Raw genomic sequence first — 56,667 nt, 5'->3', positions numbered from 1 at the left:
GCGCTGACCGAGGCGCCCGCGAGGACCATGTGCGCTCCTACCTGGGTGGAACCGAGCTCGTCGAGAGACCGCCCCTCGGGCGGGCAGCACCCGAGGTCGAGGCAGCCGAGCCGGCGGTACCCGGTGGGCTGGACAACCCAGGTCCCGGAGAGCCGAAGAGCACCGGCCGCCTCCTGGACCGTGCGGCGGACGCGCCACACGTCGCAGAGCGGGTCTGGTCGCCGGGCGACGGTCTCGCCGGTGTAGACGACCATGACCGTGGCGGATGCTCCGTCGGACAGCAGGTGACCCACCAGCCGGTCGGCCACGGCGCGACCGACGTCGCGGTCGGCGAGGTCTGCGAGGTCGGCCCGCGCCACGAGCCCGACCTGCCCGTGCGGGTGCCGCAGGCTCACCAGGACGACGCTCTCGGTGGGGTGGAAGCCGAGCTGGAAGGGGACGAGGGCGAGCAGCTCGCGGGGCTCGTCGACCCGAAGTGTGAAGGACATGACGGCAGCCTCGCTCTCCGTCGGAGGGCTCGGCAGCCGTCGGCCCGCCGACTGTGGACAGGAGGTCCGCGCACACCTGCTGTGGACGGGACGTTCCCGCAGCACTCCGCCCCACACCGCGACGAGGAGCTGCCGACACGACCACCGCACGTACGCCCGCACCGGCCGTCCACCTCTAGGCTCAGGGCATGTCATCCCTCGCCCAGCCTCTCGTCGACCGTGAAGACCTCCGAGAGCAGGTGGACACCCGGCTGCGCGCGGTGCTCGCCGAGCAGCGCACCGTCCTCGCCGGCATCAGCGGCGACGCCGACCCTCTCGCCGACGCCTGGTCCCAGATGCTGCGCGGCGGCAAGCGGCTGCGCGCCGCCTTCGCGTACTGGTCGTGGCGCGCGCACGGCGGGGCGCCCGGCGGCGCCGAGGCGGCGAGCATCGTCGGCGTGGGCGCCGCGCTCGAGCTCTTCCAGGCGGCCGCGCTGTTCCACGACGACGTCATGGACCGGTCGGACACCCGCCGTGGCGTCCCGACCGCGCACCGCACCTTCGCGGCCCGGCACCGCGACGCCGGGTGGTCCGGCGACGCCGACCAGTTCGGCCTCTCGGCCGCGATCCTGCTGGGCGACCTCAGCCTGGTGGCCAGCGAGGACGAGTTCCTCCGGGCGGTCAGGGACGTCCCCGCGGCAGCCGTCGCGCCGGCCAGGTCGCTGTTCACCCAGATGCGTACCGAGGTGACCGTCGGGCAGTACCTCGACATGCACGCACAGATGCTCCCGTGGACCGACGACTTCGACGCGGACGAGCGGCGGGCTCGCGAGGTCGTCCGGTCCAAGTCCGCGCGCTACAGCGTCGAGAGCCCGATCGCGATCGGCGCCGCGCTCGCCGGAGCCGACGCGGAGCAGCTCGCGACCTGCAGCGCCTTCGGCCTCCCTCTCGGCGAGGCCTTCCAGCTCCGCGACGACCTGCTCGGCGCCTTCGGAGACCCGGAGGCGACCGGCAAGCCCGCGGGCGACGACCTGCGAGAGGGCAAGCGCACGCTCCTCGTCGTCCGAGCGATGCGTGCCCTCGGCCCCGTCGAGCGCGCAGAGCTCGCGTCGAGGCTCGGCGCCCCCGACCTCACCGCCTCGGACGTGGAGAAGATGCAGCGCACGATCCGCGAGACCGGCGCCGTCGACGAGGTCGAGCAGCTCATCGAGACGCTCAGCGGCAGCGCCCTGGCGACCCTCGAGTCGTCAGGCCTCTCGGGCCCCGCGGTCGAGACCCTCGGCGACCTCGCCCGGGCGGCGGTCCAGCGCGCCGCCTGAGCCACGAGAGCAGGCGGCGCCCCGGCTGACCCGGGCCGCTACGGGCTGCTGCCTGCTAGCCGAGCGCCTGACCCGCACGGCGGACGGCGCTCTTGCGGCCGGCGCGCAGCGCAGCCATCGGCGACTCGCCGAGCATGGCGTCGTCGCTGAAGAGCCACGAGACGATCTCCTCGTCGCTCAGACCGAGGTCCCCGAGCAGGATCACCGTGCCCTTGAGCGCCGGGAGGATGATGATCTTCTCCGTGCCGTCTGCGGTGAGACGGACCTGCTTGACGTCGGCCGGGTTCGACAGGTGCGAGGGCACGAGGAACGCGGCGGGGATGCCGAAGACGTTGCGCTCGCCGCGACGCATCCCGACGATGCGGCGCTCGCCGAGCGCGTTGCGGACCGACGAGGTCGAGGTCCCGAGCTTCTCGGCGACCACGGGCAGGCTCAGCCACTCCCCGACCAGCGCGTCGATGCGCGCGGTCTCCAGGTCGTGCGCGGACGGCGCGTCGGTGGGGTCGAGAGGGTTCTGCTCGGTCGTGTTCACCCGTACAGCCTACGGGGAGCCGGCACCACGGTGCGCCGTGCTGGGCGCTCGCCCGGAGCCCGCTGGACGCCGCCTTGACGCATGCGCCGAGCGCGACAAAGATCACTCCAGTACCATCAGTCACACGATCACCACATGAACCACGTGTCACATGAGCACCAGTGCCCGCCGACGTGCCACTCCCGCGCCAGACCCGAGCCACACCCGTGCCCGCCCTCGCCCCGCGCGACAGGCACCGGACGACAGATCGGAAACACTCATGCCAGCTCGCAGCAGCGCCACGCTCGCAGCCGACACCGACGCCACCACGCCGAGCCTGCAGCGCACCATCGGGCGCTACGCGCTCCGCTACGGGACCACCGGCGTGGCGCTCGCCGCCGCGTCGATCGCGGCCTCGGCGTCCGCAGCATCGGCCGACGAGGGCTACGAGGTCCGCAACGGCGACACCGTGAGCCAGATCGCCCGTGACACCGGGACGAGCGCGCAGGCCATCCGCTCCGCCAACAGCCTCGACGCCCAGTACCGCATCCGCGCCGGGCAGACGCTCACCATCCCGTCCGGCACCTCGGCGACCTCGGCACCTGCCGCGACCCCGACCGCCGCACCTGCCGGCAGCCACACCGTCGTCGCCGGGGACACCGTCTCCGCGATCGCCCGCGCCACCGGCTCGTCCACCTCCGCGATCGTCTCCGCCAACGGCCTCGACGCCCGCGGGTTCATCCGCATCGGCCAGACGCTCACCATCCCCGGCGCCGGCAGCACGGCCCAGGCCGCGCCGGCGACGCAGACCGCCGCACCCGCCGGGACGCACACCGTCGCCGCCGGAGACACGGTCTCGGCGATCGCCCGCGCCACCGGGACGTCCACCTCGGCCATCGTCTCCGCCAACGGCCTCGACGCCCGCGGGTTCATCCGCATCGGCCAGACCCTCACCATCCCCGCCACCGGCGCGGCCGCACCGACGGTCACGACCGTCTCGTCCGCCTCGCCGCCGGTCCAGGTGACCTCGGACAAGCCCCTCGTCGGAGACACCTTCCTCGGTCGCACCTACTCGCGCGACGTGGTCTCCGCGGCCAACGACAACAAGGCCACCCTCAACGCCATGTCCGTCCCCTCCAAGGCCGACATGCAGTCGATGGTCCGCAGCACCGCCCGCGCGCACGGCGTCGACCCGGCGCTCGCGCTGGCGATCGCCACCCAGGAGTCCGGCTTCGACCAGCGGGCCGTCTCCCCCGCCAACGCCATCGGCACGATGCAGGTCATCCCGAGCTCGGGCGACTGGGCCTCGGACATGGTCGGGCACGACCTCAACCTCCTCGACCCGCAGGACAACGTCACGGCGGGCGTCGCGATCCTCGCGCGCCTGCTCGCGACGAGCCCGTCGGTCGACACCGCGATCGCCGGCTACTACCAGGGCCAGACCTCGGTCCGGAACAACGGCATGTTCGACGACACCCGCCGCTACGTCGCCAACGTGCAGACCCTCGCAAACCAGTACAGGTGACCTGACAAGCACGCGCACGGGCGCCTCCAGGCCCGTGCGCGTGTGCAGAACCTGCGTCCAGAGTGCGCGCATCCCTGCGCACGACCCCCCGCCACCGTAGGATCTTCGCCGTGGGAAGCACTGTGACTGATGGACTCGTCGGCCGGCTGGTCGACGGGCGCTACGAGGTGCTCGAACGCATCGCGCGCGGCGGGATGGCGACCGTGTACCTCGCGACCGACCGTCGCCTCGACCGCGAGGTGGCGGTCAAGGTCATGCACCCGCACCTGGCCGACGGAGCCTCCGGGGCCGACTTCGTGTCCCGGTTCCGCCGCGAGGCACGCGCCGCCGCCCGGCTGACCCACCCCGGTCTGGTGGCCGTCTACGACCAGGGTGTCGACGGCGAGACCAGCTACCTCACGATGGAGTACATCGACGGGACGAACCTGCGGCACCGCCTGCAGGACGAGGGGCCCTTCACCGTCGGCGAGGCCCTCGACGTCGTCGAGCACGTCCTCGACGCGCTCGCCGCTGCCCACCGCCACGACCTGGTGCACCGCGACATCAAGCCCGAGAACATCCTGCTGGCCACCGACGGGCGGATCAAGGTCGCAGACTTCGGGCTGGCCCGCGCCGTCACCGAGGTGACCTCGACCGCCACGGGCACCATCCTGGGCACCGTCGCGTACCTGGGCCCCGAGCTCATCGCGACCGGGCAGTGCGACACCCGGACCGACGTGTACGCCGTCGGCGTGATGCTCTTCGAGATGCTCACCGGGGCCCCGCCCTTCACCGGGGCGACCCCCATCCAGGTGGCCTTCCAGCACGTCAACAGCTCCGTCCCGGCTCCGTCGACCATGGTGCCCTGGCTCCCGGTCGAGGTCGACGAGCTCACGTGCGCCCTCGCAGCGAGGACTCCCGACGACCGCCCCGTCGACGCGACCGCAGCGCTCGCCTACCTCCGGCGGGTCCGCGCAGAGCTGGACGGCGACATGCTCGGACGCCGCGCCGACCGGCCGGCCAGCCCAGCGGCAGAGACACCTGCAGCCTCTGGCGCAGATGACGGTCCTGACTCCGACGACCACGACTCCGCCGACCTGTCAGCACTGCTCACCGCGACCGGTGCGACCGGCCCGGCGCGCGCCCCGTCACCGGAGCCCTCGGAGCCGCCGACCGTCGGCAGCGTCGTCGGCACGGTCAGCACCGCCCACCTCACCGGTCGCGGCAGCGACAGGACCGGCAGCGCAGAGACTGCGACCGTCCGACCGCCGCGCGCCGAGAGCCACACCCAGCAGGCCGAGAACCTCACCCAGTCGCTGTCCCACGTCGGGCACGGCTCGACCATCGCCCTGACCATCGGTGCCGGCGAGCTCGACCAGGAGAGCCCCGAGGACGACCGCCCGCGCGTCCGCCGCCGCCGACGCGCGCTGCTGTGGACGCTGCTGGTCGTGCTGCTCCTCGGCGGCGGCGGCGCGGCCGCGACCTCGTGGTGGTTCTCTTCTGGCCCTGGCCACTACACCGAGGTCCCGGCGGGTCTCGTCGCGGTCCCGGCCGACGACGCCGTCACCGCCCTCACCACCGCGGGCCTCGGGTCGAGCACCACCGAGGCCTTCAGCGACACCGTCCCCGAAGGGACCGTCGTCGACGCACGCCCTGCCGAGGGCGACAGGATCCCCAAGGACGGCTCCGTCGAGCTCGTCGTCTCCCAGGGCATCGAGACCTTCGTCGTCCCCGAAGGCCTGACGAACATCCCGTCGGCCGATGCCGAGGCAGCGCTGCGCTCGACCGGCTTCACGCAGATCACCGGCGAGGAGCAGTGGAGCACGGACGTCCCGGTCGGCGTCGTGCTCAGCCTGTCCGTCGCGGAGGGCGCCACGCTCCCCCACAACGAGCCTGTCGTCCTCACCATCTCCAAGGGCCCCGAGCCCGTCACCGTGCCCTCCGTGGTCTCCCTGACGCTGGACGAGGCCACCGAGCAGCTCGCGGCCCTCGACATCTCGGTCGTCACCGAGGAGGCGTACGACGAGAACGTCCCCGAAGGTGCCGTCGTCTCGCAGAGCATCGAGGACGGTGCCGAGTCGCAGCGCGGCGCCGAGATCACCCTCACCGTCTCCCTCGGGCTGCCTTTCGTCACGGTCCCCGACGTCATCGCCAAGCCGGTGGCAGAGGCCAAGGCCGAGCTCGAGGACGCGGGCTTCACCGTCGACGTCGTCTACTGGCTGGGCGTCTTCGGCAACGAGGTCCGTTCGCAGAGCAGCGACCCGGGCACCCAGCTGCGCCAGGGCTCGACGATCACGCTGCGGCTCTGACGCCTCGCACCCCCCTCGCACCCTGCCAGACGCACGGTCTCCCAGACGCACGAAGGCCCGCTCGCCGGACGGTGAGCGGGCCTACGTCGTGCTGCGTCGTCCTCCGCTGTGTCGCGCTCAGCGGGCCTGGAGCATCTCGGCGACCTGGAACGCCATCTCCAGCGACTGCTGGTGGTTGAGGCGCGGGTCGACGAGGGTCTCGTACCGGAGCGCGAGCCCGGCGTCGTCGATCTCCTCGCTCCCGCCCAGCACCTCGGTGACGTCGTCGCCGGTCAGCTCGACGTGCAGCCCACCGGGGACGGAGCCCTGGCCACGGTGCACCTCGAAGAACCCGCGCACCTCGTCGAGGACGTCCTCGAGGCGGCGCGTCTTGTAGCCCGAGTCAGAGGTGATCGTGTTGCCGTGCATCGGGTCGGTGACCCAGGTGACCGGGCCGCCCTCCCGGGTGACCTTCTCGACGATCGGCGGCAGCGCCTCACGGATCTTCGACGCACCCATCCGGGTGATGAAGGTCAGCCGGCCCGGGACGCCGTCAGGGTTGAGCCGCTCCTGCAGGCGCAGCGCGTCGTCCCCGGTGGTGGTCGGGCCGAGCTTGACGCCGATCGGGTTCGAGATCCGCGACAGGAAGTCCACGTGCGCCCCGTCGAGCTGCCGGGTGCGCTCGCCGATCCACAGGAAGTGGCCGGACGAGTCGTAGGGCAGACCGGTCTGCGACGACACGCGCGTGAGAGCACGCTCGTAGTCGAGCAGCAGCGCCTCGTGGCTGACGAAGAACTCGACCGTCCGCAGCGCCTCGAAGTCTGCCCCGCAGGCCGCCATGAAGCGGATCGCCCGGTCGATCTCGGCCGCCGTCCGCTCGTAGCGCGCGTAGGCCGGGTTCGTCATGAAGCCGCGGTTCCACTCGTGCACCTGGCGCAGGTCGGCGAAGCCGCCCGTCGTCAGCGCACGGACCACGTTGAGCGTCGCCGCCGAGATCGTGTACCCCTGCAGCAGCCGCTCCGGGTCGGGGACCCGGGCGTCCTCGGTGAAAGCGTGCCCGTTCACCATGTCGCCGCGGTACGCGGGCAGCGTCACGCCGTCGCGCGTCTCGTCGTTCGAGCTGCGCGGCTTGGCGTACTGCCCCGCCATGCGCCCCATCTTCACCACGGGCATGCTCGCGCCGTGGGTCAGCACGACGGCCATCTGCAGGATCGTCCGGACCTTGTTGCGGACGCGGTCCGCGTTCGCCTCGGCGAAGGTCTCGGCGCAGTCGCCGCCCTGCAGCAGGAACGCCTCGCCGCGCCCGGCAGCCGCGAGACGCTCGGTGAGCGTCTCGAGCTGCGCGGGCACGACGAGCGGCGGGACGGCCGCGAGACGCTCGCTGACCGACCCCAGGTGCTCTGCGTCAGGCCACACGGGCTGCTGCCCGGCGACGAGCGTGCGGAAGTGGTCGAGCCCCGCGGCGATCTCGGGATCGACGGTCACGCTCATGAGTGGGCGGGGGCGGGCACCAGGTCCTGGCCGATCTCGCCGAGCAGCTCGCCGAACCACTGCTGCTGCACGTCGAAGGCCTTGCCGCCGGCGATCCGCGGGAACGCGATCGCCTTGAGACGGTCGCCGTCCTCCTCGTCGTGCCCGATGACGCCGGACTCGCCGCGGAAGGCGCAGTCGACGGCGAGGTCCGTCATCGACTTGATGAGGCGCAGGTCCTCGGCGTTCGCGGCCGCGGCGCGCGAGTAGTAGCCGGACTTCTGCACCATGGTCTTCTCGGCACCGAGGAGCTCGGCGAACTGCTTGGCGAACCAGGCACCCGGGTTGATGGTGTCGAGCTTGACGTGACCGAAGGGGTCGCGCTCGACGGTCTCGCCCGACGCCTCGAGCTGGGCCACGATCTCGTTCATGCCCGCACCCTCGGAGAGGAAGATGTTGACGTTGCCGACCTCGTCCATCACGGTGCGCAGGCGCTTCGCCTCAGCCTCGATGTCGAGCGCGAGCTCGGGGAGGAACACCGCGTGGATGTCCCACCGCTCCTTGGTGAGGCCGATGCCCGGGACCCACTCCTTGGTGTCGAGGTTCTTGCGGTAGGACGCGGCGGACGCCGCCGTGAGCCAGCCGCAGTGACGCCCCATGACCTCGTGCACGATGAGCATGCGCGGGCCCGAGCGGTGCTCGCCGATGACGTTCTCCGCGAAGTGCGCAGCCTCCTCGGCAGCGGTCCAGGCACCGAGCGACTGCTTGATCGGCACGACGTCGTTGTCGATCGTCTTGGGCAGGCCGACGACCGTGAGGTGGTAGCCGTTCTCCTCGAGGTACGCGGCGAGGTCGGCAGCCGTCGTGTTGGTGTCGTCGCCGCCGATGGTGTGGAGGACGTCGACGCCGTCGGCCTTGAGGCGCTCGGCCGCGACGGTCAGCGGGTTCTCGCCCTCCTGGACGAGCCCGCGCTTGACGCAGTCGGCGGCGTTGGTGAGCTTGACGCGGCTGTTGCCGATCGGCGAGCCGCCGAAGCGGTGCAGGACACCGGCGTTCTTGCGGGTCTCCTCGTCGATGACGATCGTGTTCCCGGTCAGCAGGCCGTGGTAGCCGTGCTGGTAGGCGATGATCTCGACCTCGGGCGCCAGCTCCGTGTAGCGCTCGATGAGGCCACCTACAGCGGAGGAAAGACACGGGGCGAAGCCGCCTGCCGTGAGGAGCGCAACGCGACGGACCGTCATGGGATCAACCTCTCATCGTGCCCGGCCGTGAGCGCGCAGGTGCGCGCAGGGCGGGCGCTGGAATCGTTCGTACAACCGGCCGTCAGTCTACTGACGGACCGGGGGTCTCCTGGGGCGGTTCCGGCACCTGGACGTCGGGTGCCTGGCGCCCGCCGGGCGCGCTGGGGGTGGCGGGGCCGGCCTGGGTCGCCTTGACCCCGGCCGCGATCCGGGCCTTCTGCGTGGCGGCGTAGATGTCGACGTACTCCTGGCCCGAGATGCTCATGAGCGAGTACAGGATCTCGTCGGTCACCGAGCGCAGGATGAAGCGGTCGTTCTCCATCCCGGAGTACCGGGAGAAGTCGAGAGGCTCGCCGATGACGATGCCGATGCGCATCGGCTTGGGCAGGCGCTTGCCGATCGGCTGGGCCTTGTCGGTGCCGATCATCGCGACGGGGATCACGGGTGCGCCGGACTCGAGCGCCAGGCGGGCGACGCCGGTCTTGCCGCGGTAGAGGCGCCCGTCGGGGCTGCGGGTGCCCTCGGGGTAGATGCCGAACAGCCCGCCGTCGTTCAGACGGTTGAGGCCCGTCCGCAGGGCGGCCTCGCTGGCCTTGCCGCCGGAGCGGTCGACCGGGATGGTGCCGACCCCGCGCATGAAGCCCGCGGTGATGCGGCCTTTGAGGCCGGTCCCGGAGAAGTACTCCGCCTTGCCGATGAACACGATCTCGCGGTCGAGGACGAGCGGGAGGACGAAGGAGTCGATGACGGCGAGGTGGTTGCTCGCGATGATCGCGGGGCCGTCGCCGGGGATGTTCTCGAGCCCGCGCACCCAGGGTCGGAACATGAGTCTCAGAAGCGGTCCGACCAGGACTCGCTTCATCAGCCAGTAGAACAACCCGCCTCCTCGTGCGCCTCGCCTCTGCGGGACTCGCAACCGACTCTAGAGTGATCCCCATGTCAGGAACCACCGATGATCCCGCGAACCCGTCGGGCGAGCAGCCAGACCCGTCCGAGCGACCCGACGGCGAACCCGCCGCCGAGCCTGCTGACGACGACCCCCTGAGCCCTGCGGACGAGCAGCCCCGAGGCTACCGTGCTCAGGACCGCAGCCCGATGGACCAGCACCAGACCGACGCGGCCTGGGAGGAGATCGTCGCAGAACTCTCCGATCTTTCCACGGATTCGGGCAGCGATCTAACCGCGCCACCTGCGGCGGAGTCTCACGCCTTCGACTTCCCGGTGGCCCCGTGGGTCGACCCGCCCGCCGACGCGACCCCGGAGCCCGCGCCCCGCCCGCAGGCCTCGGGGCACCGCGACTGGGTGATCGGCGAGGAGGCGCAGGCGCTCCAGGAGGCCGAGGACCACTTCGTCCCGCCCGACCCGGACTTCGAGCTGAGCGCCGACCGGATGCGGAACCTCGGCTGGTTCGCCGTGGTCGTGGCCCCCGTGCTCGCGGTCCTCGCGCTGGTGCTCTGGCGCAGCGCGCCGACCACGTTCTACGTCGCCCTCGTCGCCGTCTTCCTCGCCGGGGCCGGCGTGCTCGCCTGGCGCCTGCCGACGCACCGGGACGACGACTCCGGGAACGGCGGCGCGGTCGTCTGACACGACGAGCCGCTCACCCCTCAGGGGTGAGCGGCTCGTCGCAGAGGTCTGCGGACCTCGGGTCGGTCTCGACGACCCTCAGCGGCGCGCGAGGTCGGCGGCGCCGACGATCCCGGCCTCGTTCCCGAGGGCCGCGAGGTCGATGCGGGCCTCGGGGCGGTGGCCCCGGGCGGGCAGCGCCTGGCCGTAGGCCTCGCGGGCCGGCTTGACGAGCAGGTCGCCCGCTGCGCCGACGCCCCCGCCGATGACGATGATCTCCGGGTCGAGCAGGGCGGCGACCGAGGCCGCCCCCTCACCGATCCACCGTCCGAGCTCGGCGAGGAGCTCGATCGACAGCGGGTCGCCGGACTGGGCCGCCATGGTGACCAGCGGGCCGTTGATCTCGTCGGCCTTGCCGTCGACGAGGTCGAGCAGGTGCGCTGCGTCGCGCGGGCGGGCGATCGCCGCAGCACGGGCGTCACGGACCAGGGCGGAGCCGGAGGCGTACTGCTCCCAGCAGCCCTCGTGGCCGCAGCCGCAGTAGTGGCCGCTCGGGACCACGCGCATGTGGCCGACCTCGGCGGCGACGCCCCAGCGGCCGCGGACGAGCTGGTTGTCGACGATGACCGCTCCCCCGAGCCCGGTGCCGACGGTGAGCATGAGCATGTCGCTCGCGTCCTGGCCCACGCCGAAGCGGAACTCCGCCCACCCGGCGGCGTTGGCGTCGTTCTCGACGACGATCGGCACGTCGGTCCCGATGAGAGCCCCGACCCGGTCGGCGATCGGGTAGTCGCGCCACGCGATGTTGGGGGCGAAGTTCACCGACGTCCGGTCGGCGCTCACGAACCCGGCGGCGGCGAGGCCGACGGCGCCGATCTCGTGGTCCTTGGAGAGCTCGCGGTAGACCTCGGCGATCGCGCGGTCGATGCTCGAGGCATCGTCGGGCTCCGTGCTGACACGGGTCTGGGCGAGGATCTGACCCTTCTCGTCCACCACCCCGGCCGCGATCTTCGTCCCGCCGATGTCGACCCCGATGGCGTGCATGAACAGTTCCTCACTCAGCTCGACGAATGCCGCATCCCTGTGCGACCCGCACAGCAGCGTACTCAGGTCTGGCGTGTCGCCGCACACCCGTCGACCGGCTAGTCTCGAAGCCCCGTCGACCACTGCCACTGGAGTCAGCATGGACGAGTTCCGCACACCCGCCCTGATCACCGTCGATCCGGGAGAGAACCTCAACGATCTGCTGGCCAGCAGGATCGCGGTCTCGGGGGACGAACCGCTCATGGAACGCAAGGAGACGACCGGGTCCTGGACCTCGGTCTCGGCACGGGAGTTCGACGCCCAGGTCGTCGCGGTCGCCAAGGGCTTCGTCGCCCTGGGCGTCGAGCCCGGCGACCACGTGGGCATCATGTCGCGCACGCGCTACGAGTGGTCGCTGCTCGACTGGGCGATCTGGGCTGCTGGCGCGGTCACGGTGCCGCTCTACGAGACCTCGAGCGCCGACCAGGTCGAGTGGATCCTCACCGACGCGGACGTCCGCCTCCTCGTGACCGAGACCGCCGAGCACGCCGCGACCGTCGCCGAGGTCCGCGGGTCCGCGCCGGGCCTGCGCTCGGTGCACGTCCTCGACGACGGAGCGGTCGACGAGCTCGTCGCCGCGGGCGCCGAGGTCCCCGACGCCGAGATCGCGCGGCGCCGCGCCCTCGCCGTCCTCGACGACGTCGCGACCGTCATCTACACCTCGGGCACCACCGGTCGGCCCAAGGGTGCCGAGCTGACGCACGGGAACTTCTACGCCCTCACGGTCAACGCCACGCAGGAGCTCCGGGAGGTGCTCCACCACGGCACCCGCAGGACGCTGCTGTTCATGCCGCTGGCGCACGTGTTCGCGCGGTTCATCCACGTCCTCGTCGTCCCCGCCGGCTCGGTCCTCGGGCACACGCCCGACACCACGACCCTGCTGGAGGACCTCGCGAGCTTCAAGCCGTCGTACATCCTGTCGGTCCCCCGGGTCTTCGAGAAGGTCTACAACTCCTCCGAGCAGAAGGCCGTCGCCGGGGGCAAGGGGAAGATCTTCCGCTGGGCCGCCGCGACGGCCATCTCGTACTCCCGGGCGCTCGACAACCCGGCCGGCCCCGGGTTCGTGCTCCGCGCACGCCACAAGGTGGCCGACACGCTCGTGCTCTCCAAGATCCGGGCTGCCCTCGGCGGCGACGTCAAGCACGCGGTCTCGGGCGGCGCGGCCCTCGGCGAGCGGCTCGGCCACTTCTACCGCGGGGTCGGCCTCGTGGTGCTCGAGGGCTACGGCCTCACCGAGACGACAGCCCCCACCAGCGTCAACCTGCCGGGCCTGAGCAAGATCGGCACCGTCGGCCCGCCGCTCCCCGGGCACGGCGTGCGTCTCGACCCCGACGGCGAGATCCTCCTCACCGGGCCCCACGTGTTCCGCGGGTACCGCAACAACCCCGAGGCGACCGCGGCGGCCTTCACCGACGACGGGTGGTTCCGGTCGGGCGACATCGGCACGCTCGACGACGACGGCTACCTGCGGATCACCGGCCGCAAGAAGGAGATCATCGTGACGGCCGGCGGCAAGAACGTCGCACCCGCCGTGCTCGAGGACCGGCTCCGGTCGCACCCCCTCGTCAGCCAGGTCGTGGTGGTCGGCGACGCCAAGCCGTTCATCGCCGCGCTCGTCACCCTCGACGTCGAGAGCCTGCCGGGCTGGCTCAGCGCGCACGGCAAGCCGGCGATGTCGCTCGAGCAGGCGCTCGACGACACGGACGTCCTCACGTCGATCGACGCGGGCGTGCAGCGCGCCAACCGCACGGTGTCCCGGGCGGAGTCGATCCGCAAGTTCACGCTCCTGCCGTCGGACTTCACGGTCGCGAACGGGTACCTCACACCCTCGCTCAAGGTGAAGCGCTCGCTCGTCCTCGCGGACTTCGGCGACACCGTCGAGGCGCTCTACGCGGAGGCCGCGCACGCCGAGCACCACTGACGGGCACCGCTGCCGGGCACCGCTGCCGTCGGAGGCCCGGGCTGGGACGCTGCCCCACCGACACGCTGCTGACGCTGCGTGTCGGTGGGGCACCGTAGTCTCACCGGCATGCACGCGCAGCCCTCCAGCGACCTGAGACCGGCACCCGGAGCCCGGGCGGCGGGGAAGCGCCTCTCGGGCGCCCTGCGCCCTGCCACCGGTCTCCTGCGGGGGCCTGCCGAGGTCGAGACGACCGGCACCCCGGTCCAGCTCGGCCTCGACGAGCTCGGAACGCCCCTGAGCGAGGTGACCTTCGTGGTGGTCGACCTCGAGACGACCGGCGGATCGTCGAAGGACGCGGGCATCACCGAGATCGGTGCGGTCAAGGTCCGCGGCGGCGAGGTGATCGGCGAGTTCCAGTCCCTGGTCAACCCTGGGCACCCGGTGCCGGCCTTCATCGCCCGCCTCACCGGCATCACCACGCTCATGGTCTCGAGCGCCCCCTCGATCGAGCTCGTCCTGCCGTCGTTCCTCGAGTTCGCCCGCGGGACCGTCCTCGTCGCGCACAACGCCCCCTTCGACATCTCGTTCCTCAAGGCCGCGGCGCGGAGCATGGACCTCGCCTGGCCGGGGAACCAGGTCCTGGACACGGTCCCCCTCGCCCGGCGGGTCGTCACCCGCGACGAGGCGCCGAACCACAAGCTCGGGACCCTCGCGGCGCTCTTCCGGGCGACCATCACCCCGGACCACCGGGCACTGTCCGACGCCCGGGCGACAGTCGACGTGATGCACGCGCTCTTCGACCGCATGGCGCCGCTGGGCATCACGCACCTCGAAGACCTCGCGACCGCCACCGACCCGGTCCCCGCCGACGTCCGACGGCGTCGGCACCTCGCCGACGGCATGCCGAGCGGTCCTGGGGTGTACATGTTCGTCGGCCCGCAGGACGAGGTCCTCTACGTCGGGACCTCGACGGACGTGCGCACCCGCGTGCGGAGCTACTTCACGGCCGCCGAGAAGCGCGGCCGCATGACGGAGATGATCCGCCTCGCCGTCACCGTCAGGGCCGTCCCGTGCGCGACCGCGCTCGAGGCACGGGTGCGCGAGCTGCGGCTCATCACCGAGCACGCCCCGCGGTACAACCGTCGGTCCAAGCACCCCGAGCGGATGCACTGGGTCCGGGTGTCGTCAGAGGCGTACCCCCGGCTGACGGTCGTGCGCGACGGCACCGCCGCGCTCGGCGAGCCCGTCGTCGGCCCCTTCGTCTCCCGCGCCCGGGCCACCGAGGCCGTCGAGGCGCTCCAGTCGGCGCACCAGGTGCGCCAGTGCACCAAGAAGCTGCCCGCCCTGCCGTCGGCGACGGCGTCGGCGTGCGTGCTGGCCGAGATGGGACGCTGCTCCGCCCCGTGCGTGCGCCCGTCCTCGCGCCCCACGACGGCTCCGGACGACGACTACGCCGACGTGGTCGCCGGGCTGGTCCGGTCCATGGAGCACGACCCGAGCCCTGTGGTCGCCGCCCTGGCCCGGAGGATCGCCGAGCACGTGGAGCAGCAGCGCTTCGAGGACGCCGGGACGGACCGTGACCGGCTGGAGGCCTTCCTCGCCGGTGCTGCGCGCGCCCAGCGGCTCGCGCCGGTCGTGGCGAGCGCCCAGATCGTCGCGGCCCGGCCGACGTCGGCCGCCGGGTGGGAGATCGTCGTGGTGCGCTACGGGCGCCTCGCCACGACGGCGGTGTGCCGGCACGGCGAGGACCCGCTGGCCGCGGTCGAGGCGGCCGTCGCAGCCGCCGAGCACGTCCCGGCCCCGACCTCGGCCGGCCCTGCCTGCCACCCGGAGGAGACCGACCTCGTGGTCGCGTGGCTGCGGTCCGAGGGCGTGCGGCTCGTCGAGAGCGACCTCGGGCTCACCTGCCCCGTGGCCGGCGCCGAGCGGTACGTGGTCGGCCGGACCACCGCCGACGTCGTGTCCGCGGTGTCCTGAGCGCGGCATACTGGGACGACGCACCGAGCGACCGCCGTCCACGAGGAGACAGACCGTGCCTACCGCCATCGTCATGATCGACACCGACCAGGCACTCATCCCCGAGGCCGCGACGAAGATCGCCGAGGTCGAGGGCGTCTCGGCCGTCTACTCGGTCACCGGCGAGGTCGACCTCATCGCCATGGTCCACGTCCAGGACCACAACCAGTTCGCCGACGTCATCGCCGACCGGATCAGCAAGGTCCCCGGCGTGCGACGCACCCGGACGTACCTCGCCTTCCGCGAGTTCTCCAGCAGCGACCTGGACGCGGCGTTCGCCCTCGGCCTCGAAGACTGAGGACGCCGCACCAGCAGAGCGTCAGGCCGCCGCCGCTGCCCAGCGCTCGAGGACGGAGGCTGCCCGACCCGAGTCGATCGACCCGGCCGCGTGACGCACGCCGGCCAGCAGACGCTCGGGCAGGGTCCCCTCGGCGGTGCCGTCCAGGCTCCCGTCGGCCACGAGCGCGGCCGCCGCGTTGAGCAGCACCGTCTCGCGCACCGGTCCCCCGGCACCGTCGAGCAGGCTCCGGGCGACACCGGCGTTGTAGGCCGCGTCTGCGCCTCGCAGGTCCTCCACCGTGGTTGGCGTGAGCCCGAGCTCCGCCACCGCGTCGAGCGTCGAGGTCGTGACCTGGCCGTCGCGCACCTCCCACACGTCGGCGACCGAGGTGGCGGCCAGCTCGTCCAGCCCGTCCTGACCGCGGAACACGAGGGCCTGGGTGCCGCGTGCGCCGAACACGCCCGCGACGATCGGGGCCATGCGCGCGTCGGCCACGCCGACCGCGGTGGCCCGGGGCCGCGACGGGTTGGTCAGCGGGCCGAGGAAGTTGAAGGCCGTGGGTATCCCGAGGTCACGGCGCGCGGCAGCAGCGTGCTTCATCGACGGGTGGAACACCTGGGCGAAGCAGAACGTGATGCCGACCTCGGACGCGATCTCGGCGACGCGGTCGGCCGGCTGGTCCAGCCGGATGCCGAGCGCCTCGAGCACGTCGGCCGAGCCCGAGGACGACGACGAGGCCCGGTTGCCGTGCTTGACGACCGTGATGCCGGTCCCGGCCAGGACGATCGCCGCCATGGTCGAGATGTTGACGGTGTGGGCGCGGTCGCCGCCGGTCCCCACGATGTCGAGGGTGCGACCCTCGACCCGGCACGGGACCGCGTGCGAGATCATCGCGTCGGCCAGCCCGGTCAGCTCGGCGACCGTCTCGCCCTTGGCGCGCAGCGCGACGAGGAACCCGGCCAGCTGCACGGGGGTGGCTCCGCCCGACATCACCGAGCCCATCGCCCACGCCGTCTGGTCGGCGCTGAGGTCGCCACCGCCCACGAGCACGGAGGTGAGGTCTGGCCACGAGGCCACGGTCGGCAGACCAGCGGTCACAGCGCGGCCCCGGCGACGACGTCCCCGGCGAGCACACGACGCACCACGCGCTGCAGCTCGATCGGGTCGAGGGGGCGCGGCACGGCGACGTCGGCGAGCGACCACGAGGCGAGCCAGGCGTCCTGCGGGCGACCGGTGAGCAGCACGACCGGCGGGCACTCGAAGATCTCGTTCTTCAGCTGCCGGCACACGCCCATGCCGCCGGCCTTGTCCGCCTCGCCGTCGAGGATCATCAGGTCGACCCCGCCGAGGTCCGCCAGCCGGACGACCTCCGCGTGGGTGGCGACGTCGACCCACCGGATCCTGGTGCCACCCGCGTCGGCGACCGAGCCCACAGCCCCACGCACCGCGTCGCGCACCGTCGAGTCGTCCGAGTAGAGCAGGACCGTGCGGACGGGGGTGGTCTCGGTGCTCGCTGCGCTGCCTGCGTCTGACATGGGTCTCGGTCCTCGCTCTCGCCGGGCGGCCGTACCCCTCGCGCGCGAGGTGCCGTGCACCGTGCTCACGAGACAGGGGCGACCGTCGTGCTGGATGATGTGGGGTGATGCCAGGTCTCCTGAGCATCTTGGCACGGATCCGACCCGCCATGCGGCAGCGTTTTGGTGACAGTTGTGAACGCTCCGTCACGAGAAGGGCACACAACCGCCCGCCGTTGCAGCATTGTGAGATTCAGCGGCCCAGATCGGTGGGTCCTAGGGCCCACAGTCCGCTGATCATCGGCCATAATGATGGGGTGTCGACTGCAACGGCTGCCCCCAGCACCCACACCCACGTCAGCGTGAACCGCCCGAACCCCGTGTCGGTCGGAACCATCGTCTGGCTCGCGAGCGAACTCATGTTCTTCGCGGGCCTCTTCGCGATGTACTTCACCATCCGCGCGACCATCTCTCCGGAGCAGTGGGCGGAGGGCACGGGTCACCTCAACCTCACGTTCGCCGCCATCAACACGTCCGTCCTGGTCCTGTCATCGGTGACCTGCCAGATGGGCGTGTGGGCCGCAGAGCGGATGCAGCCCCGCCGCACCGGCTCGATCTTCGCGATCAACCGTTGGGGCATGAACGAGTGGATGACGCTCACCTACCTCATGGGCTCGTTCTTCGTCGCCGGTCAGGTGTTCGAGTACGCCGAGCTCGTCGAGGCCGGCCTCACGATCTCCTCGAGCCCGTACGGCTCGGTCTTCTACCTCGCGACCGGCTTCCACGGCCTGCACGTCGTGGGCGGTCTCATCGCCTTCCTCTTCCTGCTCGGACGGTCCTTCACCGCGAAGAACTTCGGGCACCACGAGGCCACCACCGCGATCGTCGTGTCGTACTACTGGCACTTCGTCGACGTGGTCTGGATCGCGCTCTTCGGCGTCATCTACTTCCTGCAGTGACCCGCAGCCGCCAGACCACCCAGCCCCACCCCGAGAACCACGGCTCGCCCTCTGAGCCGCACACAGCCCCCGAACACCCATCTTGTGAGACGAGGATCCATCCGTGAAGGCACTCGCCGCCCGCCGACACCACCGGCTCACGCCGGTCGTGCTGATGCTGCTGGCGCTGCTGGTGACGGGCGGCCTGTACGCCGTCCTGTCACCCACGTCGGCCAGCGCCGACACCGCTGCGACCAACGACATCGAAGCCGGTGAAAAACTCTTCCAGGCGAACTGCGCCACCTGCCACGGCGTGAACGCCGAAGGTCGCGACGAGGTCCCCTCGCTCATCGGTGTCGGTGCGGCCTCGGTGAACTTCCAGGTCGGCACCGGCCGTATGCCCATGCAGATGAACAGCCCGCAGGCCCCGGCCAAGCCGACGCAGTTCGACGCCGAGCAGACCAACCAGCTCGCCGCCTACGTCGCCTCCCTGGGCCCCGGCCCGTCGACCCCGACGGCCGAGCAGGTCGACCCTGCGCTCGGCGACGCGTCGAACGGCTCCGCCATCTTCCGCACCAACTGCGCCATGTGCCACAACGCGGTCGGCGCCGGCGGCGCCCTCTCCGAGGGCAAGTACGCGCCTGCCCTCTCCGGCACGACGCCGACGCACATCTACGAGGCCATGCTCACCGGCCCGCAGTCGATGCCCGTCTTCAACGACGCCACCATCACCCCCGAGGAGAAGCGCGACGTGATCGCGTACCTCGTCGAGCAGCGCGAGGGCTCCGCCGGCGGAGCCGACCTCGGCAACCTCGGCCCCGTCAGCGAGGGCCTGTGGGTCTGGATCGTCGGCATCGGAGCACTCATCGGGTGCGCAGTGTGGATCGGAGCCAAGTCCTCATGACCGAGCAGCACAACCCCTCGACCGACGTCAGCACGACGTCGGGCGGCCAGCAGCTGGAGACCTTCCCGGACCCGGGCGTCCCCGAGCACAAGCTCCGGATGGCCGACAAGGACCCGAAGGCCGCCAAGCGCGCCGAGCGACAGACCGTGGTCCTCTTCGTCATCTCGATCATCGGCACCATCGGCATGATGGTGGCCTACTTCGCGATCCGTCCGGACGGCACGACCGTCGGCACGCGCAACGCGAACCTCGCGCTCGGCCTCGGTCTCTTCTTCGCGCTCATGGGCATCGGCCTCGCCGCCGTGCACTGGGCCAAGACGCTCATGTCCGACCACGAGCACGTCGACGAGCGTCACGACGTCCGCGGCACCGACGAGGTCCGCGCAGCGGCCATCGCCGAGCTCAAGGCCGGCGCCGAGGACTCGGGCATCGCCCGTCGCCCGGTGCTCAAGGGCGCTGTCGTCACCGCCCTCGCCCTCTTCCCGCTCACCATCGCCGTGCCGCTCATCAGCTCGGTCGGCGGCGACTGGGACATCAGCAAGTTCAAGCACACGATCTGGCGCAAGGGCACCCGCCTCGCCATCGACCCCAACGGCCGTCTCATCAAGGCCGCTGACGTCACCATCGGTTCTGTCGTCCACGTCATCCCTGACGTGCCCGAGGAGGAGCGTCGCTCCCACGAGTGGATCACGGAGAAGGCCAAGGCCGTCGTCCTCATCGTCCGTCTCGACCCTGCAGACCTCAAGGAGAGCGAAGAGCGCAAGTCGTGGTCCCACGACGGCATCGTCGCCTACTCGAAGATCTGCACGCACGTCGGCTGCCCCGTCGCTCTGTACGAGCAGCAGACGCACCACCTCCTCTGCCCGTGCCACCAGTCGACGTTCGACGTCGCTGACGGTGCCAAGGTCGTCTTCGGTCCTGCGAAGCGTCCTCTCCCCCAGCTGCCGATCGCGGTCGACGACGAGGGGTACCTCATCGCGCAGGACGACTTCGACGAGCCCGTGGGCCCGAGCTACTGGGGACGCCTCAAATGACAACTACCAACGTTCCGAAGCCGGTCGCCGCAGGCACCGACTACCTGGACCAGCGCACCGGCATCTCGAACGCCGTGAAGGGCTTCGCCCGCAAGGTCTTCCCTGACCACTGGTCCTTCCTCCTCGGTGAGGTCGCTCTCTACTCCTTCGTGGTGCTCCTCATCTCGGGTGTCTTCCTGACGATGTTCTTCGTGCCGTCGATGGGGCTCATCGAGTACCACGGCCCGCTGTCCTCCATGAACGGCCAGCTGATGTCCGAGGCCTTCGCCTCGACGCTCAAGCTGTCCTTCGAGGTCCGCGGCGGGCTGCTCATGCGCCAGATCCACCACTGGGCAGCGCTGCTCTTCATGGCGGCGATCGTCGTCCACATGATGCGCGTGTTCTTCACCGGTGCGTTCCGCAAGCCGCGTGAGCTCAACTGGATGGTCGGCTTCGTGCTGATGATCCTCGGTCTCCTCGCCGGCTTCACCGGCTACTCGCTCCCCGACGACGTGCTCTCGGGCAACGGCCTGCGCATCACCGACGGCGTCGTGAAGTCGATCCCCGTGATCGGCTCGTACCTGTCGTACATGATCTTCGGCGGCGAGTTCCCGGGCGAGGACATCATCCCGCGCCTGTTCACCATGCACATCCTCGTGGTGCCGGCGTTGATCCTCGCGCTCATCGGTCTCCACCTGCTGTTCGTGGTGCTGCACAAGCACACGCAGTACCCCGGAGGCGGCCGGACCGACAAGAACGTCGTCGGCTTCCCGCTGTTCCCCGTCTACGTCGCGAAGGCCGGTGGGTTCTTCTTCATCGTCTTCGGTGTCATCGCCCTCATGGGCGCGACCATGGCGATCAACAACGTGTGGAACTACGGTCCCTACGACCCCTCCCCCGTCGGCGCCGGCGCACAGCCCGACTGGTACATGCTGTTCCTCGAGGGGTCCCTACGACTCATGCCGGGGCAGACCGAGTACGTCATCGCCGGATGGACGCTGTCGCTCAACGTCCTCATCCCGGCCGTGGTCATCCCCGGGCTGCTCTTCACCTTCCTCGCGGTCTACCCCTTCCTCGAGGCTGCGGTCACGAAGGACAAGCGCGAGCACCACGTGCTCGACCGTCCGCGCAACGTCCCGGTCCGCACCGGCCTGGGCGTCGGCTTCCTCACGGCGTTCATCATCCTGGCTCTCGCCGGGTCGAACGACCTCATCGCGACGCACTTCCACCTGTCGATCAACTCGATCACGTGGGTGTTCCGCATCGCGTTCTTCCTCGCACCGGTCGCCGCGTTCTGGATCACCAAGCGCATCTGCCTGGGGCTGCAGCGCAAGGACCGCGAGCTCGTCCTCCACGGTCACGAGACCGGACGCATCGTCCGCTTCGCGAACGGTGAGTACATCGAGGTCCACAAGCCTCTCGACGAGCAGGAGCGGTGGCTGCGCGTCGGGTACGAGGCGAACCGTCCGCTCGAGATCGCTCCTCGCGAGGACGCACGCGGTGTGCGCCGCAAGGGCTACGCGTGGGACCGCCAGCTGCAGAAGCTCTCGGGCTTCTTCTTCGAGGACCGTGTCGAGCCCGTCACGCCGGCCGAGCTCGCCGCCGCGCACTCGCACGGCGAGCACGACCAGCTCGACTCGGGCGACGCCCACGGTCAGCTGGACCCCGTGCGCGACGGCACCGGCCACGGAGTGGTCACGGACGAGCGCAAGAGCTGAACGTACGGCACAGTAGGTGGATGGCCCGCGAACTGAAATCCCTGGTGGGAACATGTTCGCGGGCCTTCCGCGTTATGCAGTGAGACGCAGCCCCTCGGCTGCGGACGACGTCTAGGAGGACATCGGAATGGCTGTCTACACCCTTCCCGAGCTCGGCTACGACTACGGTGCGCTCGAGCCGCACATCTCTGGTCGCATCATGGAGCTCCACCACTCCAAGCACCACCAGGCCTACGTGACCGGCGCCAACACCGCGCTCGAGAAGCTCGCCGACGCTCGCGAGAGCGGCGACCTCGCCGCGGTCAACCTCCACGAGAAGAACCTCGCGTTCAACCTCGGTGGCCACATCAACCACTCGGCGTTCTGGACCAACCTCTCCCCCGAGGGCGGCGGCGAGCCCACCGGCGACCTGGCCGAGACCATCGGCACCGACTTCGGGTCCTTCGAGGCCTTCAAGAAGCACTTCGCGGCCGTCGCCGCCGGCGTGCAGGGCTCCGGCTGGGCCATCCTCGCCTGGGACTCCATCGGCCAGAAGCTCATCATCGTCCAGCTGTACGACCAGCAGGGCAACATCCCCATGGGCCTCACCCCGATCGTCCTCCTGGACGTCTGGGAGCACGCCTACTACCTCGACTACCAGAACGTCCGTGCCGACTACGTCACGGCCTGGTGGAACCTGGTGAGCTGGGACGACGCCGCGGCACGCCTCGCGCGCGCCAAGACGCAGACCTCGGGTCTCATCGTCCCCTGAGCACCTGACGCGCCCCCAGGGCGCTGAGCACGCGCAGAAGGCCCCGCTGGCGCCCTCCGCTCCCCCGCGCACGCGGTGGGGGCGCAGGAGGCCGGCGGGGCCTTCTCACGTCTGCTCAGTCCTTCTCGGACGCCTGCTGCTCCGCGGCTGCGTCACCCTCCGAGGCGGTGCCGCGCTCTGCGGGGACGGCACCGGAGGACCGGCGGCGTCGACGGAGCGTCCACAGCACGACGGCGCCCACAGCGCCTACGAGGACCGCCCAGGGCAGCAGCACCCCGATGACCGTGACGGTCGCTCCGAGTGCGGTGAGGAGGCCGTCCCAGCCTGCGGAGAGGCCACCGACGAAGCCGGTCACCTCGGTCTCCTGCTCCGGTGCCTGGTCCGTGGCGTAGACGGAGATCTCGAGCGTCGCCATCGCCGTGAGGTCGTCGATGCCGGCCTGCTCGGTGAGGAGCTGCTCGAGCTCGCTCTGGCGCGTGGTGAGCTCTCCCTCCACGGCCAGCAGGTCCGCGACGGTGCCCGCGCTCGTCAACAGCTCTTCCAGGCGGGTGATCGCCACCCGCTTCGCCGAGATCCGCGTCTCGAGGTCGGCGACCTGCTTCGTCACGTCGGAGGAGGTGAGGTCGACGGAGGTCACCTCGCCGATCTCCCGCAGCGCGTCGATCATCGGCTGCACCTCACCCGGCGGCACACGGACCGTGAGCCAGGCGCGCTCGGGCTCTGACGCGTCTCCGTCGACCCCGGACCCCTGGGACTCGCTGCGCCCGTCGACGTAGCCCCCGGCGCCCTCGACGGCGGTGACGATCGACCCGGCCACGGTGATCGGCTCGTCGGCCGTGAGCACCACGGTCCCGCTGACGATCACCGAGCGGTCGACGTCGGCTCCGCCGACGGACGCGGCGAGGTCCTCCGGGAGGGCGGCACTCTCGTCCGCCGCGTCCCCGGGCTGGCTGTCACTGTCTACGCTCTCCGGGAGTGCGGCGTCGGCGCTCGTCGCCTGGCTCCCGGCGTCTGAGGAGCAGCCCGCCAGCCCTGTCGCGGCCGCGAGGACGCCGACGGCTGCCCACCTGAGAATGCCTGCCTGTGCACCACGTCGTGTCGTCATGCGGCCCACAGTAGGCAGCCCCGCAGGCCTTGTGGCCGGTCTGGTCGAGACCGATACGAGACTGTGGCGCGACCGGTACCCGACCGAGACGCTCCACGGTGCAAGGTGCAGCGGGCATGGCACAGGCGAGGCCCCGGACCGTGTGGTCCGGGGCCTCGCCTTCACTTGGTGCTGGCTGGTTCAGCCGTGCGGTGTGGTGCTGTGGGTCAGCGTGCGCGGTGGATCAGTGCGCGTGCTGGCCGCGGGAGAACTCGAAGACCCAGCCCACGAGGGCCAGCATCGAGAGGACCACGCCGATGCCGAAGACCCACCAGCCGACCGCGAGGCCGAGGAAGCAGACCCCGGCTCCGGCGGCGATCGCCAGGGGCCACCAGCTCCACGGGGCGTAGACGCCCTGCTCGCCAGCACCCTGCTCGATCTCGCCGAAGGCGTCGTCCTCGGGGCGCGGGTCCATCCGCTTGGCGGTGGCCGCGAGGTACCAGCCGATCATTCCGGCGAGACCGACCGACAGGAACAGCCCGGTGGTGCCGACCGGCTCCCACTCGCTCCAGAAGCCGTAGACGACGGCGACGAGGAGGAAGAAGGGCGCGAGGTAGATGAACAGCTTGCTCTCGATCTTCATCGGGGCTCTCCTGCGTTCTCGTCTCCGGGACCGTTGATGACACGGTCCTTCGCCAGGGTCTGCTGACCGCGTCGGTCACCCTCGCCGTACAGCTTGTCGAGCGGTCCGGGATCCACCGCGTGGTGGTCCATCGCGGCGACCTCGGGGTGGTGCAGGTCGAACGCGGGGCGCTCGGACCGGATGCGCGGCAGCGACGTGAAGTTGTGACGCGGGGGCGGGCACGAGGTGGCCCACTCGAGCGACGAGCCGAAGCCCCACGGGTCGTCGACCGTGACGAGCGGCGCGCTGCGCCAGGTGACGTAGACGTTCCAGAGGAACGGCAGGGTGGACGCCGCGAGGATGAAGGACCCGACGGTCGACACCTGGTTCATCCAGGTGAAGCCCTCTTCGGGCATGTAGTCCGCGTAGCGACGCGGCATGCCCGCGACACCCAGCCAGTGCTGGACGAGGAAGGTCGCGTGGAAGCCGACGAACAGCAGCCAGAAGTGGACCTTGCCGAGGCGCTCGTTGAGCATGCGCCCGGTGAACTTCGGCCACCAGAAGTAGAAGCCGGCGAACATGGCGAACACCACGGTGCCGAAGACCACGTAGTGGAAGTGGGCGACCACGAAGTACGTGTCCGAGACGTGGAAGTCGAGGACCGGGCTCGACAGGATGACTCCCGTGAGACCACCGAAGAGGAAGGTGACGAGGAACCCGATCGACCAGAGCATCGGGGTCTCGAAGGTGAGCTTCCCTCGCCACATCGTGCCGATCCAGTTGAAGAACTTCACACCTGTCGGGACGGCGATCAACATCGTCATGAAGGAGAAGAACGGCAGCAGGACCGCGCCGGTGACGTACATGTGGTGCGCCCAGACCGTCACGGAGAGGGCGGCGATCGCGATGGTCGCGTAGACCAGGCCCTTGTAGCCGAAGATCGGCTTGCGGCTGAAGACCGGGAAGATCTCGCTCACGATGCCGAAGAACGGCAGGGCGATGATGTACACCTCGGGGTGCCCGAAGAACCAGAACAGGTGCTGCCAGAGGATGGCACCGCCGTTCTCCGGGTTGAAGATCTGCGCGCCGAGGCGGCGGTCCGCACCGAGGGCGAAGAGCGCGGCGGCCAGCGGCGGGAAGGCCATGAGCACGAGGATGCTGGTCACGAGGGTGTTCCACGTGAAGATCGGCATGCGGAACATGGTCATGCCGGGCGCACGCATCGTGATGATGGTCGTGATGAAGTTGACGCCACCGAGGATCGTGCCGAAACCGGTCATCGCGAGGCCGAAGACCCAGAGGTCACCGCCGAGCCCCGGGCTGAAGGTGGTGTTCGACAGCGGTGCGTAGGCGAACCATCCGAAGGAAGCCGCACCCTGCGGGGTGAAGAACCCGGCCGAGGCGATGAGCCCGCCGAAGAGGTAGAGCCAGTACGCGAACATGTTGAGCCGCGGGAAGGCGACGTCGGGCGCACCGATCTGCAGCGGCATGATGATGTTGGCGAAGCCGGCGAACAGCGGGGTCGCGAACAGCAGCAGCATGATCGTGCCGTGCATGGTGAAGAGCTGGTTGTACTGCTCGTTGCTCTGCACGATCTGGATGCCGGGCTCGAAGAGCTCGGCCCGGATCACGAGGGCCATGAGGCCACCGATGCAGAAGAACACGAAGGACGTGATCAGGTACATGTACCCGATCGTCTTGTGGTCGGTCGAGGTGATCCACTTGATCACCGTGCGTCCGAGAGTCTGTCGACCCGGCGCCAGGCCGGGGATCTTCTCGACGTGCGCGTCGTCGGCCGCAGCCATCAGTTCTCACCCTCCGCGGCGGCGTTGCCGGCCTCGCTCTGCTGTCGGTTGAGGTCGAGCCCCAGCTGGCCGGTCTGGCCGCGCTGCTCGAGCTCTTCCATGTGTGCGTCGTACTCCTCGCGCGAGACCACGGCGACGTTGAAGAGCATCCCGGAGTGGAACTCACCGCAGAGCTCGGCGCACTTGCCGGCGTAGACACCCTCGCGGGTCGGGGTCACCTGCCAGACGTTGGTCCGGAACGGGATCATGTCCATCTTGTCGAGGAACGCGGGGATCCAGAACGAGTGGATGACGTCGCGGGACTCGAGCTGGAACTCGACGACCTCGTTGACGGGCAGGTAGAGCGTCGGGAACTGCGAGTTCGTCCCGACCCCTCCGAGCTCGTTCTCGAGCGAGCCGACGTTCACGGCGTGCTGGCCGGTCTCGTAGACCTCGTCGTCGAGGTAGTTGAAGTCCCAGCTCCACTGCTTGCCGATCACCTGGATCGTCACGTCGGGCTCTGCGTCGGTCGCGCGGACCTCGGACATGTCACGCTGCGTGAAGAAGAACAGCACGCCGACCATGACGATCGGGACGAGCGTGTACATGATCTCGAGCGGCAGGTGGTACCTGGTCTGGATCGGGAGCGTGTGGTCGTCCTTGCGCTTCCGGTAGGCGACGACGCACCAGAGCATGAGAGCCCAGGTGATGATCCCGACGATCAGCGCGGCGATCCAGGAACCGACCCACATGTCGGTGATCCGGTCGGTCTGGTTGGTCGTGGGGCCGTCGGCGTATCCCGGCAGGAAGCCGCGCTGGGCTTCTGCCGAGCATCCGGACACGGCGAGGGAGACGAGCGCGGCAGCTGTGACCAGCCTGCCGACCGTCTTTCGACTGCGGGTGGGGCGTTCCGAGCGCAAAGGGGGGCCTTTCACTTCACGTCCTGCACACCGTCCGAGTTCGGGCAGCACACAGGACCTTCGTCCTCGATAGCATGAAGCGTAGCGTGGACGAGCGGCTGAACGGGCCTCGACCACACCGTCCCGGTGTGAGAAAGACGGCACCGGCACCGCTTTGCTAACACCGGTCGACCGACTGTCACGAACTGCCCCGCGCAGGGCGTCCACCAGGGCTCTTCTGGGACTTCCCCCGCGTGCCGCACCACCACGCCACGTCCGTCGGGACCGGCCCGGGAGCCCGGCGCGAGGCCTCGACTACCGTGGCACCGTGCCCCACGACAGACTCCCCCCGCACCCCGCAGCCACCCCCGAGACCGCGCCCGGTCGTGTGCACCTCGACGCCGGTGGGAGCGCCCGGCTGCTGCCCGACGCGCACGAGGCCTTCACGCGGGCGCTCGCCGAGGGGTGGGCCGACCCGCGTCGTCTGCACTCCGAGGGTCGCCGTGCGGCGTCGCTGCTCGCCGGGGCGCGATCTGCCGTCGCGGAGGTGGTCGGTGCCCGGACCGAGGAGGTGCACCTCGCCCCGTCGCACACCGCCGCGCTGCACGCCGGCGTGCGTGCCGTGTCCCTCGGCCGTCGACGGGCCGGCGGGTCGGTCGTGACCTCCTCGGTCGAGCGTGCCGCCGTGCTCGAGGCCTCGGCGTTCTCCGTGGACCGTCACCGCGCCACCGTCGACGGCTCGCAGGCGGAGCACGTGAGCGTGCCCGTCGACCGTCTCGGCCGCGTCGACCTCGACGCGATGACCGCGGCCGTCCAGGCGCCGGGGGTCTCCCTGGCGGCGCTGCAGCACTCCAACGGAGAGGTCGGGACGCTCCAGCCCCTCGGGGACGTCCACGCCGCCGCGCGGTCGGCGGGCGTCCCGCTGCTCGTCGACGCCGGCGCGGCGCTCGGCCACGTCGACGTGGGCTCCGACTGGGACGTCCTCGTCGCCGACCCCGCCGACTGGGGCGGCCCCGGGGGCACCGGTGTCCTCGTGGTCCGCCAGGGCGTCCGGCAGCGCGCGGACTGGCCCGAGGACCAGGACCGCTGGTTCCCCGGGGGCACGAACGTCCCCGCGGCCTTCGCCGCAGCGGTCGCGCTCCAGGCCGCGACCGCCGACCGGGCGGCGCAGGACACCCGTCGGCGCCGTCTCGTGGACCGCCTCCGCGACCGGGTGCAGGCTCTGGTCCCAGACGTGGACATCGTGGGCGACCCGGACGAGCGGCTCCCCCACGTCCTCACCTTCTCCTGCCTCTACGTGGACGGCGAGGCGCTCGTCTCCGAGCTCGACCGTGCCGGCTTCGCCGTCGGGTCGGGCTCCGCGTGCACGTCGAGCGCCCTCGAGCCGAGCCACGTCCTCGCGGCCATGGGGTCCCTGACTCACGGGAACGTGCGCATCGCGCTGGACCGGTCCACCTCCGAGGACGACGTCGAGAGGTTCCTCGCGGAGCTGCCGACCGCCGTCGCCCGGGTCCGGGACGCGCTCGGGGTGGGGTCGCTGTGACGTCGGGCGCGAGCACGGGTCCGGGGGACGACACCTCGACGGACGGTGCGGCGTCGACGGACGGCGCAGCGACTGACAGCGGAGCGACCGTGGTCGATGCCCGCGGGCTGCGCTGCCCGCTGCCGGTGATCCGTCTGGCCCGCGCCGCGGCCGGGCTGGTCGGCGGTGACCTGGTGACGGTCTGGTCGACGGACCCTGCTGCGGTGCACGACGTCCCCGCCTGGGCCCGGATGCGCGGCCACGCGGTGGTGCGATCGACCGTCCTCGATGACGAGGCCCAGGACCCCGCGGAGCCGGCGACCGCGATCACGGTTCGGCTGGGCGGCTGAGCCACCTCTCCCCCGGTGGACCCGCCTGCCGAAGCAGACGAGGGCCCGACCTGTCGTGAGACAGATCGGGCCCTCGTCTGCTGGCTCGCGCTGGCCAGCGGCCCGGGACGGGCCGACGGCTGCGAGGCTCAGATCAGCTGAAGGAGCCGCCGCACGCGCAGCCCTCGCCGGCGTTCGGGTTGTCGATCGTGAAGCCCTGCTTCTCGATGGTGTCCGCGAAGTCGATGGTCGCGCCCTCGAGGTAGGGGACGCTCATCTTGTCGACGACGACCTCGACCCCGTCGTAGTCCTTGAGCGCGTCTCCGTCGAGCACGCGCTCGTCGAAGTAGAGCTGGTAGATGAGGCCGGAGCAGCCGCCGGGCTGGACGGCGACGCGCAGACGCAGGTCGTCGCGGCCCTCCTGCTCGAGGAGCGTGCGGACCTTCTGCGCCGCGACGTCGCTCAGCAGGACGCCGTGGGTCGCTGTCTCGGTGGTCTCGCTCATGGTGTCTCCCCACAATGAAGAAAGTCTGGTGACGATCGGACGGTGCCGGGCTGCGCCCGCTCGTCAGAGCGTCGCGAGCCGACCCGCATGGGTGCCAACCGTCGGCCCCGTGGATGTATTCCCGTCCAGACTAAGCCCAGTGCGACCGTCTGCCCGCACGCGGACCGCGTCTGGTGGTCTGCAGTTGCCTGGAAGGCACGAAGGGCGCTCGCGCTGCCAGCCCCCGTCACCGTGCGCTGCGCGCTGGTGACCACGACCGCGCGACGCGGCGGAGCACGTCGGCGAGCCCGTCTTCCGGCAGGTCTCCGTCCTGCTCGCCTCCCCGGCCACCGCGCGGGTCCGGCTGCTCGGACGCGACGTAGACAGCGCTGAGACCAGCCGCCGAGGACTCCCTGCGGCTCATCATGCTCGTGCCCGCGACCACCACGCACGGGACACCGACGGCAGCGGCAGCGGTCGCGGCCTGCTCGGCTCCCGAGCCGTGGAAGGTCGAGGCGTCGAGGTGGTCGAGGGTCGTGACCACGAGGTCGCTCTCCGCGACCCGCGGCGCGAGCGCGACCGCCTCCGCGTGGACGGCCGCCCCCGGGAGGAGCCGACCGCCGGCCAGCGCGACCAGCCACCCGACCCCCGCCCCGGCACCGGCACCCGGGAGCCCGGTGACGTCGCGGAGCCGGCGCGTCGCGGTGTCGGCCGCCTGGCTCGGGGCGAGCAGGCTCGGGTGACCCGTCGGCGGCGGAGCCTGCCCAGAGACGGCGGAATCCCAGACTGCGTGGGCGAGCTGACCGACCGTCCTCTCGAGCTGTTGGGCGTCGGCCGCCGTCAGGGCGCCGAACTCCCCCGCCGACGCGCTCGTCCCGTGCAGGCCGAGCAGCGGCAGGTCGCGGGCGGCCGCGCCGACCAGGTCGACCTCACCGAGGCACGCGAGCGCTGCCCCGAGGCCCCCGAGGACCTCGGCCGCGACGTCGTCCGCCAGCCCACGGCCTGAGGCACCCTCGAGACCGAGCGCACCGAGCAGGCCCCACCCGGCGTCGGGGACCACCATCACCTGGTCCGGGCCGGGCATCCCCAGCACGACGCGCGACGGGTCCGCCGAGAGCGCGGCGAGCAGCTGCTCGCCGAGCCCGACCGTCCCGGCACCGGCACGCAGCCCGACCGAGCCGTCGACGTAGGCCGTCCCACCCCTGCCGCCGACCAGCAGGACCCCGGGTGCGACCCAGGAGTCCCTGCGGTCCGGGGCGAGGTCAGCCCGTGATGCGAGATCGTCCGACCGGGCTGCGACGAGGGTCGCGAAGCCCGGTCCACCGTCAGAGAGGGCGCAGAGATCCACGGTGTCGTGGGGTGCCGCGCCGGACCAGGCGTCGACGAGGTGGGCTGACGACGCTGCCAGACCGTGGGCGTCGTCGCCCGAGAGTGTGGGAGCCAGGAGCACGCGCATCCCCACATCCTGCCCTGCCGACGCCCGCGCGACGCGTCGCCGACACCTCCCCGAGCGTCGCCTGACCTCTCGCCGGCACCCCGTGCGCTCCCGCAGGTGAGACTGCCGCCTGTGAGAACATGGGGACGTGAGCACACTGCTGAACGCAACCTTCTCCGAGCCGGCTCCCTCACCCGCGCTGCTGCTGCTGGGTCAGGGCAAGGACCTCGCGTCCGAGCGCGGCGTCGAGTGCGCCGGGGCGCTGCCCGCGGCGAGCGACCCGGACCTCGTCGAGCGCGCCCGTGCCGCCCGCGCCGCCCTGGGAGACCGGGCGTTCATCCTGGGTCACCACTACCAGCGCGACGAGGTCATCGACTTCGCCGACGTCACGGGTGACTCCTTCAAGCTCGCGCGCGAGGCAGCAGCACGGCCCGACGCCGAGTTCATCATCTTCTGCGGCGTGCACTTCATGGCCGAGAGCGCGGACATCCTCACCTCCGACGACCAGCAGGTGATCCTCCCGGACCTCGCCGCCGGCTGCTCCATGGCCGACATGGCCGCGATCGACCAGGTCGAGGAGTGCTGGGAGGTCCTGCAGGACGCAGGCGTCGCCGACCAGACGCTGCCCGTCACCTACATGAACTCGACCGCGGCCATCAAGGCCTTCACCGGCCGCCACGCGGGCACCGTGTGCACGTCCTCGAACGCCGAGGTCGCGCTGCGGTGGGCCTTCGACCAGGTCGGCGGGGTCGACGGCACCGGCAAGGTGCTGTTCATGCCCGACCAGCACCTGGGCCGCAACACCGCGCTGCTCAAGCTCGGCATGTCCCCCGAGGACTGCGTGGTCTACGACCCCCGCAAGCCCGGCGGCGGACTCACCACGCAGCAGCTGAGCGACGCCCGCATGATCCTGTGGCGCGGGCACTGCTCGGTGCACGGCCGCTTCAGCGAGAAGAACGTCACGGACATCCGCGCCGCGGTGCCCGGCGTCAACGTGCTGGTCCACCCCGAGTGCAAGAACGAGGTGGTCGTCGCCGCCGACCTCGTCGGGTCGACCGAGTTCATCATCAAGACCCTCGACGCCGCCGAGCCCGGCTCGTCGTGGGCCATCGGCACCGAGCTCAACCTCGTCCGCCGCGTCGCCGCGGCGCACCCCGACAAGAACGTGCACTACCTCGACTCGACGGTGTGCTTCTGCTCGACCATGAACCGCATCGACCTGCCGCACCTCGTGTGGACCATGGAGTCGCTCGTCGCCGGGCGCGTGGTCAACCCGATCGTGGTCGACGCCGACGACGCGCACTGGGCACGGGTCGCGCTCGACCAGATGCTCGCGCTGCCCGGGCTCTGACCAGCGGAGGTCTCCCCCGACGGCATCCAGCCCGCGACACTCCTCACGGCCTCCACCTGACGTCTGCGTCGGGTGGGGGCCGTAGTAGCGTGACCGGGTGACCCGCCAGATCCAGCTCGCCCTCGCCACCTTCCGTCCCCGCCGGGCGATCCCCGGCCAGACGGTCCTCGATCCCTCGGTGACCCGCACCCGCGTCCGTCCCGGAGACCTGGACATCTATCGCCATGTGAATAATGCGGTCTATCTCAACATGATGGACACCGGACGCAGCAATCTCCTCGCCGACTGCGGCGGGATGCCGCTGCTCAACGAGAAGGGCTGGTACCCGGTCGTGGCCGCCTCGACCGTCAAGTACCGCCGGTCGCTGACCCTCGGCCAACGCGTGGAGATCACGAGCCGCGTCATGGGCTGGGACCCGCGCATCGCCTACCTCGAGCAGGTCATCACCACCGGCGGCCAGCTCGCCGCACGCGGCATCGTCGCCGGACGCTTCCTGTCCAAGACCGGCGACCGCGTGCCGGCGCCTGACGTCGTCGCGCTGCTCGGCGGGCCGGAGACCAGCCCCGAGCTGCCCGAGGACGTCGCCGCCTGGGCGCGCGCCATGGACGTCGCGCACCGGGGCTGAGCCCTGCGCTGCTGACCGACCGAGCCACTGCGCACGCGGAGAGTCCGGGCACGCAGAGGGTCCGCGCACGCAGAGGGTCCGCGCACGCAGAGAGCCGCCGCCCCTGAACGGGACGGCGGCTCTCGTGCTGACTGCTGGGCTGTCAGCCCTTGGCGAGCCCGTCGAGCAGGAGCGCCTCGGCGAGGACGACCTTCTCGAGCTCGCCGAGGTGGACCGACTCGTCGGCGCCGTGCGCGCGGGAGTCCGGGTCCTCGACGCCGGTCACGAGGATCGCGGCGTCGGGGAAGACCTCGAGCAGGTCGGCGATGAACGGGATGGACCCGCCGATGCCGATGTCGACGGGCGGGACATCCCACGCCTGCTCGAAGGCCGTGCGCGCGGCGCGCATCGCGGCGGAGTCGGCGGGCGCCTGGAAGGGCTTGCCGAGCTCGCCGTCACGGACGACGACCTTCGCGCCGAGCGGCGCGTGGTCGAGCAGGTGCGTCCGCAGCGCGTCGAGAGCCGCGGCCGGGTCCTGCCCGGCGGCGATACGCAGCGAGAGCTTCGCGGTGGCCTTCGGCGCGATGGTGTTGGACGACAGCGCGACGGTCGGCGCGTCGAAGCCGATCACGGACAGCGCCGGCTTGGTCCACAGGCGCGAGGAGATCGGCCCGGTCCCCGCGAGCTGCACGCCGTCGAGCAGACCCGAGTCGGCGCGGAAGTCCGCCTCGTCGTAGTCGACCGTCGGGTCGGGCGCGTGGGCCAGGCCCGCGACGGCGACGTCACCGGCGTCGTCGTGCAGGGTCGCGATGAGGCGCGACAGCAGCGTGATGGCGTCGAGCACGGGCCCGCCGAACATGCCCGAGTGCACGGCGTGCGACAGGACGGACAGCTCGACCTCGCAGTCGACCAGCCCGCGCAGCGACGTGGTGAGGCCGGGGACGCCGACCTTCCAGTTGGAGGAGTCCGCGACGACGATGACGTCGGCGCGGAGCAGCTCGGCGTGCTCGGCGAGGAACTCGCCGAAGAACGGCGAGCCGATCTCCTCCTCGCCCTCGACGAACACCGTCACGCCGACGGCGAGGTCGTCGCCGAGCGCACGGAGCGCACCCAGGTGAGCGACGATGCCGGCCTTGTCGTCGGCCGCGCCGCGGCCGTAGAGACGTCCGTCCCGCTCGGTGGGCACGAAGGGGTCGGTCGCCCAGGACGCGGTGTCGCCGGGAGGCTGGACGTCGTGGTGGGCGTAGAGCAGCACCGTCGGGGCACCGGCAGGCGCGGCCCGGCGGGCGACGACGGCGGGGCGGCTCTCGCCCGAGGTGAGGACCTGCACCTCGTCGAGGCCGGCGCCGCGGAGCAGCTCGGCGACGGCCTCGGCGCTCGACGCGACGTGCGCCTGGTCGAAGGCCGGGGCGGAGACGCTCGGGATACGCACGAGCGCCTCGAGGTCGGTACGCAGGGCGGGGAAGAGGTCGTGGACACGGGACCTGAGGTCGTTGAGATCAGTCACCACCGCACCGTATCGCGCGGGAGGGTCACGGGGCGCACCTGACGGGCCGGTCTGGGCCGCCGAGGAGTCGACTAAGATCGTCTCGTGTTCTCACGTAGCAAGCCTTCAGACGACGCCGTCCCGACCACCGGCACCCAGGACGCTGTCGCGGCCGCGGAAGCCATCGAGCGGGCGGGCAAGGGTCGACCGACGCCCAAGCGCAAGGTCTCCCAGGCCGCCAACAAGCGTCCCCTGGTCCCGGACGACCGCCGCGCCGCCGCCAAGGCCGCCCGCGCCAAGCAGCGTGCCGCCCGCGACGTCGAGTACCAGGCGATGAAGACCGGCGACGAGAAGAACCTCCCCTACCGCGACCGCGGACCGGTGAAGCGCTACGTGCGCGACATGGTCGACGCCCGACGTAACGTCGCCGAGTACTTCCTGTTCCTCGCGCTCGCCTTCCTCGTCGTCACGCTCTTCGGCAACCAGATCCCCGAGCTCGCGGTCTTCGCGATCCTCGCCGTCTACGTCGTGGTCATCGTCGCGATCGCCGACACCTTCATCATGTGGCGCGCGCTCAAGAAGCGTCTCGTCGCCAAGTTCGGCGAGGGCGTCGAGCTGCGCGGGATCGGTCGCTACGCCGCGATGCGCGCCTTCCAGATCCGCCGGGCACGCCTGCCCAAGCCGATGGTCAAGCACGGTCAGTACCCGACCAGCTGACCCCCACGGCGCACCGCGCCTGCCAGCACCGAACCGACACCGGTCGCCCCTCTCGGGCGGCCGGTGTCGGTCGTCGCGGATAGTCTGACCAGATGGTCAACTATCGATACCTCGGCAACTCCGGCCTCAAGATCTCGGAGATCACCTACGGCAACTGGCTCACCCACGGCTCGCAGGTCGAGAACGACGCGGCGACCGCCTGCGTCCGCGCGGCGCTCGACGCCGGCATCTCCACCTTCGACACCGCGGACGTCTACGCGAACACCAAGGCCGAGCAGGTGCTCGGCGACGCGCTCAAGGGCGAGCGTCGCGAGTCCCTCGAGATCTTCACCAAGGTCTACTGGCCCACCGGCCCCGGCGGGCCCAACGACACCGGGCTCTCGCGCAAGCACATCATGGAGTCGATCGACGGGTCCCTCACCCGCCTCGGCACCGACTACGTCGACCTCTACCAGGCGCACCGCTACGACACCGAGACGCCGCTCGAGGAGACCATGCAGGCCTTCGCGGACATCGTCCGCCAGGGCAAGGCGCTCTACATCGGCGTGAGCGAGTGGACCGCCGACCAGATCCGCGCCGGCCACGCCCTCTCCAAGGAGCTCGGCTTCCAGCTCATCTCCTCGCAGCCGCAGTACTCGATGCTGTGGCGCGTCATCGAGGAAGAGGTCGTCCCGACCTCGGCCGAGCTCGGCATCTCCCAGATCGTCTGGTCCCCCGTGGCCCAGGGAGTCCTCACCGGCAAGTACGCCCCCGGGGCCGAGCTCCCCGCCGGGTCGCGCGCCACCGACGAGAAGGGCGGCGCGAACATGATCAAGCGCTTCCTCGACGACGACGTCCTGCGCCGCGTGCAGGAGCTCAAGCCCGTCGCCGACGAGCTCGACCTCTCGCTCGCCCAGCTCGCGGTCGCCTGGGTCCTCCAGAACGACAACGTCGCCGCCGCACTCATCGGTGCCTCGCGCCCCGAGCAGGTGGCGGAGAACGTCAAGGCCTCGGGAGTCGTCATCCCCGAAGAGCTGCTGACCAAGATCGACACGATCCTCGGCGGCGTCGTCGAGCGCGACCCGGGCAAGACGGCAGAGACCGCCCCCAAGGGCCGCGTCGCCTGACCGTAGGGTCTCGCCCGACGGCACAGCTCAGCACAGCCACGAGAGGCCCGGTGCGACGATCACTCGTCGCACCGGGCCTCTCGGTCGCTGCTGGTCCGTTCGTGTCAGCGCGTCGCTCAGACGTCGCTCGAGAGCCGGACCGCGGGCGCGGCGACTTTGCCCTCGGCGAGCAGGACAGCCGACGCGATGCCGGTCTCGGCCATCTCCCGCCAGCCCTGGCCGAGCCACTGCTCGGCGTCGAACCGGTTGGTGAACACGGGGCTGACGGTGCCCTCGACCGGCGTGCCGTCCGCGGCCTCGAAGGCCCACGCCCACTGGGGTGTCGTCATCGCACGAGCTCCTTGTTGATCCGGCAGGCCCAGAACGGACCCTCGTAGATGAACGCCGTGTAGCCCTGCGTGAGGTCCGCTCCGGCGTCCAGGTAGGCCTGCGCGTCTGCGGCGGTGGTGATCCCGCCGACGCCGATGATCACCGGCCGCGCCCCGAGCCGGCTGCGCAGGCGCGCGACCACCTCGAGCCCGCGTGGCAGGAGCGGACGACCGGAGAGCCCGCCCTCGCCGAGGTCGTGCGAGATGGTCGTGTTGACCGCGACCACACCGTCGAGGCCGAGCTCGAGCGCGAGGTCCGCGACCGCGTCGACGTCGTCGTCCGCGAGGTCCGGGGCGATCTTCACGAGGAGCGGCACACGACGGCGGCCCGCCGCCTCGGTCGCCGTGTCGGCGGCCTCGCGCACGGCGACGAGGATCGGCCGCAGCGCGTCGACCGACTGGAGGTCACGCAGCCCCGGGGTGTTGGGCGAGGACACGTTGACCACGAGGTAGTCGGCCCACGGTGCGAGCAGGCTCGCGCTCGTCGCGTAGTCGCCGGCCGCCTCGGCCGCCGGAGTCACCTTCGTCTTGCCGATGTTGGCGCCGACGAACACCGCGCGCCCCGAGCGGGTCGAGCGCAGACGCTCGAGACGCTCGGCGGCAGCCGCCGCGCCCTCGTTGTTGAAGCCCATGCGGTTGCGCACGCCGCCGAGGTCGATCTCGCGCCACAGGCGCGGACGCTCGTTGCCCGGCTGCGCGTGAGCCGTGACGGTCCCGATCTCGACGAAACCGAACCCGAGCATCGTCAGGCCTCGCACCGCCTCGGCATTCTTGTCGAAGCCGCCGGCCACACCGAAGGGAGCCGGGACCCGGCGCCCGAAGACCTCGACCCCCGGACCGCGCAGGTACGGGGCGAGCGCGCCCTGGACCACGCCGCCGAGCACCGGCGTCCGCCCCACCAGTGCGATCGCACGGAAGGCCAGGTGGTGCGCCTGCTCGGGGTCCATCCGGCGGAAGACGGTGCGGAAGATGAAGGGGTACACCATGGCGTGCGGGCTCCTCGGAGGTCGGGGACGTGACTCAGGCGGCGGGGTTCGCGGGGGGCTCTGACGGCACAGAAGGCGCTGCGGACGTTGCTGCAGACGCTGCTGCGGTCGGGCGGGTGCGCCACAGCCAGAAGAGGCCCACGAGGGGCAGGACCAGCGGGACGTAGCCGTAGCCCTGGCCGAAGGACGACCAGACGGTCGCCTCGGGGAAGTCGCCCGCGTCGACGATTGTGAGCAGACCGACGGTGAGCACCCCCACGAGCTCGATCGACACCGTCACCCAGGCGACCGTGCGCCACCGGCCGGTGCCCTTGGCCAGGGCGAGCGTCGCGACCACGTAGACGATGCCGGCCGCCAGGGACAGCGAGTACGCCAGCGGGGCCTCGGAGCCGTGCGCGACGAGCTGGTAGGCGCCGCGGACCGTCGCCGCGAGGGCGAGGATCGCGTAGACGGCGACGAGCAGCCGCCCGAAGCCCGAGCTGGTGCTGTGCGGGGAGGCGGTCGAGCCACCCGTCCTGTCTAGGTCCACGTCGTTCCTTCTCTCGTGCGGGTGATGCGGGTGTCGCGGGTGCTGCAGGCGTCCGCCCGGTGTCGTCGGGACACGGTCACCGGCGCCTGTCGGCGCGTCATCGGCCCCAGATCAGCACGAGCCGGTACTCGAGGAAGATCACGGTCACGGCGGCGAGCACCATGACCACCGAGCTCCACCGGCTGCGCTCGGCGAAGGCCCACGCGGCCGCGAACGGCAGGATGAGGAGCACCGTCACCAGGTAGCCCCACAGCTCGCCGACCGGCACACCGGGGTGGTCTCCGGTCGCGAGCAGCACGGCCGCGACGACCGTCTGCACCAGGAGCAGCGCCTCGACGACCGCGGCGCCCCAGAGCTGCTTGAGGATCACCGCACGGTCGCGCACCGCGAACCAGGCGGCCCACAGGCCCTGCAACGAGGCGGCGACCACGACGAGGACGGTGAGGGGCGTGAGCACAGGTCGAGATTACCGCTCGCAGCGCTCAGCGCGTGTGCCGCGCCCGCTGCGCGCCCACCACGCGCTCGCTGCGAGCACGGTCGGTGCCTCCCCCGACGCTCCTCGACGCTTCTCGCCCCGGGCCGACCGGCCGACGGCGCGTGCCGGGTCCTCACGACCGGGCGATACGATCGACCGGTGACCGATCTCACCTTCACCTCCTCAGCCCCCAGCTCTCTCACCTCCCACGCGCTCGTGATCGGCGTGGGACAGACCCCCACCGGCCCGGTCCTCGCGCCCGCCGACGCGCTGCCCAAGGCCGTCGCGGCGACGCTCGACCTCGAGCTCCTCGGCGTCACCGGCGCGGCCGACAGCGTCACCCGCGCGCCCACCGGCAAGGGCGTCTCCGCGAAGGTCGTCGTCCTCACGGGCCTCGGCACGCTCGCCGACGTCACCCCGGAGACGCTCCGCCGTGCGGCCGGAGCCGCCGTGCGCAGCCTCGGCGGCGTATCGTCCGCCGCCCTCGCGCTGCCCGTGGTGACCGAGGCCGACGCGGCCGCCGTCGCCGAGGGCGCGCTGCTCGGCGCCTACGCCTTCCGCACCTACCGCACCGGCGAGGCCGCGACCGCGGGGACGCCCGTCTCCTCCGTCGAGGTCGTCACCGAGCACGCCAAGAAGCCCTCGCTCAAGAAGGCCGGCGAGCGAGCGAAGGTGCTGGCGCAGGCCGTCCACGCCACGCGAGACCTCGTGAACAGCGCGCCGAACGACCTGTTCCCCGCAGCCTTCGCCGACATCGCCAAGGCTGCGGCCAAGGGCAGCGGCGTCAAGGTCACGGTCCTCGACGAGAAGGCCCTCACCGCGGGCGGCTACGGCGGGCTCCTGGGCGTCGGCCTCGGCTCGACGCGCGGACCGCGCCTCGTCAAGGTCTCGTACTCCCCCACCCGACCGGCAGCGAAGATCGCGCTCGTCGGCAAGGGCATCACCTTCGACTCGGGCGGCATCTCCATCAAGCCCGCCAAGGGCATGGAGGCCATGAAGTCCGACATGGCCGGCGCCGCCGCGGTGCTCCACACCGTGCTCGCCGCCGCGCGCCTGGGCCTGCCGGTCGCCGTGACCGGCTGGCTCTGCCTCGCGGAGAACATGCCGTCCGGTACGGCACAGCGCCCCTCCGACGTCATCACCATCCGTGGTGGCAAGACGGTCGAGGTCCTCAACACCGACGCCGAGGGTCGCCTGGTGCTGGCCGACGGCCTCGTGGCCGCCGGCGAGGAGAACCCCGACGTGGTGCTCGACATCGCGACGCTCACCGGCGCCCAGATGGTCGCGCTCGGTGCGCGCGTGAGCGCCGTCATGGGCTCCGAGGACGTCCGTACCCAGGTGGTCGACGCCGCCGGTGCGACCGGCGAGCAGTTCTGGCCGATGCCGCTCCCGCGCGAGCTCCGCAAGAGCATGGACTCCGCGGTGGCCGACATCGCGAACATCGGCGACCGCTTCGGCGGGATGCTCGTCGCCGGCCTGTTCCTCGAGGAGTTCACCGGCGGGCTGCCCTGGGCGCACCTCGACATCGCCGGCCCGTCCTTCAACGAGGGCTCGGCGCACGGCTACACGCCCGTGGGCGGGACCGGGGTCGGCGTGCGCACCATGCTCGGGTTCCTCGAGACCTACGCCGCGAAGAAGTAGCGGAACCGGGTCGCAGGACGACCCGGCTGCCAGACGCCGACGGGCGCGGCCCCACCGAGAGGTGGGGCCGCGCCCGTCGTGCGTGCTGAGGCCGTGCGGGCCGGCGTCCGACGCGCGGCTAGCGGCGCTTGTGCGCGCTGTTCCAGTCCCGCATGCGCTGCGGGTACCCGGTGAAGTTCACGTCGTAGACGGGGATGCCGATCTCAGCCGCGATCTTGCGGGCGGCGACGGCGTCGGGCACGCGGCGGCGGGTCCACTCTCCCGACGAGGCGATGAGCAGGATGGTCGTCGGCTGGTCGACCGTGGGCGGCTCGATGTACGACTCGACGCCGACCCTCGAGCGGGTGAACTGCTCGAGGTGCTCCATCGTCTCGCGGCGCCGGTCGGAGGACTTCAGGGGGGCCGGGTCCTCGGGCGACGCGGGGCGGCGGCCGAAGATCCGTGTCAGTCGCGACATGCAGGCAGGATACATGCGCCGTCCGGCACCAGCCTGGGAGCGGCCTGTGCGCGGTGGCCAGGACGAAAGTCGTGGGATGTCTCCATTCTCACACCACCAACTGGGCCTTTGTGCCCCTCCAGCGGTTGGGGCACGCGCCCCGTGATGACAAGATGGACCGGTAACGAACCCATTGCGCCTAAGGAGTTGCACGTGGCCGAGACCCCCGGCACCGATTTCGACATCGTCGTCCTGGGCGGAGGCAGCGGAGGCTACGCCACCGCGCTGCGCGCCGCTCAGCTCGGCCAGAAGGTCGCCCTGGTCGAGGCTGACAAGCTCGGGGGCACCTGCCTCCACTACGGCTGCGTCCCCACCAAGGCCCTCCTCCACGCCGCAGAGCTCGCGGACAACGCCCGCGACGGTGAGCACTTCGGTGTGCAGACCGAGTTCAAGGGCATCGACATGGAGGGCGTCAACAAGTACAAGGACGGCGTCATCTCCGGCCTGTACAAGGGCCTCCAGGGACTCATCAAGTCCCGCAAGATCACCGTGATCGAGGGCTACGGCAAGCTCGTGGGCAAGGACACCGTCGAGGTCGACGGCACCCGGTACACGGGTCGCCACGTCGTCATCGCGACCGGGTCCTACTCGCGCTCCCTCCCGGGCCTCGAGATCGGCGGTCGCGTGCTGACCTCCGAGCAGGCGCTCAAGCTCGACACCGTCCCCAAGTCCGTCATCGTCCTCGGCGGCGGCGTCATCGGCTCGGAGTTCGCGAGCGTCTGGCGCTCCTTCGGCGTCGAGGTCACCATCATCGAGGGCCTGCCGCACCTGGTCCCCGCTGAGGACGAGGCGCTGAGCAAGGCGTTCGAGCGTGCGTTCCGCAAGCGTGGCATCGCCTTCAACCTCGGCGACCGCTTCAAGACCGTCGAGCAGGACGACTCGGGCGTGCACGTCACCCTCGAGTCCGGCAAGACCTTCGACGCCGAGATCATGCTCGTCGCCGTCGGCCGCGGCCCCCGCACCGCCGACCTCGGTTACGAGGAGCAGGGCATCACGCTCGACCGCGGCTTCGTCATCACCGACGAGAAGCTGCACACCGGGGTCGGCAACATCTGGGCCGTCGGAGACATCGTCCCCGGCCTCCAGCTCGCGCACCGCGGCTTCGCGCAGGGCATCTTCGTCGCCGAGCAGATCCTCGGCCTCAACCCCGCGCCGATCGTCGAGTCGGGCATCCCCCGCGTCACGTACTCGGACCCCGAGATCGCCTCCGTCGGCCTCACCGAGGCGAAGGCCAAGGAGAGCCTGGGCGCCGACAACGTCGAGACCCTCGAGTACAACCTCGCCGGCAACGGCAAGAGCAAGATCCTCGACACCCAGGGCTTCATCAAGCTCGTGCGCCAGAAGGACGGCCCCGTCGTGGGCGTCCACATGATCGGTGCACGCGTCGGTGAGCTCATCGGCGAGGGTCAGCTCATCGTCAACTGGGAGGCGTACCCCGAAGACGTCGCCTCGCTCGTCCACGCACACCCCACTCAGAACGAAGCGCTCGGAGAGGCATTCCTGGCTCTGGCCGGCAAGCCCCTGCACGCCCACAACTGACCAAGCGATCGAAGGAGACCGGAGAGGTCATGTCTGACACCGTGCAGATGCCCGCACTGGGCGAATCAGTCACCGAAGGCACCGTCACCCGTTGGCTCAAGGCCGTCGGCGAGACCGTGGAGCTGGACGAGCCCTTGCTCGAGGTCTCGACCGACAAGGTCGACACCGAGATCCCGTCGCCGTTCGCCGGCGTGCTCGAGAAGATCCTGGTCGAGGAGGACGAGACCGTCGAGGTCGGCGCCGCTCTCGCCGAGATCGGCTCGGGCGAGGGCTCGAGCGACTCGGCACCCGCCGAGGAGCCCGCAGCCGAGGCTCCTGCCGAGGAGGAGGCACCTGCTGCCCCCGCCGCGCAGGACGAGTCTCCCTCCCCCGCCACCCCTGAGGCGAAGGCCGACTCGGCCCCCGCCGAGGGCGGCGACGGCGAGGAGATCAAGCTCCCCGCGCTCGGAGAGTCCGTCACCGAGGGCACCGTGACCCGCTGGCTCAAGGCTGTCGGCGACACCGTCGACGTCGACGAGCCGCTGCTCGAGGTCTCGACCGACAAGGTCGACACCGAGGTCCCGTCGCCCATCGCCGGCACGCTCCAGAAGATCCTGGTCGAGGAGGACGAGACCGTCGAGGTCGGCACCGTCCTCGCGATCATCGGCTCCGGCGCTGCTGCTGAGTCGGCCCCGGCCGAGAAGGCTCCCGAGCCGAAGGCCGAGGAGAAGGTCGAGGCTCCGAAGGCTGAGGCCCCCAAGGCCGAGGCGAAGACCGAGGCGCCGAAGGCCGAGGCCCCCAAGGCCGACGCACCGAAGGCCGAGGCCTCCGCGCCGTCGACCTCCGGCGGCTCCTACCTCACCCCGCTCGTGCGCAAGCTCGCGTCTGAGAAGGGTGTCGACATCTCGACCGTCACCGGCACCGGTGTGGGAGGACGCATCCGCAAGGAGGACGTCCTCGAGGCTGCTGCCAAGGCCGAGGAGGCCGCCAAGGCTGCTGCCGCCCCGAAGGAATCGGCTCCGGCCGAGACCGCACCGTCGGCCAAGCCCTCGAAGGCGTCGGTCCCCGAGGTCTCGCCGCTGCGCGGCACGACCGAGAAGGCCAGCCGCCTGCGCAAGATCATCGCCGAGCGCATGGTCGAGGCCCTGCACTCGCAGGCGCAGCTCACCACGGTCGTCGAGGTCGACGTGACCCGCGTCGCGCGCCTGCGCGCCAAGGCGAAGGACGGCTTCAAGGCACGCGAGGGCGCCAACCTCACGTTCCTGCCCTTCTTCGCCCTCGCGGCGGTCGAGGCCCTCAAGGCCTACCCGAAGATCAACGGTGTGCTCGAGGGCGACCAGATCACCTACCACGCACAGGAGAACGTCGGCATCGCCGTCGACACCCCGCGCGGTCTGCTGGTCCCGGTCATCCGCGACGCCGGTGACCTCAACCTCGGTGGCATCGCCCGCAAGATCGTGGACCTCGCGACGCGTACGCGCGACAACAAGGTCGGTCCGGACGAGCTCAGCGGCGCCACCTTCACGATCACCAACACCGGCTCGGGCGGGGCGCTCATCGACACCCCGATCGTCCCCGGCGGCACGTCGGCGATCCTCGGCACCGGCACGATCGTCAAGCGTCCCGCAGTGATCACCGACGCCGACGGCGCCGAGGTCATCGCGATCCGCTCGATCTGCTACCTCTCGCTCTCCTACGACCACCGTCTGGTCGACGGCGCCGACGCGTCGCGCTACCTCACGGCGATCAAGAAGCGCATCGAAGAGGGTGCCTTCGAGTCCGAGGTCGGTCTCTGACCCTCGCACTCCCCCAGGCGTCGCCCGTCGACGCCTGACCGCACGACGGAAGGACCCCGTGGCCACCGGCCACGGGGTCCTTCCGCGTCCAGCCGACCACCTGCTCATCGCCCCCAGCCTCCGCCACCCCCTCTCATGCCCGTGGCGCGCCAGCGCAGCCCTCCGCGGAGGATTGCGCTGGCGCGCCACGGGCATGAGGGCGGGGGCGCGGGCTGAGGGTGGGAGGGGGCAGCGGGTGCCGGGGGGCGGGGTGGTGCTTACGATGGCTCGATGGACACCTCTCGCAGCACCGTCGTCGTCGCAGGCTCGAGCGGGTTCATCGGGTCGGCCCTGGTCCCCCGGCTACGACGTCGCGGGTACGACGTCAGGACGCTCGTCCGTCGCCCGGTCCGCGCACCCGGCGAGATCACCTGGGACCCGTCCACCGGACAGCTGCCCAGCGATGCCCTCGACGGTGCTGCCGCCATCGTGAACCTCGCGGGCGTCGGGGTGGGCGACCACCGCTGGACCGAGTCGTACCGCCAGCAGATCCTGCGCTCGAGGGTCGACTCGACGACGCTGCTCGCCGAGCACCTCGTCGCGGCCGTCGCCGACGGTCGCGCACCGCGCGACGCCGTCCTCGTCCAGGGCTCCGCCATCGGCGCCTACGGCGACCAGGGCGACACCGTCCTCACCGAGTCCAGCCCGTACGGCCAGGGCTTCCTCGCCGACGTGGTCCGCGCGTGGGAGGCCGCTGCCGAGCCCGCACGGGCGGCAGGTCTGCGCGTCGCACACCTGCGCACCGGGATCGTCCTGGCCCCGAGCGGCGGCGCGCTCGGTCGCCTGCTGCCCCTCGTCAAGGCCGGGGTCGCCGGCCGGATGGGCAGCGGCGACCAGTTCTGGAGCTGGATCACTCTCGAGGACGAGATCCGGGCGGTCCTGCACGTGCTCGAGTCCGACCTCGAGGGACCGGTGAACCTCACGGCCCCTGCGCCCTCGCGCAACGGCGACCTCACCCGGGCGCTCGGCGACGCCTTCGGCCGCCCGACCAAGGTGGCGGTCCCGGGCTTTGCGCTGAAGATCGCCCTCGGGGAGTTCTCGAGCGAGCTGCTCGGGTCCCAGCGCGTGCACCCGCAGGTCCTCGAGGAGGCGGGGTTCGAGTTCACGCACCCCACCATCCACGCGGCCGCGGCCTGGGTTGCCGACGGGCGCTCGGCGCAGTCCAGCCCGACCGTCTGAGCCACGCGGCACGACCGTCTGAGCCGGACCGCTCGGCGGGCCCGGCAGGCTGCCCTGGACGAAGGTCAGCCAGCCGAGCGACTCAGGCCAGGATGACCCGGTTGCCCGTCCTCGCGCTCTCGCGGGCCGCGTCGAGGACGCGTGCCGTCACGACGGTCTCGGCGGGGTCCACGGGCACGGGACCTCCGTCGAGGACCCAGGCGGCGACCACCGGGTAGAAGTCCTCGTGGCCGCCCGGTGCGCGCCGGACCGGGGTCCGCTCGTGACCATGAGCGAGCCACCCCTCAGAGCCTCCTGGAGCGTCGGCGTCCATCTGCTCGAAGGGGGACGCGTCGTTCTCGAAGGTCGTGACGACGTACGCGCCCGCCGACCCCAGGACGCGGGTGCGCGGCCCGGGTGCACCGACGACAGAACCACCCCACAGGTGGCTGACGACCTGCTGGCCGTCCGCGCCGGCGACGTGGCGCAGCGAGAGGAACACGTCGTCCTCGGTCGGCGTCGTGTGGCGGGCGAGCTCGGCGTAGACCGACTCGACCGGACCGAAGAGCTGGACCGCCGAGTCGACGAGGTGCGTCCCGAGGTCGAGGAGCAGACCGCCACCCTGGGGGTCCTGCTCCTTCCAGCGCTGCTGCGGTACCGGGCGCCACCGCTCCCAGCGCCGCTCGAAGCGGTAGACCGTGCCGATCGTCCCCTCGTCGAGGACGGACCGGAGCGTGAGCTGCTCGGGGTCCCAGCGCCGGTTCTGGAACACGGTGAGCGGTGTCCCGGTCTCGCGGGCGGTGCGGGCGACCCGCTCGGCCCCGGCGCCGTCGAGGGCGATCGGCTTGTCGAGCAGCAGGGGCACGCCGGCCTCGAGGACCTGCACCGCCTGCTCCTCGTGGAGCGGCGTGGGGCTGGCGAGCACGACGAGGTCGTACCGCGAGGTGTCGGCCAGCAGGGAGTCGAGGTCGTCGACGACCTCGACCCCCGGCCAGTCCTCGCGCGCCGTCGCGGCACGCTCCGGGGAGCGGCTCACCACGACGGTGACGACGTGACCTGCCTGCTCCACGAGCCGGGCGTGGATGCCACGCCCTGCTCCCCCGTACCCGACCAGCCCGACGCGCAGTGTGCTCATGCGTCCACGGTAGCTCCGTCGGACGGACCCTGGGCACCCTGATCGGCCACGTGCTTGCCGTGGCGCTCGCGCTCGATCTTCCCGAGCTTCGAGGGCCACCACACGGCACCGCCGATGTCGTGCACGAGGGCCGGGACGAGCAGCGAGCGGACCACGATCGTGTCGAGCAGCACCCCGAAGGCCACCACGAAGGCGATCTGCGCGAGGAAGATCAGCGGGATGATGCCGAGCGCCGCGAAGGTCGCGGCGAGCACCACACCGGCCGAGGTGATGACCGACCCGGTGACTGTGAGCCCGCGGACCACCCCGTCACGGGTGCCGTGGTGGAGCGTCTCCTCCCGGACCCGGGTCATGAGGAAGATCGTGTAGTCCACACCGAGCGCCACGAGGAAGCAGAAGGCGTAGAGCGGCACGGTCGGGTCGGCCCCGGGGAATCCGAAGACGTGCTGGAACACCAGCGCCGACACACCGAGCGCTGCGCCGAAGGACAGCACGTTCGCCGCCATGAGCAGCACCGCGGCGAGGATCGACCGCAGCAGCAGCATGAGGATCACGAGGATGACCAGCAGCACCACGGGCACGATCACCTGGAGGTCGCGGGTCCCGGCGTCCTGGGTGTCGAGGCGCTCGGCCGCGGCACCGCCGACGAGCGCGTCGGGGCTGACCTCGTGCACCGCGGTCCGGAGGTCGGCCACCGTGGCGACAGCCCCCTGGGTGTCGGCCGCGTCCGTCGTGACGACGTCGAGCCGGACCATGCCGTCGACGACGAGCGGCGGCTCGTCGGTCGCCGCGCCGGGCTGGCCCTGGCCGCTCGAGGCGGTCACGGGCGCGGCGCTCGCGACACCGTCGACACCCTCGGTGGCTGCCAGGACGGCGTCGAGGTCGGCCTCGGGTGCGATGACGATCGCCGGCTGGACGTTCCCGCCGTCGAAGTGCTGGGCGAGGACCTCCTCGCCGTCGACCGAGTCCACCTGGGTGAGGAACACGTCGGACTCGCTCGTCCCGCTCGCGTCGAGCGTCGGCACGAAGGCGGCGCAGGCGGCGAGCACCACAGCGGTGATGACCCAGACGCGGCGGTCGTGGCGGGCCACGAAGCGGGCGACGCGCGCCCAGAAGCCCGAGGTGGTGTCGATCGCGCCGACGGCGCCCGGCTCGGCCTGCGCCTCGTCGACGAAGGACGGCCGGCGCGGCCAGAACACCGCACGCGACCGCTTGCCGCCGACGAGCAGCAGGGCGGGGAGGAAGGTCATGGCACCGAGGAAGGCGGCCACGATGCCGATGGCGGCGACGGGGCCGAGCGAGCGGTTGGAGGCGAGGTCAGACAGCAGCAGGCACAGGAGGCCGGCGATGACGGTCCCGGCGCTCGCGAGGATGGGCTCGACCGAGGCGCGCAGGGACTTGCGCAGCGCGTCGGCCGGGTGCCGGGTGTGCCGCAGCTCTTCGCGGTACCGGGCGACGATGAACAGCGAGTAGTCGACCGACGCACCCACCACCAGGATCGAGAGGATGCCCTGGGACTGCCCGTTGAGCACGAGCGTGCCGTTGTCGGCGAGCTGGTAGACGACAAGACCGGCGAGGCAGAGGGCGAAGACCGCGGTGAAGATGACGACGAAGGGCAGGATGGGCGACCTGTAGACGAAGGCCAGGATGATGAGCACCGCGACGAGCGCGACGAGCAGCAGGACGGTGTCGATGCCGCCGAAGGCGACGACGAGGTCGGCCACGAAGCCCGCGGGGCCGGTGACCCAGAGGTTGAGGTCCGCGCCGGCGAGGTCGGCGGCGATCGCGTCGCGGAGCGCGCCGACGACCGTCGGGGTCAGGCTCTCGCCGTCGGCGAGGAGCGACTCTGCGGCGTCGGCGTCGAGCGCGAGGGTGATGAGTGCCGCCTCGCCGTCCTCGGACGGGACGACGACCGCGGGAGCGGTGAGGACGTCTCCGACGGTGCGGGGGTCGTCACCGCTCGCGCCGGGGATCTCGATGGTCGCGATCGAGTCGGCGAAGGTCTGGACCGCGGCGAGCTGGTCCTGGGTCAGCGCTCCGCCCTGGGCCGAGGTCGCGACGACGAGGGCGGGGAGGGACTGGGACTCGACGAAGTCGGCGGCGAGGGCCGAGACCCGGGTGGACTCGGCGCTCGAGGGCAGCGACGCCGCGGCGTCGTTGGTCTGGACGGAGCTCAGCTTGCCCTGGGCCTGTCCACCCAGCGCACCGATTCCGAGCCAGATGGCGATGACTGCGACAATGATCAGGCCTCGGACGACACCTGAGCGGCGCGGGGCGGCTCCTGCGTGGTCGCGACGGTCCGCACGAGGGGATTTACTCAGCATGCTGAGTATCATTGACGACAGACCGACAGCATGCAACCTGACAGGAGTGTGACGATGCCCGACGACCCGTCCTCCTGGGCCACCGGCCGTCTCATCTCCCACGTCGCCCGCGGGCTCGAGCGCCGGTGGAACAACCACCTCGACGGCTGGGGCCTCAACCACGCGAGCCTGCCGGTGCTCCTGCACCTGCTCCGCGGCGGCCACTCGCAGCGCGAGATCGCCACGCTGTCCAACGTCACCGAGCAGACCATGAGCCGCACCGTCGCCCGCCTGGAGCGCCTGGGCTACGTGGCACGCACCCCCGACCCGACGGACGCCCGCCGACAGGTGGTGCACCTCACCGACGCCGGCCGCACGGTCGCCGCCGAGGCCGCCCGCCCCGAGCAGGGCGAGGCCATCGCGAGCGCGGGGCTGTCGCCCGAGCAGCTCGCGTCGCTCCGGGAGATCCTCGTCGACATGGTCCGCGCCCAGGCTCCCGACACCCAATCCCCTGAGACCCAGGCTCCTGACGCCGAGGCCGACGCGCGCTAGCCTGAGGCGATGGACTTCCGGCAGGTCGACCTCGGGGCCAGGCTCGCCGACTTCGAGGAGACGTGGGCGCTGCAGCGCGCCGTCCACGCCGAGGTCGTCGCAGGGACACTGCCCAGCACCGTGCTCATCGTCGAGCACGCTCCGGTCTACACGGCCGGCCGGCGGACCCGGCAGGCCGAGCGCCCCACGGACGGCCACCAGGTGGTCGACGTCGACCGCGGCGGCAAGATCACCTGGCACGGCCCCGGCCAGCTCGTCGCCTACCCGATCGTGACGCTCGCCGACCCGGTGGACGTGGTCGCCTACGTCCGGCTGCTCGAGGACGCCGTCGTCGCCGTCTGCCACGACCTCGGGCTCGAGACCGTCCGCGTCGAGGGACGCTCGGGGGTCTGGTGCGCCCCGACCGCAGACCTCCCGGCCCGCAAGGTCTGCGCGATCGGGGTCCGGGTGGCCCGGGGCGTGACCATGCACGGCCTCGCGCTCAACTGCGACGCCGACCTGGCGCACTACGCGCCGATCGTGCCGTGCGGCATCGCCGACGCGGGTGTCACCACGCTCAGCCTCGAGCTGGGGCGGAGCGTGACCGTCACCGAGGTCGCGCCGCTGCTCGAGGTGCACCTGCGCGAGCGGCTTCCCGGGGCTACGGACCGCTGACCCGACGAGCACCGACGCGACGCTCGCCGGACGAGGAGGGGTCCGGCTGACCCGGCGGCGAGCGGTCGCTCGATGCCGCCTGGAGAGATTGTTGTACGCTGACCAGAAACTATCTCTGGGAGACCGCCTGTGACCATCGCACCCGAGGGACGCCGCATGCTGCGGGTCGAGGCCCGCAACGCCGCGACGCCGATCGAGAAGAAGCCCGGCTGGATCAAGACCCGCGCCACCATGGGCCCCGAGTACACCGAGCTCAAGGGACTCGTGAAGGCAGGCGGTCTCCACACCGTCTGCGAGGAGGCCGGCTGCCCCAACATCTTCGAGTGCTGGGAAGACCGCGAGGCGACCTTCCTCATCGGAGGCTCCCAGTGCACGCGACGCTGCGACTTCTGCCAGATCGACACCGGGAAGCCCGCCGACCTCGACACCGACGAGCCGCGCCGCGTCGCCGAGTCCGTCCAGACCATGGGCCTGCGGTACTCGACGGTGACCGGCGTGGCCCGCGACGACCTGGCCGACGGTGGGGCATGGCTCTACGCCGAGACCGTCCGGCAGATCCACGCCCTCAACCCCGGCACCGGCGTCGAGCTGCTCATCCCCGACTTCAACGCGGTGCCCGAGCTGCTCGACGCCGTGAACGAGTCCTTGCCAGAGGTCCTGGCCCACAACGTCGAGACCGTGCCGCGCATCTTCAAGCAGATCCGCCCCGGCTTCCGCTACGAGCGGTCGCTGTCCGTCATCACCCGAGCCCGCGAGGCAGGGCTGGTCACCAAGTCGAACCTCATCCTCGGCATGGGCGAGACCACGACCGAGGCCGAAGAAGCACTGCAGGACCTCCACGACGCCGGGTGCGACCTCGTGACGATCACCCAGTACCTGCGACCCTCGGTCCGGCACCACCCCGTCGACCGGTGGGTGCGGCCTGAGGAGTTCGTCGAGCTCTCCGACGCCGCCGACCGCATGGGGTTCTCGGGGGTCATGGCCGGCCCCTTGGTCCGGTCGTCCTACCGGGCCGGTCGGCTGTGGGGCCAGGCGATGCGCAGGCGCGGCCACGAGGTGCCCGAGGCGCTCGCGTACCTCACGGAACCGACCACGTCCCGCCAGGAGGCGTCGACCCTGCTCGCCCGCTGACGGGACGCTCCTCGGAGCACCGTCCGGCCCCGCTAGACTGAGGATCATGGCCCGCAAGAACAAGGACGAGATCGCCCCCGGCGTCGCAGCAGACGCCCAGGGTGCCCCCAAGAAGCAGAAGAAGCCCAAGAAGGTCCGCTGGTATCACCAGGTCTTCCAGGCCTACAAGATGACCTACGCGCGGGACCGCAAGGTCCCGTGGATCATGCTCGGCGTGTTCGTCGGCATCGTCGCCCTGTTCGTCGGCATCGGCCTCTGGTGGGGCCAGCCCGTCTACATGTCGATCATCGGCGTGCCCTTCGGTCTGCTCGGCGCGATGTTCGTGCTCGCCCGCCGCGCCGAGCGCGCCCAGTACGCGGAGATCGAGGGGCAGCCCGGCGCCGCCCGCGCCGCGCTCGGGACGATCCGCCGCGGATGGAGCTTCGACGAAGAGCCCGCCGCCGTGGACCCCAAGACGCAGGACCTGCTGTTCCGCGGCCTCGGCCGCGCCGGCATCGTGCTCGTCACCGAGGGCCCCTCCGGCCGCGTGAAGAAGCTCGTCGACGCCGAGCAGCGCAAGCTCAGCCGCATCCTCTCGGGCGTGCCGGTCACGGTCGTCCAGTGCGGCAACGGCGAGGGACAGGTCCCGCTGCCCAAGCTCGCGCGCCACGTGCAGAAGCTCAAGCCGAAGCTCAACAAGGCCGAGGTCGGCGAGGTCGGCAAGCGTCTCACCGCGCTCGGCAAGATCCGCATGCCGATCCCCAAGGGTGTCGACCCCAACCGCGCCCGCCCCGACCGCAAGGGCATGCGCTGACTGCACCCGCAGAGGCCACACCCAGAGCGACGCCCGCCCCGACAGGAGCGGGCGTCGCTCTGTCGTGAGGACGGTCCACCGCCGACGGTCCGCGAGGTCGCACCCCTCACCGCCAGGTCGCACAGACGCGCCAGACGGGCCCCAAGATCACGCCTGCTTGGCGTGTCCGTGCGACCTCGCGACTCTGCGTGCGAGCTCGTGGGGTCAGCGGCGGACGATGACCGTGCGGGCGGCCTTGTCGTGGAGGCCGCGGCCGTCGGCGTCCCACACGGCGGCGGGGATCACCAGGCACAGCAGGAGGCTGCGGATCGTGCCGCGCAGGAAGCCGATGGTCGGGATGCCGGAGACCTCGGGGCGGACGACGATGCCGAGGGCGCGGTGCCCGATCGTGTAGCCGAGGGTCGAGACCAGCGAGATGTTCTCGACGGCGAAGACGGCCAGCGTGGCCATCGGGTGGTAGTCGAACAGCGCCAGGCTCACCAGGCTCGCGACCAGCCAGTCGATCAGGAGCGCCAGGACGCGCCGACCGGTCGGGGCGAGGGAGCCAGGGCCGGAGCGCGGCAGACCGAGCCGGTCGCCGCGGCCTCCCGAGCCGTCGCCCTGCGGGGTGCCCTCGAGCCATGAGCCGATGTCGTCACGTGATGCCACCCCCTCAGGATACGTGGCCGGGGCGCGCCGCTCACCGAGTACCCAGCGCACCCTCCGTGCACCCCCGGGGCACCCTCAGCGCTCCGCAGCCCATCCACGCCTCGGTCAGACGCCTCCCGACCAGCGAGACACAACATGCCCCGGTCCCGCTGGGCGGACACACGGACGTCACGCAGGCTCTCGGTTCGTAACATGATGGAAACATTGGGAACATGGTGGGGAAACCCATCAGCCCTACGTTTGAACTGCCCGGCACGCCAGGGCGACATCGATCAAGGAGAAGCGGATGTTCAAGAACGCCGAGGAGGCAATCGCCTTCACCCAGGACGAGGGCGTCGAGTTCGTCGACGTACGGTTCTGCGACCTGCCAGGTGTGATGCAGCACTTCAACATCCCGATCTCGCAGTTCGCCGAGTCCGCCTTCACCGACGGCATGATGTTCGACGGGTCCTCGATCCGCGGCTTCCAGGCGATCCACGAGTCGGACATGAAGCTCATCCCCGATGTCACCACCGCGTACATCGACCCCTTCCGCAAGCGCAAGACGCTCATCGTCAACTTCTCGATCGTCGACCCCTTCACCGACGAGGCGTACTCCCGCGACCCGCGCAACGTCGCGTTCAAGGCCGAGGCGTACCTCAAGAGCACCGGCATCGCGGACACCGCGTTCTTCGCACCCGAGGCCGAGTTCTACATCTTCGACGACGTCCGCTTCAAGACCGCCGCGAACGAGTCCTACTTCCACATCGACTCCAAGGAAGCAGCCTGGAACACTGGCCGCGAGGAGGAGGGTGGCAACCTCGGCTACAAGACCCGCTACAAGGGTGGCTACTTCCCCGTCTCCCCCAACGACCAGATGGCCGACCTGCGCGACGAGATGTGCGCGGTCCTCGGTGAGGTCGGCCTCGACGTCGAGCGCGCGCACCACGAGGTGGGCACCGCCGGCCAGCAGGAGATCAACTACCGCTTCTCGACGCTGACCGCAGCGGCCGACGACCTGATGAAGTTCAAGTACGTCATCAAGAACGTCGCCTGGGACGCCGGCAAGTCCGCGACCTTCATGCCGAAGCCCATCTTCGGCGACAACGGCTCGGGCATGCACTCCCACCAGTCCCTCTGGAAGGACGGCGTGCCGCTGTTCTTCGACGAGAAGGGCTACGGCGGCCTGTCCGACATGGCTCGCTGGTACATCGGTGGCCTACTCAAGCACGCCCCCGCGCTGCTCGCCTTCACCAACCCGTCGGTGAACTCCTACCACCGCCTGGTCCCGGGCTACGAGGCGCCGGTCAACCTGGTCTACTCGGCCCGCAACCGCTCTGCCTGCATCCGCATCCCGGTGACCGGCAACTCGCCGAAGGCCAAGCGCATCGAGTTCCGCGTGCCCGACCCGTCGGCCAACCCGTACCTGGCCTTCGCCGCCCAGCTGCTCGCCGGCATCGACGGCATCAAGAACCGCATCGAGCCCCCGGAGCCGGTCGACAAGGACCTCTACGAGCTCCCGCCCGAGGAGCACGCGGCGATCCAGCAGGTGCCCGCGTCGCTCGGCGAGGCCCTCGACGCCCTCGAGGCCGACCACGACTTCCTGACCGTCGGGGACGTCTTCACCCCCGACCTCATCTCGACGTGGATCGACTACAAGCGCACCAACGAGATCGACCCGATCCGCCTGCGCCCGCACCCGCACGAGTTCGAGCTCTACTACGACCTCTGACGGTCGCCGGGCCTGCACGAGCAGGTCTGTGAGCTGAACGCACGCAGCACCCCGTCCGCCCTCGTGGCGGGCGGGGTGCTGTCGTCTGCGGCCCTACCTGCGGCGCACGGTCTTGCCCAAGAGGCCTACGGGGCGCCGCTATCCGGTCCCGCTCTCCGAAAAGCGCCTAAGCCAGGACGAACCTAGACACATCTCAGCACCTCCCGATGAGACCGCCCGCCTTGCCGAAGGCAGCGCCACGATCATGAAGGTCTGGCGATGTCGGTGGCGCCTCGTACAGTCTGCTCTGAGCACCGCACGACTCAACGCAAGGGGCGCTAGTGACTGACTACAGCAAAGAGCATTTTGGCGCGACAGTCCGCGAGAACTTCACGATCCGCCAGGATCGCTCCGCCGCCTTCGAGCACGCGCAGTTGTCTGCGCGCACCCACCTCGAGACGCGATCGCTCGGGCACCCCGATTTCGAGGATCTCGAGGTCGGCTCGAAGCGCTCGGCAGACATGATCGCAGTCTTCCTCGACCTTTCCAATTTTACTGGTCGAACATTCTGGGATGACCCAGACGTGACTGCAGACCTCGCCGACGCCGTGCTATCCGGCTTCATCGAAACTGTGAGCAAATTTGGCGGATACCCTCTAGGCCTCCGGGGGGACGGACTCTTCGCCGGCTTCACTCCCGGCCCGAAAGACTTCACAGCAGTCATGGCACTGGGGGCCTGCGCCTTCGCACTAGACGCGATCGAAAGAGAAGTCAATCCGTGGCTGGAGTCACAGGGTTTAGCACGCTTGCAAGCTCGCGCGGGACTGGACTTCGGCCCGATTACTTTCATCCGGACCGGCAGCGCCCACAACAACGAGATAAATCCAATCGGCTTTGCGGCCAACTTTGCCGCAAAATGCGAAAAGATCGCGAACTCTTGGGAAGTCGTTGCCGGCCAGGGGCTCGTAGGCCTACTACCCGATGAGCGCCATTTTCTGGAGCACGAACGATCACCCAAACGCTACACTCGTGACCACGAGACCCGATCCTACAAGTTCTTCCAGTGCCGCTGGCGGGGTATCGTGCCACATCTCCCCGGGGTCATTCGAGCACTAGACGGTAGTCCCACATCAGAAGTCAAGACGTGTTAGGAGATCGAAATGTCAATGCCTGCCCTGCTCAGCCACTTCGGCATCAACACTGCTCGATACGTGACTGCTGACGGCGAGATTGTCTTTGATGGCAGCACCTCAGGGAGCGTCACACAAATCGCCGATCATAGCTTCCACGGCGGCGAGGACGAGTCGGATGACGGATTCGAAGGCTCTAGCGCCTGGTGGGACGACGAAGTCGAACTGAATCGCAACATCGAAGCAATGGAGAAAGCCTTCCCGCGGTTTGTCTACGTCCCGGCTGACGACGGCCACGGGCCGTGCTGGCTGGGCGAGATCAATACGGGCCGAGGGCGTTTCCGAATCGGGATCTTCACACGGCGCGACCAGGGCCTTCCCAGGGTGATCCCCGCAACTCGCCAGCTGGGCATTCCAGCTGGACGTGGATGGTCGCAGCCCCCACACCTATACCTTAGCGGAAACCTGTGCGTTGCCGACAAAGCCGATTGGGACCCAGCTGAACACACGGCCGCAACCGTAACAGCCTGGGCGGCCCACTGGCTCGCGGCCTACACGGAATGGCGCGTTACCCGAAAGTGGCCCGTGGAGGGGGTGCGGTCAATTGTTGCGTAGAAAAAGCGGGGGATCCAAGCCGAAGGAACCTTTGCAGAATGCGGCTGACTCTGAATCAAATAACGGAAGCCTGCAAGCGATGGACCAGATGGCAAACTGGGTGCGTTTTGCCGATGCAAAGGCCACGGTTCTTACCGCCGCATTTGGCGTCCTGCTCACGATGTTGATGTCAAACGCTGAAAAGGTCGTTCAGGCGGTCAAAATCGGTTGCCTCCCAACCTATGTCGTCGGCACCCTATCGGCAGCCACGTTAGTCTCCGCCGGATACACACTATTCTGGCTAGTCCGCGCAATCAGGCCTCGGAATGTGGTCTCTCACGAAGCGGTAAACAGGTTCGCGTGGCCGTCTCTGGTCGGCGTGACCCCCGAAGCATTGGGCAACCATTCACGCGACGTCAGTGCACACATCGATGCTTGGCAACAAGTGATCAGCCTGTCATCACTCGCAAGCCGAAAGTTCGACGCTTGCGGTCGAGCCATTAACGGTTTCGCCTCGCTCGCCGTCTTCAGTATCGCCACCGTTGCAAGTTCGGTGATCTGGATAGCTTAACCTCTCAGATCGACCGTTAACGTCGCGCACTTCTTAGTGTATTGAACTGAGCATAAGATCACGAGGGCCCTCAGCGCCGACGAACAGCTTCCCCGATGCCCACTAGCGACGCGAACTGGCTCCACCCATTTGGCTCGCGAGGGAGTCAAGCACGGGACCCTGTGGCCTGCGGGACTGCACTCCTCGTCTTGGCCTGAGAGGATGGCGGCTAGTCGTCGAAAGGTCTTCACCATGCAGCAGGTCAGAGCCGTCATCGCCCGAGCCAAGGGCGCGCCGGTCGAGCTCGTCACCATCAACGTCCCCGACCCCGGGCCCGGTGAGGCCGTCGTGGCCGTCCAGGCCTGCGGGGTGTGCCACACCGACCTGCACTACCAGCAGGGTGGCATCAACGACGAGTTCCCGTTCCTGCTCGGCCACGAGGCCGCGGGCATCGTCGAGGCCGTCGGAGAGGGCGTCACCGAGGTGGCCCCCGGCGACTTCGTCGTCCTCAACTGGCGCGCCGTGTGCGGCGAGTGCCGTGCGTGCAAGCGCGGCGAGCAGCAGTACTGCTTCAA

The 56,667-nt window shown here is 70.6% G+C and carries 54 protein-coding genes (2 of these 54 cut by a window edge); 31 read left to right on the top strand and 23 right to left on the bottom strand.

The window, feature by feature from the left end; translation table 11 throughout:
* Nucleotides 1-488: the start of a DUF4192 domain-containing protein gene (locus SKED_RS07765; RefSeq protein WP_012866590.1), read on the bottom strand. It extends 667 nt beyond the left edge of the window; only the first 488 of its 1,155 coding nucleotides appear in the window; the start codon lies at nt 486-488; its stop codon lies off the left edge, out of view.
* 188 nt (nt 489-676) lie between these two features.
* On the opposite strand from SKED_RS07765, the gene SKED_RS07760 reads away from it, so the two are divergent.
* Nucleotides 677-1,786 (top strand): polyprenyl synthetase family protein, encoded by a 1,110-nt coding sequence (locus SKED_RS07760; RefSeq protein WP_012866589.1) that lies wholly within the window; start codon nt 677-679, stop codon nt 1,784-1,786.
* A 55-nt stretch (nt 1,787-1,841) separates the two neighbouring features.
* Here SKED_RS07760 and SKED_RS07755 read toward each other — a convergent pair whose 3' ends face one another.
* On the bottom strand, nt 1,842-2,318 hold the full coding sequence (locus SKED_RS07755; protein ID WP_012866588.1) for an Rv2175c family DNA-binding protein: 477 nt from the start codon (nt 2,316-2,318) through the stop codon (nt 1,842-1,844).
* 259 nt (nt 2,319-2,577) lie between these two features.
* Between SKED_RS07755 and SKED_RS07750 the strand changes: the two genes are divergently transcribed.
* On the top strand, nt 2,578-3,822 hold the full coding sequence (locus SKED_RS07750) for a LysM peptidoglycan-binding domain-containing protein (protein WP_012866587.1): 1,245 nt from the start codon (nt 2,578-2,580) through the stop codon (nt 3,820-3,822).
* A gap of 122 nt (nt 3,823-3,944) precedes the next feature.
* On the top strand, nt 3,945-6,110 hold the full coding sequence (locus SKED_RS07745; RefSeq protein ID WP_012866586.1) for a Stk1 family PASTA domain-containing Ser/Thr kinase: 2,166 nt from the start codon (nt 3,945-3,947) through the stop codon (nt 6,108-6,110).
* A 117-nt stretch (nt 6,111-6,227) separates the two neighbouring features.
* Here the strand turns inward: SKED_RS07745 and SKED_RS07740 are convergent, their stop codons facing one another.
* The 3 genes from SKED_RS07740 to SKED_RS07730 form a co-directional block, all read right to left on the bottom strand.
* Nucleotides 6,228-7,580, bottom strand: a complete 1,353-nt coding sequence (locus SKED_RS07740; RefSeq protein ID WP_012866585.1) for a class II 3-deoxy-7-phosphoheptulonate synthase — start codon at nt 7,578-7,580, stop codon at nt 6,228-6,230.
* Nucleotides 7,577-8,800 carry a pyrophosphate--fructose-6-phosphate 1-phosphotransferase gene (locus SKED_RS07735; RefSeq protein WP_012866584.1) on the bottom strand — a complete coding sequence of 408 codons (1,224 nt, stop codon included), beginning with the start codon at nt 8,798-8,800 and terminating at the stop codon, nt 7,577-7,579. The genes SKED_RS07740 and SKED_RS07735 overlap by 4 nt, the downstream gene beginning before the upstream one ends.
* A gap of 82 nt (nt 8,801-8,882) precedes the next feature.
* Nucleotides 8,883-9,662 (bottom strand): lysophospholipid acyltransferase family protein, encoded by a 780-nt coding sequence (locus tag SKED_RS07730; protein ID WP_012866583.1) that lies wholly within the window; start codon nt 9,660-9,662, stop codon nt 8,883-8,885.
* 74 nt (nt 9,663-9,736) lie between these two features.
* On the opposite strand from SKED_RS07730, the gene SKED_RS19960 reads away from it, so the two are divergent.
* Entirely contained in the window at nt 9,737-10,384 is a 648-nt protein-coding gene (locus SKED_RS19960; protein ID WP_143755690.1) for a hypothetical protein, read from the top strand.
* A 78-nt stretch (nt 10,385-10,462) separates the two neighbouring features.
* On the opposite strand, the gene SKED_RS07720 is transcribed toward SKED_RS19960, so the two are convergent.
* Nucleotides 10,463-11,407 carry an ROK family glucokinase gene (locus SKED_RS07720; RefSeq protein ID WP_012866581.1) on the bottom strand — a complete coding sequence of 315 codons (945 nt, stop codon included), beginning with the start codon at nt 11,405-11,407 and terminating at the stop codon, nt 10,463-10,465.
* A gap of 139 nt (nt 11,408-11,546) precedes the next feature.
* Between SKED_RS07720 and SKED_RS07715 the strand changes: the two genes are divergently transcribed.
* The 3 genes from SKED_RS07715 (at nt 11,547) to SKED_RS07705 (ending at nt 15,663) form a co-directional block, all read left to right on the top strand.
* A complete protein-coding gene (locus tag SKED_RS07715; RefSeq protein WP_012866580.1) occupies nt 11,547-13,367 on the top strand; it encodes an AMP-dependent synthetase/ligase in 1,821 nt (606 codons plus the stop codon).
* Nucleotides 13,368-13,475: 108 nt separating this feature from the next.
* On the top strand, nt 13,476-15,326 hold the full coding sequence (locus tag SKED_RS07710) for a DEDD exonuclease domain-containing protein (protein ID WP_012866579.1): 1,851 nt from the start codon (nt 13,476-13,478) through the stop codon (nt 15,324-15,326).
* 55 nt (nt 15,327-15,381) lie between these two features.
* Nucleotides 15,382-15,663, top strand: coding sequence for an Lrp/AsnC family transcriptional regulator (locus SKED_RS07705; RefSeq protein WP_012866578.1), 282 nt, complete (start codon nt 15,382-15,384; stop codon nt 15,661-15,663).
* A gap of 21 nt (nt 15,664-15,684) precedes the next feature.
* Here the strand turns inward: SKED_RS07705 and trpD are convergent, their stop codons facing one another.
* A complete protein-coding gene (gene trpD, locus SKED_RS20505) occupies nt 15,685-16,731 on the bottom strand; it encodes an anthranilate phosphoribosyltransferase (RefSeq protein WP_217168017.1) in 1,047 nt (348 codons plus the stop codon).
* A gap of 8 nt (nt 16,732-16,739) precedes the next feature.
* Complete coding sequence (locus tag SKED_RS20500; RefSeq protein WP_012866576.1) at nt 16,740-17,180, bottom strand: response regulator transcription factor; 441 nt, start codon at nt 17,178-17,180, stop codon at nt 16,740-16,742.
* A 296-nt stretch (nt 17,181-17,476) separates the two neighbouring features.
* On the opposite strand from SKED_RS20500, the gene ctaE reads away from it, so the two are divergent.
* From ctaE to SKED_RS07670, 5 genes are all read left to right on the top strand, one after another.
* Entirely contained in the window at nt 17,477-18,118 is a 642-nt protein-coding gene (gene ctaE, locus SKED_RS07690) for an aa3-type cytochrome oxidase subunit III (RefSeq protein ID WP_012866575.1), read from the top strand.
* Nucleotides 18,119-18,221: 103 nt separating this feature from the next.
* Nucleotides 18,222-19,001: a cytochrome bc1 complex diheme cytochrome c subunit gene (gene qcrC, locus SKED_RS07685; RefSeq protein WP_012866574.1), complete on the top strand. Its 780-nt coding sequence runs from the start codon at nt 18,222-18,224 to the stop codon at nt 18,999-19,001.
* Nucleotides 18,998-20,035 carry a cytochrome bc1 complex Rieske iron-sulfur subunit gene (gene qcrA / locus SKED_RS07680; RefSeq protein ID WP_012866573.1) on the top strand — a complete coding sequence of 346 codons (1,038 nt, stop codon included), beginning with the start codon at nt 18,998-19,000 and terminating at the stop codon, nt 20,033-20,035. The genes qcrC and qcrA overlap by 4 nt, the downstream gene beginning before the upstream one ends.
* Nucleotides 20,032-21,732 (top strand): cytochrome bc1 complex cytochrome b subunit, encoded by a 1,701-nt coding sequence (gene qcrB, locus SKED_RS07675; protein ID WP_012866572.1) that lies wholly within the window; start codon nt 20,032-20,034, stop codon nt 21,730-21,732. The genes qcrA and qcrB overlap by 4 nt, the downstream gene beginning before the upstream one ends.
* A gap of 127 nt (nt 21,733-21,859) precedes the next feature.
* Nucleotides 21,860-22,483, top strand: coding sequence for a superoxide dismutase (locus SKED_RS07670; RefSeq protein ID WP_012866571.1), 624 nt, complete (start codon nt 21,860-21,862; stop codon nt 22,481-22,483).
* A 115-nt stretch (nt 22,484-22,598) separates the two neighbouring features.
* On the opposite strand, the gene SKED_RS18935 is transcribed toward SKED_RS07670, so the two are convergent.
* The 4 genes from SKED_RS18935 to ctaC all read right to left on the bottom strand — a co-directional run bounded on the left by SKED_RS18935 (nt 22,599) and on the right by ctaC (nt 26,893).
* Nucleotides 22,599-23,588, bottom strand: coding sequence for a DUF4349 domain-containing protein (locus SKED_RS18935; protein WP_012866570.1), 990 nt, complete (start codon nt 23,586-23,588; stop codon nt 22,599-22,601).
* Nucleotides 23,589-23,811: 223 nt separating this feature from the next.
* Entirely contained in the window at nt 23,812-24,210 is a 399-nt protein-coding gene (locus SKED_RS07660) for a cytochrome c oxidase subunit 4 (protein WP_012866569.1), read from the bottom strand.
* On the bottom strand, nt 24,207-25,994 hold the full coding sequence (gene ctaD, locus SKED_RS07655) for an aa3-type cytochrome oxidase subunit I (protein ID WP_012866568.1): 1,788 nt from the start codon (nt 25,992-25,994) through the stop codon (nt 24,207-24,209). Before ctaD ends, SKED_RS07660 begins: the two co-directional genes overlap by 4 nt.
* Nucleotides 25,994-26,893, bottom strand: a complete 900-nt coding sequence (ctaC, locus tag SKED_RS07650) for an aa3-type cytochrome oxidase subunit II (protein ID WP_012866567.1) — start codon at nt 26,891-26,893, stop codon at nt 25,994-25,996. The genes ctaD and ctaC overlap by 1 nt, the downstream gene beginning before the upstream one ends.
* A 307-nt stretch (nt 26,894-27,200) precedes the next feature.
* Between ctaC and SKED_RS07645 the strand changes: the two genes are divergently transcribed.
* A complete protein-coding gene (locus tag SKED_RS07645; RefSeq protein ID WP_143755689.1) occupies nt 27,201-28,415 on the top strand; it encodes a cysteine desulfurase family protein in 1,215 nt (404 codons plus the stop codon).
* Between the two features lie 89 nt (nt 28,416-28,504).
* Nucleotides 28,505-28,744 carry a sulfurtransferase TusA family protein gene (locus SKED_RS07640; protein ID WP_042438845.1) on the top strand — a complete coding sequence of 80 codons (240 nt, stop codon included), beginning with the start codon at nt 28,505-28,507 and terminating at the stop codon, nt 28,742-28,744.
* Between the two features lie 133 nt (nt 28,745-28,877).
* Here the strand turns inward: SKED_RS07640 and erpA are convergent, their stop codons facing one another.
* Together erpA and SKED_RS07630 are read right to left on the bottom strand one after the other, a co-directional pair.
* The gene (gene erpA, locus SKED_RS07635) at nt 28,878-29,228 is read right to left on the bottom strand and encodes an iron-sulfur cluster insertion protein ErpA (RefSeq protein WP_012866564.1); all 351 of its coding nucleotides are present in this window, start codon (nt 29,226-29,228) and stop codon (nt 28,878-28,880) included.
* 226 nt (nt 29,229-29,454) lie between these two features.
* Nucleotides 29,455-30,663, bottom strand: coding sequence for a glycerate kinase (locus SKED_RS07630; protein WP_012866563.1), 1,209 nt, complete (start codon nt 30,661-30,663; stop codon nt 29,455-29,457).
* A 127-nt stretch (nt 30,664-30,790) separates the two neighbouring features.
* On the opposite strand from SKED_RS07630, the gene nadA reads away from it, so the two are divergent.
* Both nadA and SKED_RS07620 read left to right on the top strand, forming a co-directional pair.
* Nucleotides 30,791-31,993: a quinolinate synthase NadA gene (gene nadA, locus SKED_RS07625; protein ID WP_012866562.1), complete on the top strand. Its 1,203-nt coding sequence runs from the start codon at nt 30,791-30,793 to the stop codon at nt 31,991-31,993.
* Between the two features lie 97 nt (nt 31,994-32,090).
* The gene (locus tag SKED_RS07620) at nt 32,091-32,618 is read left to right on the top strand and encodes an acyl-CoA thioesterase (RefSeq protein ID WP_012866561.1); all 528 of its coding nucleotides are present in this window, start codon (nt 32,091-32,093) and stop codon (nt 32,616-32,618) included.
* A 142-nt stretch (nt 32,619-32,760) separates the two neighbouring features.
* Here the strand turns inward: SKED_RS07620 and SKED_RS07615 are convergent, their stop codons facing one another.
* On the bottom strand, nt 32,761-34,104 hold the full coding sequence (locus SKED_RS07615) for a dipeptidase (protein ID WP_012866560.1): 1,344 nt from the start codon (nt 34,102-34,104) through the stop codon (nt 32,761-32,763).
* 84 nt (nt 34,105-34,188) lie between these two features.
* On the opposite strand from SKED_RS07615, the gene SKED_RS07610 reads away from it, so the two are divergent.
* Together SKED_RS07610 and SKED_RS07605 are read left to right on the top strand one after the other, a co-directional pair.
* Nucleotides 34,189-34,800, top strand: a complete 612-nt coding sequence (locus tag SKED_RS07610; protein ID WP_012866559.1) for a DUF3043 domain-containing protein — start codon at nt 34,189-34,191, stop codon at nt 34,798-34,800.
* A 92-nt stretch (nt 34,801-34,892) separates the two neighbouring features.
* Entirely contained in the window at nt 34,893-35,906 is a 1,014-nt protein-coding gene (locus SKED_RS07605; RefSeq protein ID WP_012866558.1) for an aldo/keto reductase family protein, read from the top strand.
* A 116-nt stretch (nt 35,907-36,022) separates the two neighbouring features.
* Here the strand turns inward: SKED_RS07605 and SKED_RS07600 are convergent, their stop codons facing one another.
* From SKED_RS07600 to SKED_RS07585, 4 genes are all read right to left on the bottom strand, one after another.
* Entirely contained in the window at nt 36,023-36,235 is a 213-nt protein-coding gene (locus tag SKED_RS07600) for a hypothetical protein (RefSeq protein WP_012866557.1), read from the bottom strand.
* On the bottom strand, nt 36,232-37,260 hold the full coding sequence (locus SKED_RS07595) for a quinone-dependent dihydroorotate dehydrogenase (RefSeq protein ID WP_012866556.1): 1,029 nt from the start codon (nt 37,258-37,260) through the stop codon (nt 36,232-36,234). Before SKED_RS07595 ends, SKED_RS07600 begins: the two co-directional genes overlap by 4 nt.
* Nucleotides 37,261-37,294: 34 nt before the next feature.
* Entirely contained in the window at nt 37,295-37,789 is a 495-nt protein-coding gene (locus tag SKED_RS07590) for a hypothetical protein (RefSeq protein WP_012866555.1), read from the bottom strand.
* A 97-nt stretch (nt 37,790-37,886) separates the two neighbouring features.
* Entirely contained in the window at nt 37,887-38,246 is a 360-nt protein-coding gene (locus SKED_RS07585; protein WP_012866554.1) for a hypothetical protein, read from the bottom strand.
* A 177-nt stretch (nt 38,247-38,423) separates the two neighbouring features.
* Here SKED_RS07585 and SKED_RS07580 point away from each other — a divergent pair, with 177 nt between their 5' ends.
* Nucleotides 38,424-39,905: a leucyl aminopeptidase gene (locus tag SKED_RS07580; RefSeq protein WP_012866553.1), complete on the top strand. Its 1,482-nt coding sequence runs from the start codon at nt 38,424-38,426 to the stop codon at nt 39,903-39,905.
* Nucleotides 39,906-40,023: 118 nt separating this feature from the next.
* On the opposite strand, the gene SKED_RS07575 is transcribed toward SKED_RS07580, so the two are convergent.
* Nucleotides 40,024-40,362 (bottom strand): oxidoreductase, encoded by a 339-nt coding sequence (locus SKED_RS07575; protein WP_012866552.1) that lies wholly within the window; start codon nt 40,360-40,362, stop codon nt 40,024-40,026.
* A 192-nt stretch (nt 40,363-40,554) separates the two neighbouring features.
* On the opposite strand from SKED_RS07575, the gene lpdA reads away from it, so the two are divergent.
* From lpdA to SKED_RS07560, 3 genes are all read left to right on the top strand, one after another.
* Nucleotides 40,555-41,940: a dihydrolipoyl dehydrogenase gene (gene lpdA / locus SKED_RS07570; RefSeq protein WP_012866551.1), complete on the top strand. Its 1,386-nt coding sequence runs from the start codon at nt 40,555-40,557 to the stop codon at nt 41,938-41,940.
* 29 nt (nt 41,941-41,969) lie between these two features.
* Nucleotides 41,970-43,715, top strand: coding sequence for a 2-oxoglutarate dehydrogenase, E2 component, dihydrolipoamide succinyltransferase (gene sucB, locus SKED_RS07565; protein WP_012866550.1), 1,746 nt, complete (start codon nt 41,970-41,972; stop codon nt 43,713-43,715).
* 270 nt (nt 43,716-43,985) lie between these two features.
* A complete protein-coding gene (locus SKED_RS07560) occupies nt 43,986-44,933 on the top strand; it encodes a TIGR01777 family oxidoreductase (protein ID WP_012866549.1) in 948 nt (315 codons plus the stop codon).
* Nucleotides 44,934-45,015: 82 nt separating this feature from the next.
* On the opposite strand, the gene SKED_RS07555 is transcribed toward SKED_RS07560, so the two are convergent.
* Both SKED_RS07555 and SKED_RS07550 read right to left on the bottom strand, forming a co-directional pair.
* On the bottom strand, nt 45,016-46,047 hold the full coding sequence (locus tag SKED_RS07555; protein ID WP_012866548.1) for a Gfo/Idh/MocA family protein: 1,032 nt from the start codon (nt 46,045-46,047) through the stop codon (nt 45,016-45,018).
* Entirely contained in the window at nt 46,044-48,383 is a 2,340-nt protein-coding gene (locus tag SKED_RS07550) for an MMPL family transporter (protein WP_245534618.1), read from the bottom strand. Before SKED_RS07550 ends, SKED_RS07555 begins: the two co-directional genes overlap by 4 nt.
* Nucleotides 48,384-48,425: 42 nt before the next feature.
* On the opposite strand from SKED_RS07550, the gene SKED_RS07545 reads away from it, so the two are divergent.
* From SKED_RS07545 to SKED_RS07530, 4 genes are all read left to right on the top strand, one after another.
* Nucleotides 48,426-48,902 carry a MarR family winged helix-turn-helix transcriptional regulator gene (locus tag SKED_RS07545; protein WP_012866546.1) on the top strand — a complete coding sequence of 159 codons (477 nt, stop codon included), beginning with the start codon at nt 48,426-48,428 and terminating at the stop codon, nt 48,900-48,902.
* A gap of 9 nt (nt 48,903-48,911) precedes the next feature.
* On the top strand, nt 48,912-49,556 hold the full coding sequence (gene lipB / locus SKED_RS07540) for a lipoyl(octanoyl) transferase LipB (protein WP_012866545.1): 645 nt from the start codon (nt 48,912-48,914) through the stop codon (nt 49,554-49,556).
* Nucleotides 49,557-49,685: 129 nt separating this feature from the next.
* The gene (gene lipA / locus SKED_RS07535) at nt 49,686-50,687 is read left to right on the top strand and encodes a lipoyl synthase (RefSeq protein ID WP_012866544.1); all 1,002 of its coding nucleotides are present in this window, start codon (nt 49,686-49,688) and stop codon (nt 50,685-50,687) included.
* Between the two features lie 46 nt (nt 50,688-50,733).
* The gene (locus SKED_RS07530) at nt 50,734-51,480 is read left to right on the top strand and encodes a DUF4191 domain-containing protein (protein ID WP_012866543.1); all 747 of its coding nucleotides are present in this window, start codon (nt 50,734-50,736) and stop codon (nt 51,478-51,480) included.
* 204 nt (nt 51,481-51,684) lie between these two features.
* Here the strand turns inward: SKED_RS07530 and SKED_RS07525 are convergent, their stop codons facing one another.
* Nucleotides 51,685-52,128, bottom strand: a complete 444-nt coding sequence (locus tag SKED_RS07525; RefSeq protein ID WP_012866542.1) for an RDD family protein — start codon at nt 52,126-52,128, stop codon at nt 51,685-51,687.
* 286 nt (nt 52,129-52,414) lie between these two features.
* Here SKED_RS07525 and glnA point away from each other — a divergent pair, with 286 nt between their 5' ends.
* From glnA to SKED_RS07515, 5 genes are all read left to right on the top strand, one after another.
* Entirely contained in the window at nt 52,415-53,839 is a 1,425-nt protein-coding gene (gene glnA, locus SKED_RS07520) for a type I glutamate--ammonia ligase (protein WP_012866541.1), read from the top strand.
* Between the two features lie 320 nt (nt 53,840-54,159).
* Nucleotides 54,160-54,969 carry an adenylate/guanylate cyclase domain-containing protein gene (locus tag SKED_RS19460; RefSeq protein WP_012866540.1) on the top strand — a complete coding sequence of 270 codons (810 nt, stop codon included), beginning with the start codon at nt 54,160-54,162 and terminating at the stop codon, nt 54,967-54,969.
* A 9-nt stretch (nt 54,970-54,978) separates the two neighbouring features.
* Nucleotides 54,979-55,563 carry a type II CBASS E2 protein gene (locus SKED_RS19455; RefSeq protein WP_012866539.1) on the top strand — a complete coding sequence of 195 codons (585 nt, stop codon included), beginning with the start codon at nt 54,979-54,981 and terminating at the stop codon, nt 55,561-55,563.
* A 79-nt stretch (nt 55,564-55,642) separates the two neighbouring features.
* Nucleotides 55,643-56,113, top strand: a complete 471-nt coding sequence (locus SKED_RS19450; RefSeq protein WP_143755688.1) for a Pycsar system effector family protein — start codon at nt 55,643-55,645, stop codon at nt 56,111-56,113.
* Nucleotides 56,114-56,344: 231 nt separating this feature from the next.
* Nucleotides 56,345-56,667 carry the start of an S-(hydroxymethyl)mycothiol dehydrogenase gene (locus tag SKED_RS07515; RefSeq protein ID WP_012866537.1) on the top strand. The gene runs 778 nt beyond the window's last position, so 323 of the gene's 1,101 nt are visible here — the first part of the coding sequence; the start codon lies at nt 56,345-56,347; its stop codon lies off the right edge, out of view.

The organism is Sanguibacter keddieii DSM 10542, from assembly GCF_000024925.1.
GTDB lineage: Bacteria > Actinomycetota > Actinomycetes > Actinomycetales > Cellulomonadaceae > Sanguibacter > Sanguibacter keddieii.
This window is presented reverse-complemented; position numbering and strand designations above follow the sequence as displayed.

Coding starts and splice junctions, on each gene's coding strand:
- SKED_RS07760 (WP_012866589.1), top strand. CDS start 677: ATGTCATCCCTCGCCCAGCCTCTCGTCGACCGTGAAGACCTCCGAGAG.
- SKED_RS07750 (WP_012866587.1), top strand. CDS start 2,578: ATGCCAGCTCGCAGCAGCGCCACGCTCGCAGCCGACACCGACGCCACC.
- SKED_RS07740 (WP_012866585.1), bottom strand. CDS start 7,580: ATGAGCGTGACCGTCGATCCCGAGATCGCCGCGGGGCTCGACCACTTC.
- SKED_RS07735 (WP_012866584.1), bottom strand. CDS start 8,800: ATGACGGTCCGTCGCGTTGCGCTCCTCACGGCAGGCGGCTTCGCCCCG.
- SKED_RS07730 (WP_012866583.1), bottom strand. CDS start 9,662: ATGAAGCGAGTCCTGGTCGGACCGCTTCTGAGACTCATGTTCCGACCC.
- SKED_RS19960 (WP_143755690.1), top strand. CDS start 9,737: ATGTCAGGAACCACCGATGATCCCGCGAACCCGTCGGGCGAGCAGCCA.
- SKED_RS07720 (WP_012866581.1), bottom strand. CDS start 11,407: ATGCACGCCATCGGGGTCGACATCGGCGGGACGAAGATCGCGGCCGGG.
- SKED_RS07715 (WP_012866580.1), top strand. CDS start 11,547: ATGGACGAGTTCCGCACACCCGCCCTGATCACCGTCGATCCGGGAGAG.
- SKED_RS07710 (WP_012866579.1), top strand. CDS start 13,476: ATGCACGCGCAGCCCTCCAGCGACCTGAGACCGGCACCCGGAGCCCGG.
- SKED_RS20500 (WP_012866576.1), bottom strand. CDS start 17,180: ATGTCAGACGCAGGCAGCGCAGCGAGCACCGAGACCACCCCCGTCCGC.
- qcrA (WP_012866573.1), top strand. CDS start 18,998: ATGACCGAGCAGCACAACCCCTCGACCGACGTCAGCACGACGTCGGGC.
- qcrB (WP_012866572.1), top strand. CDS start 20,032: ATGACAACTACCAACGTTCCGAAGCCGGTCGCCGCAGGCACCGACTAC.
- SKED_RS07670 (WP_012866571.1), top strand. CDS start 21,860: ATGGCTGTCTACACCCTTCCCGAGCTCGGCTACGACTACGGTGCGCTC.
- SKED_RS18935 (WP_012866570.1), bottom strand. CDS start 23,588: ATGACGACACGACGTGGTGCACAGGCAGGCATTCTCAGGTGGGCAGCC.
- SKED_RS07660 (WP_012866569.1), bottom strand. CDS start 24,210: ATGAAGATCGAGAGCAAGCTGTTCATCTACCTCGCGCCCTTCTTCCTC.
- ctaD (WP_012866568.1), bottom strand. CDS start 25,994: ATGGCTGCGGCCGACGACGCGCACGTCGAGAAGATCCCCGGCCTGGCG.
- erpA (WP_012866564.1), bottom strand. CDS start 29,228: ATGAGCGAGACCACCGAGACAGCGACCCACGGCGTCCTGCTGAGCGAC.
- SKED_RS07630 (WP_012866563.1), bottom strand. CDS start 30,663: ATGCGCGTGCTCCTGGCTCCCACACTCTCGGGCGACGACGCCCACGGT.
- SKED_RS07605 (WP_012866558.1), top strand. CDS start 34,893: ATGGTCAACTATCGATACCTCGGCAACTCCGGCCTCAAGATCTCGGAG.
- SKED_RS07600 (WP_012866557.1), bottom strand. CDS start 36,235: ATGACGACACCCCAGTGGGCGTGGGCCTTCGAGGCCGCGGACGGCACG.
- SKED_RS07595 (WP_012866556.1), bottom strand. CDS start 37,260: ATGGTGTACCCCTTCATCTTCCGCACCGTCTTCCGCCGGATGGACCCC.
- SKED_RS07575 (WP_012866552.1), bottom strand. CDS start 40,362: ATGTCGCGACTGACACGGATCTTCGGCCGCCGCCCCGCGTCGCCCGAG.
- sucB (WP_012866550.1), top strand. CDS start 41,970: ATGTCTGACACCGTGCAGATGCCCGCACTGGGCGAATCAGTCACCGAA.
- SKED_RS07560 (WP_012866549.1), top strand. CDS start 43,986: ATGGACACCTCTCGCAGCACCGTCGTCGTCGCAGGCTCGAGCGGGTTC.
- SKED_RS07555 (WP_012866548.1), bottom strand. CDS start 46,047: ATGAGCACACTGCGCGTCGGGCTGGTCGGGTACGGGGGAGCAGGGCGT.
- SKED_RS07550 (WP_245534618.1), bottom strand. CDS start 48,383: ATGATACTCAGCATGCTGAGTAAATCCCCTCGTGCGGACCGTCGCGAC.
- SKED_RS07545 (WP_012866546.1), top strand. CDS start 48,426: ATGCCCGACGACCCGTCCTCCTGGGCCACCGGCCGTCTCATCTCCCAC.
- lipB (WP_012866545.1), top strand. CDS start 48,912: ATGGACTTCCGGCAGGTCGACCTCGGGGCCAGGCTCGCCGACTTCGAG.
- SKED_RS07530 (WP_012866543.1), top strand. CDS start 50,734: ATGGCCCGCAAGAACAAGGACGAGATCGCCCCCGGCGTCGCAGCAGAC.
- glnA (WP_012866541.1), top strand. CDS start 52,415: ATGTTCAAGAACGCCGAGGAGGCAATCGCCTTCACCCAGGACGAGGGC.
- SKED_RS19455 (WP_012866539.1), top strand. CDS start 54,979: ATGTCAATGCCTGCCCTGCTCAGCCACTTCGGCATCAACACTGCTCGA.
- SKED_RS19450 (WP_143755688.1), top strand. CDS start 55,643: ATGGACCAGATGGCAAACTGGGTGCGTTTTGCCGATGCAAAGGCCACG.